This is a genomic window from Mycobacterium sp. JS623 (assembly GCF_000328565.1).
In the GTDB taxonomy this organism is placed as follows: Bacteria; Actinomycetota; Actinomycetes; order Mycobacteriales; family Mycobacteriaceae; genus Mycobacterium.
In genome coordinates this window covers 2102126-2158089 of record NC_019966.1, presented here as the reverse complement: position 1 = coordinate 2158089, position 55964 = coordinate 2102126, and the positions used below count along the sequence as shown (strand labels likewise).

Here is a 55964-nt window from a genome sequence, read left to right as displayed (position 1 = left end):
CGCGGCTTGGGCTGGTCATCCCGCCCGGCCCCCGGTTCGGCGTCGACGGCACGCTCGAGAGGTTCATCCGAGTGCCCTACACCCTGCCCGACGACCGGTTGGCCGAGGCGGTGGAGTTACTGGCTCGCGCCTGGCACAGCGTCACCGGTACCGCTGCGCCGGAGCCGACCGCGCTGGTCGTCTAACCCTTCATCAGTTCGCCGACGTGGGCGCTCACCGAATCAGCAAGGCCTACAAGGTCGTAACCACCTTCGAGCACGGCTACCAAGCGTCCGTCGCAGTTCTTCTCCGCCGACTCCATGATTGCCCGTGTCACCCACGCGAAATCGTCGGCCGTCATCTGCAACGAACCGAGCGGGTCGCGCTCATGCGCATCGAACCCGGCGGAGACGATGATCAGCTCCGGACTGAAGGCGTCCAACGCAGGCAGGATTCTATCCTCGAAGGCTTCGCGGAGTTCCGCGCCGCCATCGCCTGCCGCGAGTGGCGAGTTGAAGATGTTGCCCACACCCGTTTCGCGGACTGCCCCCGTGCCGGGGAACAACGGCATCTGATGTGTGGAGGCATAGAGCACGCTGGGATCGGAGTAGAAGATCTCCTGGGTGCCGTTGCCGTGGTGAACGTCGAAATCGACAATTGCCACTCGCTCGAGACCGTGGTGGCGTTGTGCATGTCGCGCACCGATGCTGATGTTGTTGAACAAGCAAAACCCCATCGCCCGTTCGGTTTCCGCGTGGTGGCCCGGCGGACGGCATGCGACGAAGGCGTTCTGCACTTGCCCGCTGCACACCTTGTCGACGGCTTGCACCGTCGCACCGACACCGCGCAGCACCACCTCCCACGTCGACGGCTCCATCATGGTGTCGCCGCCGTCGAGATAGACGTAGCCGGCGTCGGGCCGGACGGACTCGAGGCCGTCGACGTAGCGGTTGCTGTGCACGTAGCGCGTCGTGTCGAGGTCGGCGAGCTCAGCCTCCTCGCGCATCAGCGGTTCGAATTCGGGCCGGCCGAGCACCGACTCCACCACCCGATAGCGGTCGGGCCGCTCCGGATGGCCGTGTGCGGTCTGATGATTGGCAAAACACGAATGATGCAGAAGCAGGGTCGTCATTGAGAATCCCTTGTCGAATACTGTATGCAAAGCCTAGCGTATGTCGAGAACCAAGCCCAGGTTTTTACTCGTTTTCAGGAATCTCGACCCGGCGGACTACCCCGTCGCGCGAGTCGGCCGCCTCGATTTCACCGCGTGTGATGCCAAGCAGGAACAGCACCGTGTCCAGGTACGGATGGCTCAGCGATGCGTCGGCGACTTCCCGCAGCGCGGGTTTGGCGTTGAACGCCACTCCCAGCCCCGCGGCCGACAGCATGTCGATGTCGTTGGCGCCGTCGCCGACAGCCACGGTCTGTTCCATCGGCACCCCGGCCTGGGCGGCAAAGTCCCTCAGCGCCTTGGCTTTTCCGGCGCGGTCGATCACGGGGCCGATCACGCGACCCGTCAGCTTGCCGTCGACGATCTCGAGCTCGTTGGCCGCGACGAAGTCCATCTTCAGCTCGTGCGCGAGCGGGTCGATGACCTGGCGGAAACCGCCGGACACGATGCCGCAGTGATACCCGAGCCGGCGCAACGTGCGCAGCGTGGTGCGCGCGCCCGGCGTCAACTCGATCTGCTCGCCGATATCGTCGAGCACCTCGGCGGGCAGCCCTTCCAGCGTTGCGACCCTGCGGTGCAACGACTCTGCGAAGTCCAGTTCGCCGCGCATCGCCGCTTCGGTAACGGCCGCGACGGCCGCCTCCGCGCCTGCACGGGCGGCGAGCATCTCGATGACCTCACCCTGAATCAGGGTGGAGTCGACGTCAAAGACGATGAGCCGCTTGGCCCGTCGCGACAGGCTGTAGTCCTCAAGGGCGATATCGACACCCTCATCGACCGCGACCCTGGCCATTGCGGCCTGCAGCCGTTCGTATACGCCGTTCTGCGGCACCGACACCCGTAGCTCCAAACCCGTTACGGGATAGTCGGAAACGCCTCGGATGAAATCGATGTTGACGCCGCGGGCCGCCAGTTCGCGGGCCACCACGCCGAACGATTCGGCGGTGATCGGCCGGCCGAGCACAACGATGGTGTGCGTCGAGGGTTCTCGCATCACCGGCAACGAGTCGCTGCGCTCAATCGTCACGTCGAGGAGACCGATGCCGTGGATGGCGTCCTCCACCTCGCGGCGGAGCTCGGAACCGCCTGCCACGTCCTGCGGGCCGACTACAAGGACGCCCAGCGTCAATCGGCCGCGGATGACCACCTGTTCGACGTTGAGGAGCTCGACCTTGTGCCGCGACAGCACCTCGAACAGCGCCGAGGTGACACCTGGCTGATCGTGTCCGGTGACGGTGATGAGCACCGACACCTTTGACATGCTCACCGCCGGAGTGTCAGGTGCGGACGTGCTCGTCGTCCAGCCGCGTCACGTCACCGTCGTCGGGGCCGTGCGCCCGGCCGACGTGTGCCTCGGCGCGCATCCGATCTACCATGTGCGGATAGTGCAGTTCGAATGCCGGCCGCTCCGAACGGATTCGGGGCAGCTCGGTGAAGTTGTGCCGCGGCGGCGGGCAGCTGGTTGCCCACTCCAGCGAGTTGCCGTAGCCCCATGGGTCGTCGACCATGACCGGCTCGCCGTAACGCCAGCTCTTGAACACGTTCCACACGAACGGGATGGTCGACACCCCGAGGATGAACGCGCCGATGGTCGAAACGACGTTCAGGGTGGTGAACCCATCGGTCGGCAGGTAGTCGGCGTAGCGGCGCGGCATGCCTTCGTCACCCAGCCAGTGCTGCACCAGGAACGTGGTGTGGAAGCCGATGAACGTCAGCCAGAAGTGCAGCTTGCCCAGTCGCTCGTCGAGCAGCCGGCCCGTCATCTTCGGGAACCAGAAGTAGATGCCCGCGTAGGTGGCGAACACGATGGTGCCGAACAACACGTAGTGGAAGTGCGCCACAACGAAATACGAGTCGGTGACGTGGAAGTCGATGGGCGGGCTGGCCAGCAGCACGCCGGAAAGACCGCCGAGCAGGAACGTGACGAGGAAGCCGACCGAGAACAGCATCGGCGTTTCAAACGTCAACTGGCCCTTCCACATCGTGCCGATCCAGTTGAAGAACTTGATACCCGTGGGCACCGCGATCAGGAACGTCATGAAGGAGAAGAACGGCAGTAGCACGGCGCCCGTCGCGTACATGTGGTGCGCCCACACCGCGACCGACAGCGCCGCGATCGACAGCGTGGCGTAGATCAGCGTGGTGTAGCCGAAGATCGGCTTGCGCGAGAACACCGGGAAGATCTCGGTGACGATGCCGAAGAACGGCAACGCGATGATGTACACCTCGGGGTGGCCGAAGAACCAGAACAGGTGCTGCCACAACAACACACCGCCGTTGGCGGGGTCATAGATGTGCGCACCGAGGTGACGGTCGGCGGCCAGGCCGAACAGCGCCGCGGTCAGCAGCGGGAAGGCCAGCAGCACCAGGATCGACGTCACCAGGATGTTCCAGGTGAAGATCGGCATCCGGAACATGGTCATGCCGGGGGCGCGCATGCAGACGACGGTGGTGATCATGTTGACGCCACCGAGGATGGTGCCAAGACCACCGACGGCCAGGCCCATGATCCACAGGTCACCGCCCGCACCAGGCGAGTGGATCGCGTCGGTCAGCGGGGTGTAGGCGGTCCAGCCGAAGTCGGCTGCGCCGCCGGGGGTGATGAAGCCGGCGATCGCGATCGTCGCGCCGAACAGGAACAGCCAGAACGAGAACGCGTTCAGCCGGGGGAACGCCACGTCGGGCGCGCCGATCTGCAGCGGCAACACTAGGTTGGCGAATCCGAACACGATCGGCGTCGCATAGAACAGCAGCATCACCGTGCCGTGCATGGTGAACAGCTGGTTGAACTGCTCATTGGACAGGAACTGCAGCCCCGGCAGCGCCAGCTCGGTGCGCATGAACAGCGCCATCAGCCCGCCGATGAAGAAGAAGATGAAGCAGGCGACGCAGTACATGATGCCGATCAGCTTGTGATCGGTGGTCGTCACCAGCTTGTAGACCAGGTTGCCCTTCGGGCCGAGGCGGGCCGGAAACGGACGGCGAGCCTCGAGTTCTCCGATTGGGGGCGCTTCGGCTACCAACAGGTCCTCCAAACATCCAGTCGGGACATACCCCGCAGTCTTGTTCCGAATCCTATCTCTCGGCGGCCCCGGTGTCGGCATGGGTCCTACAAACTGTCGTAAATGCACAGCGACATCGGAGCCTGGCGGCCTGACCAGCAGCGAGCAGCCCGGATGTTACCGTCGGCGGCGTGCTGATCAGCGGGCGGCGAGTAGGCATCGTCAGCGCCTCCACCGCCGTGTTCACCGCCGTCGTGGTGACGCTCGCAAGCGGTTGCGGATCCCAGAGCGCACCGTCGCAATCGGAGGAACAGTCGGTCATCACCAGCACCACCAAGATCGCTAGCGCGGGTGTGCTCGGCAACCAGCGCAGGCCCGACGAATCGTGTGCTCCCGACCCCGCGCCTCTCGATCCGGGCCCGCCGGATCGAGAGGTTCGTCACGCGGCGGGCACCACCACCGTGCGGGCCGACTCGCAGCGCATCGTCGTGCTTTCGGGCGATCAGCTGGACGCACTGTGCGCGTTGGGCCTGCAGTCGCGCATCGTCGCGGCCGCGCTGGCCGACGGCTCGAACAGCCAGCCGTCATATCTCGGCAAGGTCGTGCACGATGTGCCCGGCGCCGGCTCACGCAGCCAGCCCGACATGCAGGCGATCAAGGCGGCCAACCCCGATCTCATCCTCGGCTCGGCGGCGCTGACGCCGGACGCCTATCCGCAGCTGACCGCGATCGCGCCGACGGTGTTCACCGGCCCGCCGGGTGCGAAGTGGGAGGACAACCTGCGCACCGTCGGCGCGGCGACCGGACGGCTCGATGCCGCCAACGGTCTGGTCGACGGCTTCGAGAAGGACGCCGACAGGACAGGCGCGGACAACGACGCCACCCACTTCCAGGCGTCGGTGGTGCAGTTCACCGATACCACGATGCGGGTGTACGGAGCGGACACGTTCCCGGGCAGCGTGCTGGGCGCCGTCGGCGCGGATCGCCCTGCGGCGCAACGCTTTACCGACAAGCCGTATATCGAGATCGGTATCACCGACGCCGAGATGGAGGAGTCCCCCGACTTCTCGGCCGCCGACGGTGACATCGTCTACATTTCGTTCGCCTCGGCCGCGGCCAGGGACCGCGCGCCGACAGTGCTGGGCAGCGACGCGTGGAAGAAGTTGTCAGCTAATCGCGATAACCGAGTGTTCGCGGTCAACAACGAGGTGTGGCAGACCGGCGAGGGCATCGTCGCCGCGCGGGGCATACTGGCGGACCTGAAGTGGCTCAACGCCCCGATCAACTAATGTCGCGCACGTGATCCACGTCCTGAAGTCGACCTACCTGCAACCGCCGGACGTCGTCGAGCAGACCCGTCCCGCCCATCTGGAGTTTCTGGCGGCCGAAATCGAGGCGGGCAACCTGATTCTCGCGGGGCGTCAGGAGGACGGATCCGGAGGTGTTCTCATCACCGCCGATATCTCTGCCGAAAATGCCCAGGCGCTGCTTGATCGCGATCCCTACGTACAGGAGGGCGTGGCCCGATACGAGCGGACCACGTTCAACGGCGCGTTCCGGGCGCCCGGCCTCTAGGGTCCAACTCACAGGCGGAACCGGGATTAAGGCCGTCAGGTCAGCCGTTGTCTCCTGTGGGCCGCACTGTTGCGGCTAGTTCGCTGAATCCATCCAGCTTCCGCTAATTCCTTAGCACTTGCTGTGAAGACACCAAACTGTGAAGACACCAAAGAGGATCGTGATGAGCACTGTTACCGCGTATGCCGCAACGTCGGCCACTGAACCATTGACCAAGACCACGATCAACCGCCGCGATGTAGGGCCGCACGATGTTGCGTTCGACATTCATTTCGCAGGCATCTGTCACTCCGACATTCACACCGTCAAGGCCGAATGGGGTCAGCCCAACTACCCCGTCGTCCCGGGCCACGAGATCGCTGGCATCGTGACCGAGGTCGGCTCCGAGGTGACCAAGTACAAGGTCGGCGACCGCGTCGGTGTCGGCTGCTTCGTCGACTCCTGCCGTGAGTGCGACAACTGCAAGGCCGGCCTCGAGCAGTACTGCACGGGCGGCGGCATGGTCGGCACCTACAACGCCTTCCTCAAAGACGGCGAGCCGACCTACGGTGGCTACAGCGGCGCCATCGTCGTCGACGAGAACTACGTGTTGCGGATCCCCGACAGCGTCCCACTCGACGCCGCCGCACCGCTGCTGTGCGCGGGCATCACGCTGTATTCGCCTCTGCGGCACTGGAATGCGGGCCCCGAAAAGCAGGTCGCGGTCATCGGCCTCGGCGGCCTCGGCCACATGGGCGTCAAGCTCGCGCACGCGATGGGTGCCCACGTGACGGTGCTGAGCCAGTCGCTGAAGAAGATGGAGGACGGGCTGCGCCTCGGTGCCGACGAGTATTACGCGACCAGCGACCCGGACACCTTCGCCAAGTTGGCAGGTCGCTTCGACGTCATCCTGAACACCGTGTCGGCGAACCTGAACATGGGCGACTACCTCAATCTGCTTGCCACCGACGGCACGCTGGTCGAACTGGGCATCCCGGAAAAGCCGATGCCGGTGCCGGTCTTCCCGCTGGCCGCTGGCCGGCGCAGCCTCTCGGGCTCGATGATCGGCGGCATCGCTGAGACGCAGGAGATGTTGGACTTCTGCGCCGAGCATGACGTGCGCCCCGAAATCGAGGTAATCACACCCGATTACATCAACGAGGCATACGAGCGGGTGCTCGCCAGCGACGTGCGATACCGCTTCGTCATCGACACCTCTTCATTGCGCGCCTGATCGGCGCGTCGGTGCCGCAGACCCGTCAGCGGTGAGGTGGCGCACTAGCTCTTTGATCTGGTCCTCGGTTAGCGGGTTGCCCGCAACGACGTGGTGGTCGCGCAGCCAGTGTTGGTGCTGCGTCCTGCCTTCGCCACGAACAACAACCATGCAAGTTGGTACCGACAGGTGTCTTCCGGTTGTCGAGTCGATCTCGAGGTGCGAAGCTCACTACGGACTGCGGCGTCGCAGGCCGCTCACGCACTCTGATCCGAACCAGGAGGCCCGCGGTGGCAACTGAATCCGCAGCCGTCGAGACAACCGCTCCGCCGTCGGCAGGCCTCAAGAAGGGGGCCGTCGGCATCGTTGCGGTCATCTTCATGGCCGTCGCCAACGCGGCGCCGATCACGGCGATGACCGGCAACGTGCCGATCGCGGTCGGGTTCGGCAACGGATTGGGCGCTCCGGCGGGCTTCCTGTTCGCGACGATCGTGTTGACGGTCTTCGCGCTGGGCTACGTCGCTATGGCGAAGCACATCACCACCACGGGTGCGTTCTACGGCTTTATTTCCCACGGACTGGGCCAGGTATGGGGCATGGCCAGCGGCCTGCTCGCCACGTTCGCCTACGTGATCTTCGAGGGTTCGCTGATCGGTGGCTGCGCGTATTTCGCCAATGACGCGGTGAACACCATCACGGGCGTGAACGTCCCGTGGCTGGTTTTCGCCATCGGTGCGATCGTGATCATTGCGGTGCTCTGCCACTTCCACATCAGCCTGACCGCGGCGATTCTCGGCGTGACTCTGGTGTCCGAGGTGTGCGTGCTGCTCGCGCTGGCGTTCTCGGTGATCGTCAGGGGCGGCGGCCCGAACGGGTTCATGCTGAACCAGACGGTGCTGCTGAACAACGCGTTCGAGAGCCTGCCCGCCGGAGCATTCGGCACCGCGGCGGCTGCCGGGTCGATGGCGATCGGTCTGTTCTTCGCGTTCTGGTCGTGGGTTGGCTTCGAGACGACGGCCGTCTACGGCGAGGAGTCGCGCAACCCGAAGAAGATCATCCCGAGAGCCACCCTGATCGCGGTGATCGGGCTTGGACTGTTCTACACCTTCATCTCGGCGATGGTCGTCGCGGGCAACGGCGCGAAGACATCGATCGAGACGTCGATCAGCGCATCGCCACTCGACCTGTTCTTCGGGCTGGTGAAGACCAACCTCGGCAGCGTGCTACTCGATGTCTACAAGATCCTGCTGGTCATCGGATCGTTCGCATGCGCGCTGGCATTCCACAACGCGGCGTCTCGTTACCTGTACGCTCTTGGCCGCGAAATCCCTTCTAACGCAATGCGTTCCACCGTGGGCTCGACGCACGCCAAACATGGGTCGCCCTCTATCGCCTCGGCGGTGCAGGCGGTGATCACGCTGGTGATTGTGCTGTTGTTTGCAGGCTTCACCGCGGTGCAGGTGCCCGACGCCAACGGCGTTCCGGTGGACACCCCGTCGCTGGTCCCCTACACCAACATCTACGGCCTGCTGGCGCTGATCGGCACGGCGGCGATCCTGCTGGTGCAGGCCATCTGTTCCGCGGCCGTGATTTGGTACTTCTGGGTGCGAAAGACCCACCGCGGCAACGTGATTACCACGTTGATCGCGCCGCTGATCGGCGCGGTGGCGATGCTGTACGTGGTGTGGCTGCTGTGGGACAACCGCGCTTTCGCGGCGGGTTATGCCGCCAACTCGCTGGTGTTCAAGGCGGGCCCGTACATCATCCTGGGGGTGTTCGCGCTCGGGTTGGCCTACGCGGCGTGGATGCGGTTCGCCAAGCCGGAGGCGTACGCGGAGATCGGCCGCACCGTCATCGAAGACGCCCACGAGCGAGTCGAGACTACGTAACGAGAGCAGACGCAGAAGGCCCCGACGCGCCGCGTGTTCGGGGCCTTTTGCGTCTGTCGCAAGGTGTAGTGACACTAGATTGCTAGCATGCTAGCCTGGTTCCCGTGGGCGACGAGGACGTCAAGCAGTTCAACGTGTACCTGCCGGTCGGCTTGATCAGGCGGGTCAAGCACCATGCGATCGAGACGGAGTCATCTCTGTCGGCGTTGGTGGCCGATGCGTTGCGGTCCTACCTCGACACCCACGGCACGCAATCGACGAAGGAGGGCTGAATGACGACCGAGGGCATCGAAGCTGTGTTCCTGGAAACCCACAACTGGGGCAAGTCGGCGAAGTTCTTTCAGACGCTGGGCTATGAAATCGAGTTCGCGACCGACCACAACTCCGGTCAGCTGCGCCGCGGCGACGGACCGTACCTATTCATCGCGGAGGTTCCTGAGACCGAGCCGACACACAGGCACCTGGTGCTGGCTGTGCCAGACGCCGACGCGTTCGAGCTCGACGCCTCCGTCGAAGTTGTCAGCGAGTGGGAGGACACCCATTGGGGCACAAGGCTGATGACGGTTCGCGACCCCGACGGCCGCGAGTGGAAGCTGCAGGCACCAGCCAAATGAGCCAGAAGACATCAGCACCTGACAGCACCGCCGTACGCACCGCGCTGTGGCGCGCGCTGCACACCGAAGTCGACGCGCCGCCGCACGTGCTCGACGACCGGATCGGTCTGCAACTGGCCGAGCCAGATCCGGACTGGCGCCAGCGGCCCGACATGAATCCCGACGGGACCCGCGCGTTCCGCGCGTCGATCGTGGCACGCGCCCGATATCTGGACGACCTGGTTATCGATCGCGCAGCGGCCGGCATCAGGCAATACGTCATTCTTGGCGCCGGGCTGGACACCTTCGCTCAGCGCCATCGCGACATCGTGGTGCGGATCTTCGAGGTGGACCAGCCAGGTACCCAGGACTGGAAGAGGCGCAGGCTCACCGAGATTGGTTATCCGCCCGGAGAGAACCTGCAATTCGTCCCGGTCGACTTCGAACGCGGCGATACGTTCCCGGATGCCTTGCGGGCCAATGGCTTCGACGCACATCATCCAGCAGTGCTCTCGTCGATGGGCGTGAGCATGTATCTGACAAGGGAAGCCACCGAGACGACACTCCGGCAGGTCGCCGCGATGGCGGGCGGTTCGGTGCTGGTCATGACGTTTATGTTGCCGGTGGACTTGGTGGACGCGGCCGAGCGCCCGATGCAGGAATCGGTCGAAGCTGCTGCGGCCGCATCCGGCACGCCGTTCCTCAGTCATTACGCGCCCGAGGAAATGGTCGAGTTGTGCTGCGCCGCAGGGTTTTCCGTGGTTGAGCATGTCGGTCCGGACGCCCTCGCGGCGCACTACTTCGCCGGACGTACCGACGGTCTACGGCCGCCGAGCGCTGAGCAACTTATCGTCGCGACCGTCTAGACTCCGGCCGCATCCGCAGCCAACGAGTACCGGGCGGGGTCGTCGCAAGCCACCGGCGGATCGCAGGAGAATCTCGCGGAAGGCATGCGTCGGCCGTGCTGCTGGCCCGGATGCAAGCACCGCGAGCGCACGGGCCGCTGACCGCGACCCCGGCGGGTTCGCCTGGGTTTGATGGATCCTGCAAATGGGTATACACGGAGAAGGTTCAACTCTGAGCTCAAACCCACCTTCGACCAAAGGATGAATCATGGGCGCCCAAGACAAAGCCAGCAACAAGATCGACGACCTCGGCGGCAAGGCCAAAGAGGCTCTCGGCAAGACGACCGGGGACAAAGACACCGAAAATCGGGGCAAGGTCGACCAGGCCAAATCCAGCCTGAAAGACGCCGGCGAGAAGGTCAAGGACGCGTTCAAGAACTAGGTTCAGCGCCTCTTTCGTTGCCGCCACCGAACTGTTGACGAGTTCGGTGGCCGCATCGTATCGCGACAATTCCAATTCGGAGCAACCGTGATCGTCCCGCTATCATCGCTACGGTGGTGCTTCGTGATCGGTCTCGTGCCGCAGCGGCCGCCGATATTGGTACTGATCCGCGGCGCCTAGAAGTCCCAGTCCTCGTCTTCGGTGTTGACGGCCTTGCCGATCACATAGGACGAGCCCGAGCCCGAGAAGAAGTCGTGATTCTCGTCGGCATTCGGTGAAAGTGCCGACAGGATAGCGGGATTCACGTCGGTCTCGTCGCGCGGGAACAGCGCCTCGTATCCGAGGTTCATCAACGCCTTGTTCGCGTTGTAACGCAAGAACTTCTTGACGTCCTCGGTCAGCCCGACCTCGTCGTACAGATCTTGCGTGTACTCGACTTCGTTGTCGTACAGCTCGAACAGCAGCTCGTAGGTGTAGTCCTTGAGCTCGGCCCTGCGGGCCTCGTCCTCGAGCGCCAGGCCCTTTTGGTACTTGTAGCCGATGTAATAGCCGTGCACGGCCTCGTCGCGGATGATCAGCCGGATCATGTCGGCGGTGTTGGTCAGCTTGGCGCGCGACGACCAATACATCGGCAGATAGAAGCCTGAGTAGAACAAGAAGCTCTCCAGCAGCGTGGAGGCCACTTTGCGCTTCAGCGGCTCGTCACCCTTGTAGTACTGCATGACGATCTCGGCCTTGCGCTGGAGGTTTGGGTTCTCCTCCGACCAGCGGAACGCGTCATCGATCTCGGCGGTCGAGCACAGTGTCGAGAAGATGTTGCTGTAGCTGCGCGCGTGTACCGACTCCATGAATGCGATGTTGGTGTAGACCGCCTCCTCGTGCGGCGTCAGCGCATCCGGGATCAGGCTGACTGCGCCGACCGTGCCCTGAATGGTGTCGAGCAGCGTCAGGCCCGTGAACACCCGCATCGTCAGCTGCTTTTCGCGGGCGGTCAGCGTGTTCCACGACGGGATGTCGTTGGACACCGGCACCTTCTCTGGCAACCAGAAATTTCCGGTCAGCCGGTCCCACACCTCGGCGTCTTTTTCGTCTTGCAGGCGGTTCCAGTTGATGGCCGAAACACGGTCGATCAGCTTCATGCCATCACTCACTAGAACCCCATTCGCCGCAGAAGTAGGCTTGCCGAACCGGCAGCTCCGACACTACCCCTGGGGTGCGACAACGGCCGGTACCGCGACATCTTGTGTTGGCGTGTCGCCCTAGTTTGTCGACCCGGCGCCGAAGAACTTGTACTCCGACGCCTTGAATCTGCGGGTTGCCAGCCAGTACTGCCAGGTCATCCCGCTGTACAGCGTCCGGTTCACCCCGTGCTCGTCCATGTACCAGCTCCGGCAACCTCCGGTGCTCCACACTGTGCCCGCCAACTCGCGCTGCAGTTCGGCGTTGTACGCATCGGCCGCCGCGCGAGTCGGCGCCAGCGCCTGCGCGCCTGCCTTGTCGACCGCCGCGATCGCATGCGCCGCATACCGGATCTGCGACTCGATCATGAACACCACCGAGTTGTGTCCCAGTGCGGTGTTCGGCCCGAGCAGGAAGAACAGGTTCGGCATGTCGGCAATGGTGATGCCGCGCAGCGCCGACACCCCCTCGCGGGTCCACCGGTCCCCCAGATCCTCACCGCCGGGCCCCTTGATATCGACGTAGGTATACGAGTCGGTGACGTGGAATCCGGTGGCGAAGACGACGACGTCGACGTCACGCTCGGCGCCGTCGGACGTGACGATGCCGCGGGGAGTGAACCGGGCGATGCCGTCGGTGATGACCTCGGTCTTCGGATCGGCGACGCCGCGGTAGTAGGTATCGGAGTTGAGGATCCGCTTGCAGCCGGCGCGATAATTCGGGGTGAGCTTTCGGCGCAGCTCGCGGTCTTTGACCGAGCGCCGGATGTTCCACTTACCCATCAGCTCACCGAGTTTGAGCAGCCGCGGCTGCTTCGTCATCGCGAAGCCGACGGCCTCGTGAATCCAGTAGATGCCCGCCCGCATCGCCGCCCGCGTGCCGGGGACGTTGGTGAACGTGTCGCGCATCCACTCGGGAATCGGGTTGTTGGGCCGCGGCATCACCCACGCCGGGGTGCGCTGATACAGCTGTAGCGCGCCGACGTCCTTGACGATCTCGGGCACGATCTGGATCGCGCTGGCGCCGGTACCGATCACCGCCACCCGCTTGCCCGTCAGGTCCACGCTGTGGTCCCACTGCGCGGAATGGAAAGCGGCGCCGGTGAATTGGTCGAATCCCTCGAACTCCGGAACCAGCGGGATGTGCAGACCGCCAACGCCGGAGACCACGAACTGCGCGACGAACTCGCGGCCATCCTTGGTGAACACGTGCCAGCGCAACTCGTCGTCGTCCCAATGCGCACGGTCGACATGGGATCCGAACGAGATGTAGCGGCGCAGCCCGTACTTTTCGGTCACGCCCTTGAGGTAGTCGAGGATCTCCGGCTGGAGTGACCACATGTGCTGCCAGTCGGGCTTGGGCTCGAACGAGAACGAGTACATGTGCGACGGGATGTCGCACGCGCATCCGGGATAGGTGTTATCCCGCCAGGTGCCGCCGATCTCGTCGGCCTTCTCCAGGACTAAGAAGTCGACGCCACGTCGCTGTAGCTCGATGGCCATCCCGAGACCGGAGAAGCCGGTGCCGATGATCAGCGCGCGGGTGTGTACGGGCTGTTGGGTATCCTCAGCAGCTCGCTCGGCGGCAACAGTCATCGAGGGTCCTTCCTGACGAGGACGTTTCTGTCGATCGGAGCAAGTATACGGGACCAGCGGTACCGCATACCGGAGCTGTCAATCTCACTGAAAGTCGCACGGTTGAAGTTCGATCGGCACACCGTGTGGGGTTCGTGCGGCGGCGCGACGCCATGCGTCACGGTAGCGGCCAAGCATGGGCGGGTCGGCGATCCCGTTGTCCTCAATCACTCGCTCCAGCGCGGCAAGCCACCGGGCGTAGCCGTCGGACGAAGACCCTTCGGCGGCCGCAGCAGCCAGTCGCGGTAAGCCGCGTCCGTCCACGCCTTCGCAACGACCGTCGCGCCATTGTGGGGACCGATCTTGGTTTCGTAGGTCTCGATGATTGCGTCGAGCGCCGCGGGTCCACGTAACCCTTTTCCGCGAGCACGCTTTCGAGGGCGCGCACCCGCAGCTGAGTCTCGGTCAGCTCGGCGGAGTGCGGCTCATCCATTGCGCCACCAGCTTTGGTTAGGCGACGTGTTCGCGACGACGCACACCTTCGTGCAGCGGAAGGTCCGGATCGATTTTGATGCCGAGCAGCTCGCAGGTGCCGTTGATGGAGCCGAGCATGATCGTCGTCATATGCGCTATGAACTCATCAGGTGGCATCCGACGCGGACTGTCGACGTCGGGTCCCAACCACCAGTCGGTGGCGGCGGCCGCCGAACCGAATGTGGTGTATGCGGCGAGTTCGATTGCCGCGCCGTCGAGTTCCATCTCACGCAGCTCGTTGTTGAACATGTCGGCCATCGCCAGCGTGACGCCGCGACCCTCGTTGAGCGCACGCATCGTCGACTCGCTCTGCTCGGCGAACCGGCCCTGGATCAGGAAACGGCACACATTGGGGTGCTCGTCGACCAGTCGCACGTATTGCTCGACGCTGCGGCGGATGACTTCCCGCGCCGAGTCACTGGACAGGTTGATCGACGGGATGATCGCCAGCCACAGCATGTCGCGCAGCCGCTCACCGATCGCCTGGAACAGATCTGACTTGTCGGTGAAATGGCGGTAAATCTTTGGCTTCGCGGTACCCGCCTCCTCGGCGATCTCGCGCAGGCTCAATTCGGGTCCGAGGCGGTCAATGGCCCTGAACGCGGCGTCGACGATCTCTGATCGCACCTTCTTGCGATGCTCACGCCAGCGCTCGCTGCGGGCGTCTACTTTGACACCCGGCTCGCTGCTGGAACGTGACCTGGACCCTCGCCGCACCCGCTTACTGTACCGCCCGGACGTCGCTGACCTGCTCAGACCGTCCGCCAACACGGGGTTTTGCTGCGCTGGCCAGGCAAATTTGCTTGCCAAGAACCCACCCGTCACGCTGGGTAATAATTGTGCGACAGCCAAGTGACGAGAGAGACGTATGACGCAGCGATACGACCTGGTCATTGCAGGTGGCGGGCCTTCGGGTTCGGCCGCCGCGTGGCAGGCCGCACAGACCGGCGCCAAGGTAGTGGTGCTGGACAAGGCCGAGTTTCCGCGGGACAAGCCGTGTGGCGACGGACTGACCGCGCGGGCCGTCAGCTATCTGCAGAAGATGGGGCTGTCGCACGAGGTCTCCGAATTTCACCGGGTCAACCGCGTGACGGTGTTCAGCCCCAGCCAGTGGGAGCTGTCGTTCCCGAAGCGCCCGGGGATGCCCGACCACGGCCACACCGTGAGTCGCACGGAGCTGGACACGCTGTTGCTCAAGCACGCGGAGTCGGCGGGCGCCGAGGTGCGGCAGTCGGCCGAGGTGACCGGGCCGATCATCGAGAACGGTCGCGTCGTGGGCGTGACGTGCAAGAGCGGCGAGAAGGTGTACGGCGACGCGGTGATCGCGGCCGACGGCGCCTACTCCCCCATCAAGCGGGCACTGAAGATCGATTCGGAGTACAACGGCTACTCGGCGATCGCGATCCGCTCCGAGATGCACGCCAACCGCCCGGACTCCGACAGCCTCGACATCTATTTGAAGCTGCAGTTCCAGGGCGACCAGTTGCCCGGTTATGGCTGGGTGTTCCCAATGGGCAACGGACGCTTCAACATTGGGCTCGGCTATGTGAACAGCTACAAGAATTGGCAGTCGATCAACGCGACGCAGTTCCTTGGCGAGTTCCTGCGCACACTTCCCCGCGAGTGGGAATTACCGCCGATCGAAGAGCTGAAGAAGAACAAGAGCGTGCGGGCGTGGCGGCTGCCGATGGGCTTCACTGCGTGGCCGCCGTGGCGTCCCGGTGTGCTGTTCACGGGCGACTCGCTGGGCGCGGGCAAACCGGCGTCGGGCGCAGGCATCTCCAAGGCGCTGGAGTCGGGGCTGGCCGCGGGTGAGTGTGCGATCGCGGCGCTGCAGAACGGCGGGCCCGACGACTTCACCAACTACGCGCAGCGGATGGAAGCGGCGTGGGGTCGTGAGTACCGGCGCGGCCGCTACTTCCACAAGCTGCTCGGCTACCCGAAGTTCGCCAATGCGGGCATCAAGATGATCGACAACGCGCAGTTCCGCGATCGGATGCTCAAGGCGCTGTACAAGAAGGCGCAGGGCCCGCAGCACACTGTCAAGAAGTAGACGCCCCTAATCCCCTAGCCGGCGCGGCCGCCACAACCCTGACGAGCGACCGGTGGCTCGCGGAGTTCGCCCCGCTTTGGCGATGACGGCTGCGCTCCAGCCTTAGTGCCATGAACATCAAGGGACTTCTGGCCACCGCCGCGATGACGGCGGGCCTGGCCATCGGACTGGCCGCCAACGCCGCTGCGGCGCCCGTCCACGCCGCGGGCGACGACTTCTGGCAATGCGCAGCCGATCATCCGGACGACATCGGCGTCTGCTGCGTCTTCTACGGAGGCGACTACGACGAACGCGCCGGCGAGTGCTGGATAGACCACGAAGCGAAGCTAGCGGAGGCCACCCCCGGCCCCAGCGTTCCGCCGAAGCACTCAGTGCTGACGCGGGTGGATCGCCTGCCCGTCGACGCGATGGGCTAGCCGCGACCGCTCTCCGGCGAGCGTGGACATATTGCACGGCTACTCCCCGCACTGCATGTCTCAAGTCCACACTCGTCGGCGGCGCGGTCCTACAGCATGCAGCTGACGCAACCCTCCACCTCAGTACCCTCCAACGCCATCTGGCGTAGCCGGATGTAGTACAACGTCTTGATTCCCTTGCGCCACGCGTAGATCTGCGCCTTGTTCACGTCACGAGTGGTCGCGGTGTCCTTGAAGAAGAGCGTCAAGCTCAACCCCTGATCCACGTGCTGCGTCGCCGCCGCGTAGGTGTCGATGACCTTCTCGTAGCCGATCTCGTACGCGTCCTGGTAGTACTCCAGGTTGTCGTTCGTCATGTACGGCGCCGGGTAGTAAACGCGCCCGATCTTGCCTTCCTTGCGGATCTCCACTTTCGACGCGATCGGGTGAATCGAGGACGTCGAGTGGTTGATGTAGGAAATCGAGCCGGTCGGCGGGACCGCCTGCAGGTTCTGGTTGTAGATGCCGTGCGCCTGCACCGACTCCTTCAGCCGAACCCAATCCTCTTGCGTCGGAATGCGAATGCCGGCGTCGGCGAACAATTCCTTGACGCGATCGGTCTTCGGCTCCCATACCTGCTCGGTGTATTTGTCGAAGAACTCCCCCGACGCGTACTTCGACTTCTCGAAGCCCTTGAAGTGCGCACCGCGTTCGATCGCAATGCGATTCGACGCTCGCAGCGCGTGATACAGCACCGTGTAGAAGTAGATGTTGGTGAAGTCGACGCCTTCTTCGGAGCCGTAGAAGATCCGCTCGCGTGCCAGGTAGCCGTGCAGGTTCATCTGCCCCAGCCCGATCGCGTGAGAGTCGTTGTTGCCCTGCTCGATCGACGGCACCGACCAGATGTGCGTCTGATCGCTCACCGCGGTCAACGCCCGGATCGCCACCTCGATGGTCTGCGCGAAGTCCGGCGAATCCATCGTCTTGGCGATGTTCAGCGAGCCCAGGTTGCACGAGATGTCCTTGCCCACTTGGGCATACGTCAGGTCTTCGTTGAACACCGACGGCGTCGAGACCTGCAGGATCTCCGAGCACAGGTTGCTGTGCGTGATCTTGCCCTCGATCGGGTTTGCCCGGTTCACCGTGTCCTCGTACATGATGTACGGGTAGCCCGATTCGAACTGCAGCTCGGCCAGCGTCTGGAAGAACTCGCGCGCCTTGATCTTGGTCTTGCGGATCCGCGCATCGTCGACCATCTCGTAGTACTTCTCGGTCACCGAGATGTCGGCGAACGGAAGACCGTACACGCGCTCGACGTCGTACGGCGAGAACAGGTACATGTCTTCGTTCTTCTTGGCCAGCTCGAACGTGATGTCCGGAATAACGACGCCAAGCGAGAGCGTCTTGATCCGGATCTTCTCGTCGGCGTTCTCCCGCTTGGTGTCCAGGAAGCGGTAGATATCCGGATGGTGGGCGTGCAGGTACACCGCGCCCGCGCCCTGTCGCGCACCGAGCTGGTTGGCGTAGGAGAACGAATCCTCGAGCAGCTTCATGATCGGGATGACGCCGGAGCTCTGGTTCTCGATGTTCTTGATCGGCGCGCCGTGCTCGCGAATGTTGCTCAGTAGCAATGCAACCCCGCCGCCGCGCTTGGAAAGCTGCAGCGCCGAGTTGATGGAGCGGCCGATCGATTCCATGTTGTCCTCGATGCGAAGGAGGAAGCAAGACACCGGCTCACCGCGCTGCTTCTTGCCCGAGTTGAGGAACGTCGGCGTGGCCGGCTGGAACCGGCCGTCGATGATCTCGTCGACGAGCTTCTCCGCCAGCGTGGTGTCGCCTGCAGCCAGCGTCAGCGCCACCATGACGACGCGATCCTCGAACCGCTCCAGATATCGCTTGCCGTCGAAGGTTTTCAGCGTGTAGGAGGTGTAGTACTTGAACGCGCCGACGAACGTCGGGAACCGGAACTTCTTCGCATACGCGCGGTCGATCAGGCTCTTGACGAAGTTGCGGCTGTACTGATCGAGCACCTCGCGCTCGTAGTACTCCTTCTGGATCAAGTAGTCGAGCTTTTCGTCGTAGTTGTGGAAGAACACCGTGTTCTGGTTGACGTGCTGCAGGAAATACTGGTGCGCGGCCTCGCGGTCCTTTTCGAACTGAATCTTGCCGTCCGCGTCGTACAGATTCAGCATCGCGTTGAGGGCGTGGTAGTCCGTTTCGCCCGGAAGCGCGTGCGCGCCGGTGGTTACAGGCTCTGCAGCTGTGACGGTTGGTGGCACGACTGTTCCTTCCAGAAATCTTCCAAGCCCGCACGGACGGCTTCCACGTCCTCGGGAGTACCCATGAGTTCAAAGCGATAGAGGTACGGCACTGCGCACTTGCGGGACACCACGTTGCCCGCATATGCGAATTCGGCACCGAAGTTGTTGTTGCCCGCGGCGATGACGCCGCGGATCAACGACCGGTTGTGTTCGTTGTTGAGGAAGGCGATGACCTGTTTGGGGACATAGCCGCCGTCATTGATGTCAGGTGTAGCGCGCCCGCCGCCGTAGGTGGGCAGCACCAGCACGAAGGGCTGATCGACCTCGATGCGTCCGTGCAGCGGAATCCGGATGGCGGGCAGACCCAGCTTCTCGACGAAGCGGTGGGTGTTTTCCGACACGCTGGAGAAGTAGACGAGGTTGCTCATCGATCATCTCCTTTCTATGTGCCGGGTTACCCCTTATGCCGTTACCGCGACCGCGCCGCTCAGCGACTTGATGCGATCGGGGCGGAACCCGGACCAGTGGTCGTTTCCGGCCACCACGACGGGTGCCTGCAGATAGCCCAGCGCCATGACGTAGTCGCGGGCCTCGCTATCCAGGCTGATGTCGACCTTCTCGTAGGCAATGCCCTGCTTGTCCAGCGCCTTGTAGGTGGCGTTGCACTGCACGCAAGCGGGCTTGGTGTACACGGTGACGGTCATCTGCGGTACGGCTCCTCTACGACTGACACTGCACTGGGACTGGCAACTGCTGGGGTACTGCATCTCGCTGAGGTTCAGCGACCCTCGGGCCCTCAAAATTCCAGGCGTCCGGGGCCGTGCGCCCGGGGGTCTGGGAACCGACACCGCCGGATTTGTGGCCTCCGGCCGACCCTGGAGGTACGTGTACCGGTGGGGGTCTGTCGGTGTTCGAAACACTACACCTAGTGTCCGACATTGCGAAGAGATACAAGATGTTCTGAATAACATTTTTGAAATTCCCTGGTCGTAAGCCCTTCAACCGGCATGTCCTCCGGCGTGTCGCACGTCACAATCGCGGCGCGCTGCTGCCTCCGACCGGTCTACCACCGGGCACCGACAAGCGATCCGACGCGAACCGTCACGGTGACGTAACAGCAAACCAAGCGCAACCGTAGTGTACATTTGTACATGTACATACGTACACTAGGAGAAATCGTGGCTTACTTGTTATTGGCCGTCGCGATCGTCGCCGAAGTGATCGCGACCAGCCTGCTGAAGTCCACCGACGGCTTCACCCGGCTGTGGCCGACGGTTGCGTGTCTGTCGGGGTACGCGGTTGCCTTCGCGCTGATGGCGATGGCGATCGCCCGCGGCATGCAGATCGACGTGGCATACGCGCTGTGGTCGGCGTTGGGCACGACCGCGATCGTGGTCATCGCGGTGGTGTTCCTCGGCTCCCCGATCTCGATCGGCAAGGTCGTCGGCGTCGCGCTGGTGATCGGCGGCGTCATCACGCTGAACATGGCCGGTGCGCATTGACCGCGCCGACGCGGCGCCGGCCGCGCGATCCGGCGGGCCGGCGCCAGACCATCATTGACGCCGCCACCCGGGTGATCGCCGAGGCGGGCGTTGCGGGGCTCACGCATCGCAGGGTCGCCGAGATCGCCGGCGTCCCCGTCGGATCGACGACGTATTACTTCAAAGACCTCGACGAGCTCCGCGAGGCTGCGCTCGCCGACGCCGCTCGCGGGTCCATCGAGGGTCTCGACGAATGGGCAGAAGAACTGAGGGAAAGTGCCGACCTACCGGGCACGCTTGCACGACTCACGGCCGACTACCTGACCGAACACGATCGCTACCGCGCATGCAACGAGCTCTACACCGCCGCCAGCCATCGGCCCGAGTTGCGACCGCACGCCCGGCTATGGCTGGACGGCCTGATCGCAATCCTCGAGCCGAGGACAGGTCACGATGCTGCGCAAGCCGCCGCCATCTTCATCGACGGCGCCCTGCTACACGCGCTGATCACCGGTGAGCCTCTGGGCGCCGACGTCTTGACCCACGCCCTACGCAGGCTCCTTGCTGGTTAAACCCGTTGGCGCTCAGGCGACTTCGGCGGCGAGCTTGCCCACGACGTCGCGCAGGTTCGCAGCCACCTCGGCGTTCTCCCGCGGGTGCTTGCCGTCCAGAGACTTGAACGGCACGGACAGCTTCAGCGACTCCACCACGCGCGGGCCTGCGATACCGAACGACTTGCGGGTCTCGTCGTGCGCCCACACTCCGCCGTACTGACCGAACGACCCACCGACGACAGCCAGCGGCTTGTCCTTCAGCGCGCCGTTGCCAAACGGGCGCGACAGCCAGTCGATCGCGTTCTTCAGCACACCGGGAATGCTGCCGTTGTATTCGGGGGTGATGACGAGCGCCGCATCAGCCTCAGCGGCCGCCGCACGCAGCGCCACAATCGGCTCGGCGACGTCCTCGTTGTCGATGTCCTCGTTGTAGAACGGCAGCTCGCCCAGCCGGTCGAAAAGCTGAAGGCTGACGCCATCCGGCGCGGTCTCGATGGCGAGTTCGGCGAGCTGACGGTTGATGGAGGCGGCGCGCAGGCTTCCCAGCAGCACCAACACGTTGGTGTCAGACATCTTCATATTCCCTTCGTCGTCCGGAAGATCGTCGCACCCTGCAACCGGACCGTAGTCCGATTCATTCCGCCTGAACTAAACTGCAGACATGACCGCAACTCCCCCGCTACATGAGCTGGCGGTCACCGATCAACCAGCGCAGGAGCGGGGCGACGCTGCCCGTAACCGCACGTTACTGCTGGACGCTGCGCGCCGCCTGATAGCCGAACGCGGCCCCGATGCCGTCACCACCGACGACATCGCCGCGGCCGCCGGTGTGGGCAAGGGCACACTGTTCCGCCGCTTCGGCAGCCGCGCCGGCCTGATGCTGGTGCTGCTCGACGAAGACGAGAAGACCGAACAACAGGCGCTGATGTTCGGCCCGCCCCCGTTAGGCCCCGGCGCCCCCGCACTAGAGCGGTTGCTGGCCTACGGTCGCGACCGCCTCGAATTCGTCAACACCCATCATGCGCTGCTGTCCGACGCCGGCCGTGACCCACAGATGCGCTTCATCGCACCGGTGATGTTTCACCACCGCCATATCCGGGTGCTGCTGGAGGCGGCGGGCACAACAGGCGACCTGGATGCTCAGGCGTTCGCCCTGCTTGGTCTGCTCGACGCCGACTACGTCCAGTTTCAGATGACCGAACGCGGCCAGACCCTCGAGCAACTCGGCGACGCGTGGGAAAGCGTGGCGCGCAAGCTCTGCGGCGCATGACGTCCCGGTGGATTCTGCACGTCGACCTCGACCAGTTTCAGGCCGCAGTCGAGGTGCGCCGCAAACCCGAACTTGCCGGTCTGCCAATCATTGTCGGCGGCAACGGCGATCCCAACGAGCCGCGCAAGGTGGTCACGTGCGCGTCGTACCCCGCGCGCGAGTTCGGTGTGCATGCGGGCATGCCGCTGCGCTCTGCGGCCCGCAAGTGCCCGGACGCGATGTTCCTGCCGCTCGATACTGCCGCCTACGACGAGGCGTCAGAAGAGGTGATGACATTGCTGCGCGACCTCGGACATCCCGTCGAGGTGTGGGGCTGGGACGAGGCGTACGTCGGTGCCGACGTCGACGACCCCGTCGCGCTGGCCCAACAGATCCGAGAAGTCATCAGCCAGACCGAGCTGTCCTGTTCGGTCGGCATCAGCGACAACAAGCAGCGCGCCAAGGTGGCCACGGGCTTCGGCAAGCCGGCAGGCATTTATCAACTGACCGACGAGAACTGGATGGCGGTGATGGGCGACCGCGAGGTCGACGCGTTGTGGGGCGTCGGCCCGAAGACCGCCAAAAAGCTTGCAGGAATGGGTATTACCACCGTCGCCGACCTCGCCACGACCGATGCCACCCTGCTCACGTCGACTTTCGGTCCGACGACGGGGCTGTGGATTCTGCTGCTGGCCAAGGGCGGCGGCGACACCAACGTCAGCGCTGAACCATGGGTGCCGCGTTCCCGCAGCCACGTCATCACTTTTGCGACGGACCTGACCGACCGCACCGAAATCGATTCCGCCGTGGTCGATCTCGCGCAGCAGACACTCGACGAGATCGTCGCGCAAGGTCGCGTGGTCACTAGAGTGGCGGTCACCGTGCGCACCAACACGTTCTATACCAGGACCAAGATCCGCAAGCTCGCGGCACCCACCACCGATGCCGAACCCATCAAGCAAACAGCGCTCGACCTTCTCGCTCAATTCGAGCTCGACCGTCCCATCCGGCTGCTCGGCGTCCGGCTAGAACTCAACCCTCCCGAAGGCGGGTACTGAGCCAGATGTTGCAGACGGTCGCCATCCGTGGGTATCGCTCGTTGCGCGAAATCGTGCTGCCACTCGCGCGGCTCACCGTCATCACAGGCGCGAACGGCACCGGCAAGTCATCACTGTATCGGGCGCTGCGACTGCTAGCCGACTGCGGCCGCGGCGAGGTCATCGGCTCGCTGGCCCGCGAGGGTGGTCTCGATTCGGTGCTGTGGGCCGGCCCGGAGCACCTCAGCGGCGCCCGCCGCACCGGGAAGGTCGAGGGCACGGCTCGGACCGGGCCGGTTTCACTCGAACTCGGTTTCGCCTCAGACGATTTCGGCTACCTGGTCGATCTCGGCCTGCCGCAAATGGCCGGGCACAATTCGTTGTTCGCGCTTGACCCGGAGATCAAGCGCGAGGCGGTGTTCGTCGGCCGGATGATGCGGACCAGCTCGACGCTCGTGCGCCGCACCCGCGACTATGCCGAAGCCAGCGGGCAATCCGGGCAGGGCTTCGACGAGATGACGCGATCTCTGCCCGCCTACCGCAGCGTGCTCGCCGAGTACGCCGGGGCACATCCCGAACTCGGCGCGGTCCGTCATCGGCTGCGCAGCTGGCGGTTCTACGACGGTTTCCGCGTCGACGCGGCAGCACCGTCACGACTCCCGCACGTCGGCACCCGTACACCCGTGCTGGCCGACGACGGCGCCGATCTCGCGGCCGCCGTGCAGACGATCATCGAGGCCGGCTTCGACGACCTGCAGCGTGCTGTCGCCGAGGCATTCGATGGCGCAACGGTATCGGTGGCCGTGCAGAACGGACTATTCGATCTGCAACTGCAACAGCGCGGCATGCTGCGGCCGCTGCGCGCAGCCGAATTATCCGACGGCACACTGCGTTTCCTGCTGTGGGCCGCCGCCCTGCTGAGTCCGCAGCCACCCTCTCTCATGGTGCTCAACGAGCCAGAGACCTCATTGCACCCAGACCTGGTTCGGCCGTTGGCGTCGCTGATTCAGGCGGCCGCAACGCAGACCCAAGTCGTCGTCGTCACCCACTCGCGGGCGATGCTGGAAGTTCTGGACACCGTGCCGGTAACCGAAGCCGACGAAGGCGGCGCCGTGGAGATCGAGTTGTACAAGGAACTCGGCGAGACACGCGTCAAGGGTTTGGGCATGCTGACCGCGCCGCCATGGGAGTGGGGTAAGCGCTAGCCTTTCGCGGGCCGCAGCGCACGGCTGAAGAAAACATTGGCCTGCCGCATCGCAACGCTATAGGGCCACCACGCAACGCGTTTGAACGCATACAGCGCGCGAATATCCGGCGATGTGTAAATCAGAAACCGGTTGCGCCGCACGCCGCGCAGAATCTTGTCGGCGACATGCTCCGGCGATACGGCGTGCCCACTGAAACGTTCGGTCCACTTCTTCACGTTGGGGTCTTCGCGGTCCACGCCGGCAATCTGAACCGTCTGCACCAGAGGCGTTTTCACCGCACCGGGCACCACCACCGACACGCCGATGCGGTACCGGGCCAAATCGAACCGCAGCACCTCCGATACTCCGCGTAGCCCGTACTTACTCGCGCTGTAGGCCGCATGCCACGGCAGCGCGACCAGGCCGGCGGCCGACGACACGTTGACCAGATGCCCGCCTCGGCGGTCGGCAAGCATCGGCGGAATGAAGGTCTCGATGACGTGAATCGGACCCATCAGATTGATGTCGACCATCGAGCGCCAATGCTGGTGCGTGAGCTGGTCGACCGTGCCCCACGCCGACACTCCGGCGATGTTCATCACCACATCCATCGGTGCGTGGTAGGCGTGGATGTGCTCGGCGAACGCGGCCACCGCGTCGTAGTCGGAGATGTCGAGCACCCGATGCTCGGGCACCTCCGCGCCAAGCGCACGGGCGTCGGCGACCGTTTTCTCCAGGCCCTCGGCGTCCCGATCCGTGAGGTAGAGCTCGGCGCCCTCGGCGGCCAGCTTCAGCGCGGTCGCGCGGCCGATGCCGCTGGCGGCCCCGGTGAGAAAACAACGTTTACCGGTAAAGCCGCTCCCCCGGAAGTCGCCAGCCATGGCGGTGAGACTACCGGTCACCCCAGAACGCGCTGAGCCACAACCGCTCGACGATCTCGATGGCGCGTGCCGGGTCCTGGCCGCGTCCGACAAAGGTGCTGTCGTGCGTCAGCGTCATCGTCGTCACGGCTGCCATCGTGCGCACGAGAGCCGGCACGTCGTCGGAGATCGGATGCGCGTCGGGGTCTTGCTCCAGCAGCGTGATGAGCTTCTCGATCACGCTGTCGTAGAAGTCATCCATCATCTCGCGGATCTGCGCATCGGTGTATCGGGCGACCTCGCACGCCGACATCACCGGGTCGTCGTTGGCGTACACCGCCGCGGCGCTGCCGACCATACGCTTCGCAAACGCTTCAGGCGTCTCGCCGGGCTCACGCGGCGCGAAGTGGTGGGTCAGTTCGTCGAGCAGATCACCTGCCTCGGCGAGGATCACCGCGAGCACCGCGTACTTCGAGTCGAAATAGAAGTAGAAGCCGGACCGGGCGACGCCGGCCCGCTCGCTGATGGTGCTGACGGACAGGTCGGCGAACGATCGCTCCTGCAGCAGTTCGCGGACCGCGGTGACGATCGCCTCGCGCTGCCGGTCACCGCGGCTGCGGCGGGCCTGGGGTGCGGGTTGGGCGGTCATGGCCCTAGACCTTTGCAGTTGCGACGCGCCAGAACAAAACTTGACATGCGTCAAGTCTGCCATCCAGGATGGAGATCAGGAGTGACAACGGCCACAGTCTTTTTGCCTGAGGAGCATGCATGGCAGCCATCAGCACCAAGGATTACCTGCTTGACCAGGCCAAGCGGCGGTTGAAGCCGACGCCCGTCACAATCCCCGGCATGGGCCTGGCCGAAAAGCGGCTGCGCAGGCACGAGTGGAAGCAGTTCGCGCTGGCGGAGCCGCCCGCAGGTAGTGGCCTCAAGCCGGCAATGGGTGACTCGGGCCTGCCGATCATCGGGCACATGATCGAGTTCTTCCGGCTTGGGCCGGAGTTCGCGGTCGAGGTCTACCGCAAGTACGGTCCGATCCACTACCAGTACTCACCAGCACTGGCGTCGGTGATGGCGCTTGGCCCCGATGCCACGCAAGCCGTCTTCTCGAACCGCAACAAGGAGTTCTCTCAGCGCGCCTGGGATCCGGTGATCGGGCCGTTCTTCGACCGTGGCCTGATGCTGCTCGACTTCGACGAACACATGTTCCACCGGCGGATCATGCAGGAGGCGTTCACCCGTTCCCGGTTGGCCGGGTACGTCGAGCACATTGACTCGGTGGCCAGCCACGTGGTGGCCAACGACTGGGTCGCCAATGACTCACGGTTCCTGTTCCATCCGGCCGTCAAGGAGCTCACGCTCGACATCGCGTCGGTGGTGTTCATGGGCCATGAGGCGGGCACTGACCGCGACTTGGTCACCACCATCAACCACGCGTTCACGACCACCACCCGGGCGGGCAACGCGATCATCCGCAAGCCCGTGAAGCCGCTGACGTGGTGGCGCGGCATTCAGGCCCGCAAGACGCTCGAGGATTACTTCTCCGCCAGGGTCGCCGAGACGCGTGGCAACGAGCGCACCGACATGCTCAGCGTGCTGTGCCAAGCCGAGGACGAGGATGGCCAGCGATTCACCGACGACGACATCGTCGCGCACATGATCTTCCTGATGATGGCGGCTCACGACACGTCGACGTCGACCATGACGACGATGGCCTACCACCTCGCGGCCAACCCGGAATGGCAGGAACGCTGCCGCGACGAGTCGGCGCGCATCGGTGACGGTCCGCTCGACATCGAGGCGCTGGAGAAGCTGGAAACCTACGACCTTGTGATCAATGAGGCCCTGCGCATGGTCACGCCGCTGCCGATGAACTTCCGGCGGGCGGTGCGCGACATCGATCTGCTTGGCTACTTCATCCCTGCCGGCACCGATGTGGTGACGTGGCCGTCGCTCAACCATCGCCTGCCTGAGTTGTGGACGAACCCGGAGAAGTTCGATCCTGAGCGCTTCGCCGAGCCGCGGTCGGAGCACAAGAAGCACCGGTATGCGTTCGCGCCGTTCGGCGGCGGCGCGCACAAGTGCATCGGCATGGTTTTCGGGCAGCTGGAGATCAAGACCGTCATGCACCGGCTGCTGCGCAAGTATCGGCTCGAGCTGCCCCACGCCGGATACAAGCCGCGCTACGACTACGGCGGCATGCCGGTACCGCTGGACGGCATGCCAATCATGTTGCGCCCCTTGCGTTGAGGGCTTTGCGCCGAAACGGCATTCCAGCACAGAAAGATCGAGAACGGCCGTGCCGGAATGCCGTTTCGGCGGATCTCAGGCGTCGGTCAGCAGCCGGTTGGCGCAGGCAATGACTGCGCGCAGCGCGGACTGCGTCGGGTCGTTGGACCAACCCATCGCCCACTGCGACCGGGCGCCGTCGGACCCGCGGACGAATGTCGCCGTGTGCTCGCCGGCCGGAACCTGGTGAAAGGCCGTCATCTCGACCGCGATACCACGGTCATAGAGCATCTCGGTCAGCGCCGCGACGGGTCCACACGCGGCGGCCGACGACGTACTGATGCAGTCGCCGACGGCAAGGGTGGCCTGATAATGCCGGGCCTGCGGACCAAGCCGGGACGAGCGACACTCGGCGTCGGTGCACCGCCAACTACCGAGCCGCAGCGGCCCTGTACTGGCCGCATATTGGTCGTGAAACGCTTCGAAAGACATCGCGTCGGCCTCCTGGCGCAGACTGCGCGGCATCGGGCCGTTCATATAAGCCGCAAATGACGGGCGCGCTGCGCTGGTTGCGGATTGGGTAGCGATTGAGATTGTTGTCATGTGTGCCGGACTTCTCACTGGAGAGGAAGTGACCGACGTAGTAGCTCGACCCACAGCGAGGGGTCGGTCTGGATCAGACCCCGCTGCGGGTTGCTACTACGAGTCGCCTCGGCACGTTGGCGATGTTAGGCGCCTCACCGCAACCCGTGCAAACCTTTTTGGTTTCGCATTCCGGCTAGACCCTGAGCATTTGTCTCGCCATCCGGCTGTCCCGGCAGCGCGGCCGGTGGGATTCTCGTAGAACCTGTACTGGAGACGGTGGGGTCAATTGAACGATCGGAGTCCGCGGACTCAGGACACAGCGATTCCAATGGGCGAGCGTGTCGGTTCGTTCCGGTATCTGCGTGTCGAGGACCGTTGGGAGTGGTCGGAGGCCGTCGCGCACATTCATGGTTACGCGCCGGCCAGGTGCAGCCCACAACCGCGTTGGTGATGTCGCACAAGCATCCTGACGACGCCGCGCAAGTCGGACGGCTCATCGACGAGATGACAAAACGGGGCAGGCCGTTCTCCAGTCGCCACCGCATCATCGACACGCGAGGCCACATCCACCCCGTCGTGGTGATCGGCGAGCGACTGTGCGACCGCGACGGCACGGTCATCGGCTTGTCCCCGTTGGCAGCGGCGCCAGCCTCGTCACGACGTCCTTGCAGTCACGCCCTTGTTCGATCATCGCGATGACTCCGGCAAGTTGGCCCTGCCCGACCAGACCCGCAAAATTCAACGGCTGAGCGCGAAAAGCGTTCGGACAGCGCTCAACAACGGAGTTCGCGTGCTTGACGCGCGTAGTGTCGAAGACTTCGCCGCGAGTCATCTGCGCGGTTCGGTGGACGTCGGATTCGACGGCCGTTTCGCCGAAACCGCGGGCATGGTCTTTCGCGGTCGGCGACCGCGGAGGCGAGGTCCCCCGGAGTTGGCCGATCTGGTGCAGGCGGCGCGGCGGACCTCGGCGCGTGAACTCGGTGAGTTGCTCGCCGAGGATAAGGTGTCGCTGATCGATGTGGGTAACCCAGGCGAACGCGAACTGGGCGCCATCCCCGGCTCGCACCATATTCCGTTGGCACAGCTGCGCGTCCGCCTCGACGGGGTGCCGACCGGCAAGCCCATCGTCGTACACGTGGCTGCATCACTGTTGCGCGCCAACGGGTTTGACGAGGTGTCCGACGTCACCGGTGGCACCAGGCGTGGGTGCAGGCGAACGCGACGGTCTAGCGGCGGAACCCGTCGACACGCTGATAAACGCCAACAAGTAAAGTGAGCGGCCCATGGACTGGGCCTTCCTCGCAGCTGCCGGCGTGCTCGGCGGTCTCACCGGCAGCATCGCGGGACTGGCGTCTGTAGCCACCTATCCAGCCCTGTTGGTGTTCGGGCTGCCCCCGGTGACGGCCAACGTCACCAACACCGTTGCCCTGGTGTTCAACGGCATTGGCTCCATTGCGGGATCGCAACCGGAACTGGCTGGCCAAGGCGCGTGGATCAAGCGAATCCTGCCCGCCGCCGCGATCGGCGGTGCAATCGGTGCGACGCTCCTGTTGACCACGCCAGCGGAGGGTTTCGAAAGGATTGTCCCCATCCTGCTCGGCCTGGCCTCGGTAGCGATCCTGCTGCCGCGGTCCACCCGTCAGGAAGCCAGAGTCGCTCACCACCAACGAGATACGGTCAGGATTCTCCTCGAATCCGCAGCGATCTTTGTGATCTGCATTTACGGTGGCTACTTCGGCGCAGCCGCGGGCGTTCTGCTCCTGGCGATGCTCATGCGAGCTGGCGGCGCGACGCTTGCGCATGCCAACGCGGGCAAGAACGTGATCCTGGCAGTTGCGAACGGGGTTGCAGCGCTGATCTTTACGGTCGTCGCGCCCGTCCACTGGCCTGCCGTCCTCGCCGTCGGCATCGGATGCCTGATCGGATCGCGCCTCGGTCCTGTGGTGGTCCGGCATGCTCCGACGGGACCCCTGCGCGTGGTGATCGGCATCGCGGGCCTGGTCCTTGCGGTCAAGCTGGGTTTCGACGCGTACGGCTAGTCACTGAAATGGGCTGTCGCCCTTGGCCACGCGGGTGCCGATGTCAATCAGGTTCTGCGCGTTCGCATGCAGTCGCTCGCCTGCGTCTCGGCTTGCCTGCCCGACCAGATACCGCGACCAGGTGCCCTCGATGACGATGCCCAGCTTGAAGCACGCCATCGCGACATACCAATCCAGGCTTGACGTTTCGCGACCGCCAGCCGCCAGATATGCGTCGAGCAACTCCCGCCTGCTGGCCAACCCGCCGAGCGCGGCCAGCTGAGCGCCCGCCGTAATCGTGTTGGTCTCCAAGGGCCAGCAGATCAGCATCCAACCCAAATCCAGCAGCGGGTCGCCGACAGTGCACATCTCCCAGTCCACGAACGCGGCCAACTCCGGCTTGTCGCGGCGCAGCAGCACATTGCTCAGGTGCGGGTCGCCGTGCATAATTCCCGGCTTCGAATCCGCAGGACGGTTCGACTCCAGCCAGTCCGCCAATTCCGTCACAGCCAGTGACTCGGGCGAATAGTGTTCGTGCCGATAGCTTTCCAGCAGCCCGAGAAATTGCGGCACCTGGCGCGCCAGAAACGAGCCAGGCCGTTTGAGCTCTGCCAGCGGGCTGCCCTCCCACTCGACGTTGCCCAGCCGCGCGAGGCTAGCCGCATATGACAGGCCGACCTGATGCCGCCAGTCGGCGTTGCGGACATACGCCTCGTCCATGGTGTCGCCGGGGTTGAAACCGTCGACCTCTTCCATCAGGTAGAACACCACACCAAGCACGTCGAGATCGTCGGTGCCCGCGATGAAGCCGGGATGCGGCACCTGCGTGCCCGCAAGCGTTCGCAGCGCCGCCATCTCGCGCAGCATGGTCTTGTTGCTCGTGGGCCGCGGGTGAAGCGGCGGCCGGCGCAACACCATCGGGCGACCGTCGATGTGCAGCCGCACCACGATGTTCTGGGTTCCCCCGGTCAGCGGCTCGACGTCGGTGACCTCCGAACCGAGGCCCTGCTCTTGCACCCAGCGCTGCACTGCAGCCTGGTCGTCGGCGGTCAGGGTCGGCAGCTGATCCATGCCGACATCGTGTCAGGCCTTGCGCGCCGTTACGAGCAGGTATTCCCATTCCATGGTGCCGTCGCCGGTGAAGAAGCCGTCGCCGAGCCGGGCGATGTCCGCGTCGAGCGCCGCGACGCGGTCCGCGTCGCCCTCGATGTTTCGATACGTCGCGATCGTCGGCCCGTAGACAGCCTTGAAGTAGTCACGGAACGCCGCGCCGTCAGGGAAATGGTGCACGGGCAGCGTGCGCCGCTCGGTGACTAGGTCGGTGACGTGGTCACCGAACAGCTCGCGGACGTGGTCCTCCTGTCCCCACAATGGCGGCGGCTGCGCGCCCGGCGGCGGGGCCGGCATATGCGGCTTCATGGTCGCAAACAACTGGCCGATGTGTCCCTCGGGTGTCCAGTTGATCAGGCCGAGCCTGCCGCCCGGCTTGGCAACCCGGACCAGCTCGTCGGCGGCCTGCTGATGAAACGGCGCGAACATCACGCCGATGCAGGACATCACGACGTCGAACTCGTTGTCGCCGAACGGCAGTGCGTGCGCGTTACCCTCACGCCAGTCCAATTCGACGCCTTGTTCGGCGGCAAGGGTTCGGCCGCTCTCCAACAATTCTGGGCATAGGTCGCTGGCGACGACGCTGGCCCCGGTTTGTGCGGCCGGAATCGCGGCGTTTCCGGTCCCGGCGGCGACATCGAGGACTCGGTCACCGCGGGCCACGCTGGTGGCCTGCACTAGGACGGGCCCGAGGGGAGCGACGAGGTCGACGGCGAGCTTCGGATAGTCACCCGACGCCCACATGGCTCGGTGTTTGGCCGCGATCTGGCTGTCGTCCACGGTTCCGGCTGATTTGCTCATGGTCAACATCGTCGCGCCACCGCGGCGACCGAACTAGTAACAAATCTGTACTGCGCCTGGTTCTATATCTGTACTGCGATATTGCGAACCGGGGAGGCGATGCGATGTCCGGATACGGCCAGTTCTGTCCGGTGGCCAAGGCGATGGAGTTGCTCGACGAGCGCTGGACGATGCTCGTCGTGCGGGAACTGCTGCTGGGCAGTAGGCATTTCAACGACCTGCGCCGGGGCGTGCCGAAGATGTCACCGGCACTGCTGTCGAAGCGACTGAAGTCGCTGACCCGGGCGGGCGTCATCGAGCGCAACGAAATCGATGGGCGCACAACGTATTCACTGACCGAGTGCGGCAAGGAGCTCGCCGACGTCGTCGACGCACTGGGCGCCTGGGGCGTGCGCTGGATCGGCGAACTCGGGGAGCAGGACCTCGATCCGCATCTGCTGATGTGGGATATGCGCCGCACGATCCCGATCGACAGCTGGCCGCGCACCCGCACCACGCTGGCGTTTCATCTCGACGGGGTGGCGGCGAAGGCGTCGCGGTGGTGGCTGGTGGTGGCCGACGGCGAGGCCGACGTGTGCGATTTCGACCCCGGCCACGAGGTGACCGGCACCGTCGAAACGAGCCTGCGCACGCTCACCCGCATCTGGCGCGGCGATGTCAGCTGGGAGCACGCCCTGCTCGAGGGCACAGTCGCGATATCCGGGCCGTCCGAGGTGCGCCGCAGCATCCCCGCGTGGATCGGTCAGAGCTCCTCGGCGGCGGTGCCGCGCCCGGCCTGAGCTACTTGTCCTGGTAGTTCAGGCAAGACTCCGCGCCATCGATGACGCCGGAGCGGAACGCCTTGATCCGTGCCCAGCCTGCGCCCTGGCGCTCGACGTCGCCCTCGCCGCGGAACACCAGCAGCGCCTTGATGCCTTCGTCAAGGTCGCCGGGCGAGATGTGGTACGTGCTGGTGTCGGGACGGTTGTAGAGGATGACGCTCGCCGTGTAGCCGCCCGCCAGGCAGTCGGCGCGCAGCGTCGATGTCTTCTCGTCGGACTGGTCGCCCAACCGCGTCAGCGCCGCCAGCCCGTACTGGGTGGCGAGCAGCGTGGCGACGGCATAGTCGCCACCCTGCTTGTACACCTGCGGCATCGCGTCGACGTTGTCCCAGCCGACGTAATCGTCTGGCACGCAATAGAACAACGCGAATCTCTCGGCGGACTGTCCCCCGCACGCCGGCGGATGGTTGGGGTCGAACGGCTCCAGACCCTTCACCGGCGGCCACTGCTTTCCGTGGGTCAACTCGGGATACAGGTGCGTGAAGTAGTCCTCGAGGTCGTACGGCACACCATTGACGATCGAGTCATAGGGCGCATCGCCGCCCTGCGCCGCGTCCTGGGCGTCGTTGAACGGCAGCTCGAGCACCATCGGCTCGTCGTCGCGGTAGTCCTTGCACTTGCCGGGGCCGTTGTCGAAGCCGTCCTGGAAGGCGCTCACCCGGTCGAAGCCGCTGCCGTGCGCGTTCGGGTCGATGTTGGATGTGCCCGGCGTGTCACGCAGGTCGAGGATGCCGGCGAGCGCGGTGTCCAGATCGGCGGCGGTCACCTTGAACACACCGTCTTCCTTGGCGTGTTTGGACCACGCTCCCGAGAAGCAGTCGGCCTGCAGCTCCTTGGTCACCGTGCGAGCGGTGAAGTTCGATCGGCCCTGTACGGCGTGGCCCCACTCGTGAGCGAGCACCACGGGGATGACGAAATCGCCGTACTTCTCCTTCAATTCGGGCAGCAGGCCTTCGGCGTCCCACGCGACGACATCCTTTGCAGCGCAGTAGAAGGCGTTGCCGGAGATTTCACTGGCGTCCTGGGCGCACGGCGGAAAATCGCCCGACGATGGAATGACGGCATAGAAGCCGCCCTTCACCGGCTCGTAGTCCTTGCCGTAAAGCTTCGGCATCTCCTTGGTCCAGTAGTCCTGCAGATCGGCGATCGCCTGCATCGCCAGTTTGTTGACGTCGGCTGACGCGTCGCCGTGGATTTCGATATTGCTGGTGTCAGGGGGCGATCCGGTCTTTTGGGCGACCCCGGGGACCTGCGGCTTCGGGCCGCCGCACGCTGCCAAGAGCAAAACGACAGCAGCCAATGACCACACCTTCATTCGCATGGGCAAACAGTAGCGGCGATGATTGGAATTGGCTTGGAAAGTCCCAAAACCAAGATCAGTCGAGGATGCGTCGCGCGACGTTGGTGGTTATCAGGTCCAGCAATTCGTCGCCGCGGCCGGCCAGGATGGTCCGGATCGCGTACAGCGAGAAGCCCTTAGCCTGCTCGACGGTGATCGCGGGCGGTATCGACAACTCCTGACGCGCGGTGACCACATCGATGAGCGCCGGTCCGTCGTGGGCGAACGCGTCGGCTAGTGCCTGCTGCAGATCCGACGGCTGCTCGACCCGGCGACCGAAAATGCCCATCGCCTGTGCGACATCGGCGAAGTTCGGATTGACCAGGTCGGTGCCGAAGTTGACGATGCCGGCCGCCTTCATCTCCAATTCGACGAAGTTCAGCGACGAGTTGTTGAACACAATCACCTTGACGGGCAACCGATTCTGGATCAGCGTGACGAGTTCGCCGAACATCATCGTCAGGCCGCCGTCGCCGGCCAGCGCGACCACTTGACGGTCGCCGTACGCCGTTTGCGCGCCGATCGCGTGCGGCAGCGCGCAAGCCATAGTGCCGTGGTTGAACGAGCCAACCAGGCGCCTGCGACCGTTCATCTTGACATAACGTGCCGCCCACACCACCGGCGATCCAACGTCAACGGTGAACACCGCGTCATCGGCGGCCAGCTGATTGGCAAGGCCCGTAACGTATTCCGGCCGGATCGGGGTGCGGTCGCGATCGTTGACGGCAAGCTCGTCCAGCGCCTTGCGTGTCTTGCCGTAGTGCCGACGCGAGCGGTCGAGGTGGTCGCGGTCCGCCTTCTGTCGCAGCAGCGGTTGCAGAGCAGCCAGCGTGTCCTTCACCGTGCCGACGAGACCGAGGTCGACTGGGGTGCGACGGCCGAGGTTGCGGCCGCGGATGTCGACCTGCACGACTTTGGCGTTGTCGGGATAGAACTGCTGATACGGGAAGTCGGTGCCCAGCATCAGCAGCGCATCGGCCTCCTTGATCGCCTTGTATCCCGACGCGAATCCGAGCAGTCCGGTCATGCCGACGTCGAACGGGTTGTCGTACTCGATGAACTCCTTGCCGCGCAACGCATGCACGATCGGCGCGCTGAGTGTCGACGCCGCCTGAATCAATTCGTCATGGGCACCCTCGGTGCCCGCGCCACCAAGAATCGTGACAGCCTGTGCGGCGTTGAGGATTTCGGCCGCCGCACGCAGCGAGTCGTCGTCAGGACGCACCACGGAACGGGTCGCCGTGATGGGACGCGTCAGGAATCCCGACTGCTCGGCGCGCTGCAGGAAGATCTCGCCGGGGATGACGACGACGGCGACCCCGCGTTCCTCGACCGCGGCGCGCATCGCCATCTCGAGAATGCGGGGCGCCATCTCGGGTGTGCTGACCAGTTCGCGGTAGACACTGCACTCGCGGAACAAATCCTGCGGGTGGGTCTCCTGGAAATACTCGGAGCCGACCTCGGTGCGCGGAATGTGCGCCGCGATAGCCAGCACCGGCACGCGGCTGCGCTGCGCATCGAACAGCCCGTTGATCAGGTGCAGATTGCCCGGCCCACAACTGCCGGCGCAGACGGCGAGCTGACCAGTCAGCGCGGCGTCGGCTGCAGCTGCGAACGCGGCCGTCTCTTCGTGACGGACGTGCTCCCAAGTGATTTCACCGGAGCGCCGCAGCGCATCGGTGAAACCGTTCAGGCTGTCGCCAGGCAGCCCGTACACGCGGCGAACGCCGCTGACCCGCAATGCATGGATGACGTGATCGGCAACGGTCGCCACCCGGCCACCCTAGCGCCGGGCGGCCTACTTCGGGGCGAAGCGCTGCCCGGCGTCCAGCCGCAGGCACTGGCCGTTGAGCATCGGGTTCTCCACGATCGCCAGGACAAGCTTGGCGTATTCCTCTGGCCTACCAAGTCGCTTCGGAAATGCTGCGTCCTTGGTGAGCTGCTTGGCGAACTCGTCGGGGATTCCCTCGGTCAGCCCAGTGGCGAACAGGCTCGGCGCGATCGCCAGCGCGCGGATGCCGAGGCTGCCAAGGTCGCGCGCCATGGTCAGGCACATGCCCGCGATCGCGGCCTTGGATGCCGTGTAGGCGACCTGCCCGATCTGTCCCTCGAAGGCGGCGATCGAGGCTGTGTTGATGATGACGCCGCGCTCCTCCTGCTCGTCGTCGACGAGGTCCTGCTTGCTCATCTGCCACCCAGCAAGCCGGCTGATGTTGAAGGTTGCGATGAGATTGAGATCGACGGTCTTGCGGAACGACTCCAGGCTGTGCGGACCGTCCTTCTTGACCGTGCGCTCGCCGATGCCGCCACCGGCCGTCGTCACGATGATGTGGAGCGCGCCCAGTTCCTCGACGGCCTGCTGCAGCACCTTCTCGGTGCCGTCGAAGTCGGTGACGTCCACTTCGTGGAACGTGCCGCCGATCGCGTCGGCCACCTCCTGGCCCTTCGACTGCGGCCGATCCAGCACCGCGACGCTGGCGCCCCGCTTGGCCAGCGACTCGGCGGTCGCCTTGCCGAATCCCGACGCACCGCCGACGACGATGGCCTTCTTGCCCTCGATCTCCATCTAGCTCCCTTTCAAGACTGTGGCCGGACCGCTTCGCAACATATCTCATCGTCCATCCCGTAAGCCTTTCGGGTGCCGTCACAACTTCGTAAGCCCTGGCGCTCCGGCGCGCAGGTAGGTTCTGGTTATGGCCAGACCAGCTGCCGAATCGCGGATGCTGGCGGGCATCGCGGCCGCCGCTGTGGCGCTCGGCGTCACGCAGCTGCTTGCCGTCGCGTTCGGCCCACAGGCCGACGCCCGCACGGCAATCGGTTCCGCGATCGTCGACTTGACTCCCGGCCCGGTCAAAGAGTGGACGATCCAGACGTTCGGCACTACGGACAAGCTTTTCCTGACGATCGTCGTTCTCGGCGTGATCGCGTTGATCGCGGCGGTGACCGCGCGATGGGAGACGCGTCGCGTTCCGATCGGTAGCGCCGCGATCGTCGTCGCCGGGATCCTCGGGTGCGTAGCGGTGCTCTCGCGCGCGGGCGCGACGGTGGCCGACATCGTGCCGACAGTGATCGGCACAGTCTGCGGTGTCGCCGTGCTGCGCCTGCTGATTTCCGGACGGATCACCAACGCGCCGGAGCCGGTCGAGGGCTCCGACTCCCCCGACCGCGGCCGCCGACTGTCGTTGGTGACGCTGGGTTTCCTTGGTGCAGGAGCTTTGACCGGCGTCGGCGGTGTCGTGTTGTCGCGGATGTTGTCGTCCGTGTCGGGCGATCGCGATGCGTTCGCACTGCCGCGGGTCAACGTCGCCGCTGCGCCGGTACCGCCTGCCGTGCAGCCCAAGGGTGTTGTACTGCCGTCGTTTGTCACCAGCAACACCGACTTCTATCGGATCGACACCGCGCTCAGCGTTCCGCAGCTGAGTCGCGCAGACTGGCAGCTGAAGATCCACGGCATGGTGGACCGCGAGATCACTTACCGCTTCGAAGACCTGGACCGGTTCGAGGTCGTCGAGAAACTGGTGACGCTGACGTGTGTGTCGAATCCCGTTGGTGGCGAACTTATTTCGAATGCGGCGTGGACGGGATACCGGGTCCGCGACCTACTCGCGGAGGCGGGAGTGCATCCCGACGCGGACATGGTGCTGTCGATGTCGATCGACGGGTTCACCGCGGGTACGCCTGTCGAGGCCCTGACCGACAAGCGGGACGCGCTGCTGGCGATCGGAATGAACGGCCAGCCGCTGCCCACCGAACACGGTTACCCCGCCCGGCTCGTCGTCCCCGGGTTGTACGGCTACGTGTCGGCCACCAAATGGGTCGTCGACTTGGAGCTGACCCGGTTCGACCGGGCCGAGGCGTTCTGGACGCAGCATGGTTGGTCGGCCAAGGGTCCGATCAAGACGGAATCCCGCATCGACGTGCCCCGCAGCGGGCAGGACGTCCCCAAGGGACCCGTGACGTTCGGCGGCATTGCGTGGGCGCAGAACCGCGGCGTGCGCGCAGTCGAGATCCGCATCGACGAAGGTCCTTGGCAGCCAGCCGATCTCGGCGCCTCGTACTCCAACGACACCTGGCGGCTGTGGAGCTTCAACTGGCAGGCCACCCAGCCCGGTTCGCACACCATCACCGTGCGGGCCACCGACAACACCGGCGCGGTGCAGACGGCCGACGAGGCCGACCCTGTCCCCGACGGTGCCACCGGCTGGCAGACGGTGTCGTTCGCAGTTAAGTAGTTCGCCGAGTGACCGTGTCTGCACATGAACACGCCGAAAATTCATGTGCAAATGCGGTCGCTCGCGGCTACTTTGGCGTGCCTCGCCAGCGGCACCATCGCCGGCGCCGGCGCCGGGCTTGGCGCCGCCGAGGTCGCGCGACGCGTGCTCTCCGATGCGGAGGTCCGCGAATTGGTGCGCACCGAGATCGACGAGCGGATGACCGCCGCCCGCGACTTCACGGCGGGCGGCCACAACGAACGGGCAGCCATGCTTCGAGCCGAAGCGGCCGTGCTCACCGATCTGCTCGGAGATGTCTGACGGTCGTGCCAGGCTGGGCTCGTGCAGCTCATTGACGTCGCCGCCGCGTCGGCCGAGGTCGGCGCGACCTCCGCGCGGCTGGCCAAGATCGCCCGCATTGCCGATCTGCTGCGCCACGCAGGCGCCGAGGAGGACGCGAAGCTGGTCGCGGTCGTGGTGTCCTGGCTGTCCGGCGAGCTGCCGCAACGCCAGATCGGAGTCGGTTGGGCCGCGTTACGTTCGCTCCCTTCCCCTGCCGCGGAGCCGTCGCTGACCGTGCGGCAAGTCGATGCGTCGTTCAGCGAGATCGGGCTGGTCGCCGGGAAAGGCTCGCAGGCGCGCCGCGCTGAACTCGTCAACGCGGTGTTCGCGGCCGCCACCGAACCCGAACAGACGTTTCTGCGACGGCTACTCAGCGGCGAGTTGCGCCAGGGCGCCCTGGTCGGGGTGATGGCCGATGCGGTCGCGAAGGCCGCGAACATCGCCGCGTCCGTCGTGCGACGCGCTGCCATGCTGGGCGGCGATCTGCCCGCCGTCGCTGCCGCGGCATTGACCGGCGACGAAACCGCGCTCGAACAATTCACCCTCAAGGTCGGCCAACCAGTTGGACCGATGCTCGCCCAGACGGCGACTGGAGTAGGCGAAGCGCTCGAACGGCTCGGCGGCACAGCGGTTTTGGAGGCCAAGCTGGACGGCGCGCGAGTGCAAATTCACCGCGCCGGTGACGCGGTTTCGATCTACACCCGCAGCCTCGACGACGTCACCGAACGCCTGCCCGAGGTGGTCGAGGCGACGTTGGCGCTGCCCGTCACGGATCTGATCGCCGATGCGGAGGCCATCGCTCTGAGACCCGACGGACGCCCGCATCGATTCCAGGAGACGGCCTCGCGGTTCGGACGTCGAGTCGACATCGCGAAGGCCAGGGAGACCCAACCACTGTCGGTGTTCGTGTTCGATCTGCTGCATCTTGACGGCGAGGACCTGCTGGACCGGCCGGCCAGCGAGCGGGTGGCCGCCCTGGACGCCATCGTGCCGAAAGCCCATCGCGTCGACCGATTGATCACCGACGACGCCGAGGCCGCGCAACGCTTTCTCGACATCACGCTCGATGCCGGACACGAAGGGGTGATGGCGAAGTCGCTGACCGCGCCGTACGAGGCGGGCCGGCGCGGCGCGGGCTGGCTGAAAGTCAAGCCGGTGCACACCCTCGATCTCGTCGTACTCGGTGTCGAATGGGGCTCGGGTCGTCGCACCGGAAAGCTCTCCAACATTCACCTCGGCGCACGCGACCCCGCGACGGGTGGATTCGTCATGCTGGGCAAGACTTTCAAGGGCATGACGGATGCGATGCTCGAGTGGCAGACCACCCGCTTCATGGAGTTGGCCGACGGGCCGACGGACGGCTACGTCGTCAAAGTGCGGCCAGAGCAGGTGGTCGAGATCGCGTTCGACGGAGTGCAGGGCTCGACCCGCTACCCCGGCGGCATGGCGTTGCGGTTCGCGCGCGTGCTGCGCTACCGAGACGACAAAAGCCCAGCTGAGGCCGACACCATCGACACCGTGCGGGCCTTCTACGAGCGCGGGTCATAACCGAATTGAAACCTGGGAATTGCCCCAACACCGTTTTGTGCGGTGAAAGGATCGGTTCATGGCCACACCCACTGCCACACCATCTGACCGCATCGAGGAAACCGAAGGCGATATCACTTTCATCCGGACGGACAAGGATCTGCCTCCGGTAGCGATCATCGACCGCTCCCCGATCACCACCAGACACAAGATCATTTTCGCCATCATCGCGCTGATCGGCGCGATCGCGTGGGCGATCATCGCGTTCTTCCGCGGCGAGACGATCAACGCGGTGTGGTTCGTCATCGCAGCGATCTGCACCTATGTGATCGGCTTCCGGTTCTACGCACGGTTGATCGAGATGAAGATCGTCCGTCCGCGCGACGACAACGCCACGCCCGCTGAGCTTTTCGAAAATGCTACCGACTACATGCCGACCGACCGGCGGGTGCTCTACGGCCATCACTTCGCCGCGATCGCGGGCGCAGGCCCGCTTGTCGGGCCCGTGCTCGCGATGCAGATGGGCTATCTGCCGGGCACCATCTGGATCATCATCGGCGCAGTATTGGCCGGGTGCGTGCAGGACTATCTCGTGTTGTCGATTTCCGTCCGGCGCCGCGGCCGCTCGCTCGGCCAGATGGCCCGTGACGAACTCGGCGCGATCGGCGGTGCTGCCGCCATCATCGGGGTGCTCGTGATCATGGTCATCCTGCTGGCGGTGCTGGCATTGGTGGTCGTCGGCGCACTCGCCGAGAGCCCATGGGGCGTCTTCTCGATCGCGATGACCATTCCCATCGCGCTGTTCATGGGCGTCTACTTGCGGTTCCTGCGCCCTGGCCGGGTGTCGGAGGTTTCACTGATCGGCGTTGTGCTGCTGCTGTTGGCGGTCGTCTCCGGCGGCTGGGTTGCTGAAACCTCTTGGGGTGCAGACTGGTTCACACTTTCGAAGGTGACGCTGTCGTGGTGCATCATCATCTACGGATTCGCCGCCTCGGTACTGCCGGTCTGGTTGCTGCTGGCGCCGCGCGATTACCTGTCGACGTTCATGAAGGTCGGCACGATCGCACTGCTGGCAATCGGGATTCTGGTGGCCCGCCCCCTCATGGAAGCGCCCGCGATCTCGCAGTTCGCCACAAAGGGCACCGGTCCGGTGTTCGCGGGTTCACTGTTCCCGTTCCTGTTCATCACCATCGCGTGCGGGGCGCTGTCGGGCTTCCACTCCCTGATCTCGTCGGGCACCACACCGAAGCTGCTCGAAAAGGAAAGCCAGATGCGGTTGATCGGCTACGGCGGCATGCTCACCGAGTCGTTCGTCGCGATCATGGCGCTGATCACCGCAGCGATCATCAATCAGCACCTCTACTTCACGATGAATGCCCCCGCGGCGCAAACGGGTACGACGGCGCAGACGGCCGCCGACTATGTCAACAAACTTGGGCTGTCCGGCGCACCGATCACCCCCAGGGAGATCACCGACGCCGCCCAAGGCGTTGGCGAGAAGTCGATCATCTCCCGCACCGGCGGCGCACCGACATTGGCGTTCGGCATGTCAGAAGTGCTGCACCAGGTCTTCGGGGGCACGGGTCTCAAGGCGTTCTGGTACCACTTCGCGATCATGTTCGAGGCGCTGTTCATCCTCACCACCGTCGATGCGGGCACGCGGGTCGCGCGGTTCATGCTCTCCGACGGTCTCGGCAATCTCGGTGGGCCGCTGACGAAGCTGCAGAATCCGAGTTGGCGGGTCGGCGCGTGGATCTGCAGCGTCATCGTCGTCGCCGCGTGGGGCAGCATCCTGTTGATGGGTGTCACCGATCCACTCGGCGGCATCAACACGCTGTTCCCGTTGTTCGGCATCGCCAACCAACTGCTCGCCGCGATAGCGCTCACAGTGGTCACCGTCGTCGTGGTCAAGCGCGGCCTCGTGAAATGGGCGTGGATACCGGCACTTCCACTGTTCTGGGACCTCATCGTCACCCTGACCGCGTCGTGGCAGAAGATCTTCTCCGCGGATCCGAAGCTCGGTTACTGGAAGCAACACAGCATCTGCGAGACCGCACAGGCGGCGGGAAAGCTCTGTCTCACCGCGAAGTCCCCCGCTGACGTCGACAAGATTGTCCGCAATACGTTCATTCAGGGGACGTTGTCGATCGTCTTCGCGTCCGTCGTCGTCATCGTGTTCATTGCGGGAGTCATCGTCGTGCTCAAGTCTCTTCAGGGCACGGGTCGGCCGTTGACCGAAGACGAGCCGGTGCCGTCACGCATCTTCGCACCATCAGGACTCATCCCCACCAAGACAGAACGGGAGGTGCAAAAGCAATGGGACGCGCTGCCGAAGTCGCCCGCCAGATCGGTTGGTACTGGGGCTCATTGATGGGCGATAACCACTATCACCGCTACGTCGAACATCGCCGCCGCACCCACCCCGGTGACGCGGTCATGTCCGAACGCGAGTACTGGCGCATGCGGCACGACGCGACGGAGAGCAATCCGAACCCGCGCTGCTGCTGAGGCCGCTGCCGTCGCAGCGAGTTTGCACCAGGGGCTGTGATTCGGCCGGATCAACGACCCTCACGCAGAAATCGGCATACCGTCGGGTCATGCCAGCAAGCCCGAAAGCGTCCGCACGCTAAACTGTTGGCCATACGGTAAGGCAGTTGAGAGGATATAGGCATGAACAAGGACGACATGATCCTGATCAGCGTCGACGACCACATCGTCGAACCGCCGGACATGTTTCGCAATCACCTGTCGAAGAAGTACTTGGACGAGGCACCTCGGTTGGTGCACAACCCGGACGGGTCGGACACTTGGCAGTTCCGCGATGTGGTGATCCCCAACGTCGCGTTGAACGCGGTCGCGGGCCGGCCCAAGGAGGAGTACGGCCTCGAGCCGACAGGCCTCGATGAGATCCGCCCCGGGTGCTACAACGTCGATGAGCGCGTCAAGGACATGAACGCCGGCGGCATCCTCGGCTCAATCTGCTTCCCGTCGTTCCCGGGTTTCGCCGGGCGGTTGTTCGTGACAGAGGACACCGAGTTCTCGCTGGCGTTGCTGCAGGCCTACAACGACTGGCACGTCGAGGAGTGGTGCGCCGCTTACCCCGCGAGATTCATTCCGATGTGTCTGCCGGTGATCTGGGATGCCGAAGCGTGCGCTAAAGAGGTGCGGCGCAACGCCGAACGCGGCGTGCATGCGTTGACGTTCACCGAGAACCCTGCTGCCATGGGTTATCCGAGTTTCCACGACGACTACTGGACACCGCTCTGGGAAGCGTTGGTGGATACCGACACCGTGATGAACGTGCACATCGGATCCTCGGGGAAGCTTGCAATCACCGCTCCCGACGCGCCGATGGACGTGATGATCACTCTGCAGCCGATGAACATCGTGCAAGCGGCGGCAGATCTGTTGTGGTCCAAGCCGGTCAAGAAATATCCGGACCTCAAGATCGCGCTGAGTGAAGGCGGCACCGGCTGGATCCCCTACTTCCTGGAGCGTGCCGATCGCACCTATGAAATGCATTCGACGTGGACGGGTCAGGACTTCAAGGGCAAGAAACCGTCGGAAGTGTTCCGTGACCACTTCCTGACATGCTTCATCTCCGATCGCGTCGGTGTCGCGCTGCGCAATGAGATCGGTATCGACAACATCTGCTGGGAAGCCGACTACCCGCACAGCGACAGCATGTGGCCCGGCGCCCCCGAGCAACTGTACGAGGTACTGGAAAAGAACAACGTGCCCGATGACGAGGTCAACAAGATGACCTTCGAAAACGCCATGCGCTGGTATCACTGGGACCCGTTCACGCACATCACCCGCGAACAGGCCACCATCGGCGCGTTGCGCAAGGCGGCCGAAGGCCACGACGTTTCCATCCAGTCGCGGTCGCATGGCACGAAAGACTCGAGTCTCGGAGCGAGCACGCTGCAGGCGCAATTGAACAGGAGCAATGCCCCGCGCTGAGTTGCCGTACAGCACATTGCTACTGACGACATAGCTGACTCTTAGAGTGCCTACCTAACCTCGCCTTTGGGTTGGGGCGTCTATCGACGCACGAAAGGCCAGGTTATGAAGCTCAAACAAGTAGTCGCCGGAGCGGCGATCGGCTGCAGTCTTGGCATGACAGGAATCAGTCTCGGGTCAGGCGTTGCCAGCGCCGCACCACCTCAATGCAACCCGGCTCCCGGGGTGCAGTGTGGCCCCGGTGGTCCGGGTGGGCCGCCACCGCAGCGCGGACAGGGGGGCCCACCACCTGAGGAGCGTGGCCCCGGTGGTCCGCCGCAGGACAACTTCCGCGGCCCCGCCGGGCCGCCGCAGGACAACTTCCGTGGACCCGGCGGGCCGCCGCAGGACAACTTCCGCGGCCCGGGCGGTCCTCCCCCAGGCGACTTCCGCGGACCCGGCGGGCCTCCGCCCGGCGACTGGCACAACCCGGGTGGTCCCGACTTCCACACCCCCGACAATCACGATTGGCGCCCGCCGTGGAACCCGGGCGACAACGACTGGCGCGGCCGATTCCACGGTGCGCCATGGGGCGGCGATCTGCCGCCATGGGGCTGGGGTGCGCCGCCGCCGCCCGCGTGGGACGGTCCGCTGCCGGATCCGTGGGGGCCGCCGCCACCACCGATCAACTACTGGGGCTTCCAGGAGCAGCCGGTGTGGGATCAGGGCTACAACCAATGGGGCTTCTGGTTCTTCGGGATCTGGATACCGCTCCCCATCTGACCAGTCACTGGGACGGCCGCCTCGAAATCACGGGGGCGGCCGTCCTATTCACTTGAGCGAGTAGCGAATTGGCAGGTGCTTGAGACCGCCGACGAAAATGGTGGCGATGTGTTTCGGGTCGCCGGTCAGCTCGATCGACTCCAGCCGCGGCACCAGTTCGGAGAAGAAGCTGTTGACCTCCATGCGGGCCAGCGCAGCCCCCAAGCAAAAGTGCACGCCGTAGCCGAACGCGTTGTGCCTGTTGGGGTCACGGCCGACATCGAAGCGGAACGGGTCGTCGAAGACCTCTTCGTCGCGGTTGGCCGACACGTAGGACAGCAGTAGCGATTCGCCCGCAGCGATCGGCACACCGCGGACAGTGGCGTCCTGCTGCGCCGTGCGCATGAATTCTTTGACGGGCGTGACCCAGCGGATCATCTCCTCGGTGGCCAGCGGCATCAGCTCCATGTTGTTCTGAAGCCGCTCGAGCTCATCGGGGTGTTCGATCAGGGCATGCAGTCCACCGGAGATCACCGCGCTGGTGGTGTCATGACCGGCAGCGGCGACGATCGAGTAGTACGACACGGTCTCGATGTCGTTCAGCGGCTCGCCGTCGATCGTGGCATTCGCGATCGCCGACGCCAGATCCTCGGTCGGGTTCGCCCGGCGCGACGCTGTCACCGCGGTGAAGTACGCGAACATATCGAGCAGCGACGCCACCTGCTCCTCTTTGGTACTGCCGCGCTGAAGTTCCGGGTCATCGTTGCCGAACATCTCCTGCGTGTACGTGAGCATCCGCGGAAAATCTTCTTCGGGAAGGCCGAGCATCGACATGATCACGTAGAGCGGGTAGTTCACCGCGACCTCTTGCACGAAGTCGCACTCGTCGCCGGACTCCGCCATCTGGTCGACGAACCGCTTGGCCAGTTCGTCGACGCGAACCTTCAACGCCCGCATGGCCTTTGGGCGGAACCAGTCGCCACCGATGGCACGCACCACGCGGTGCTGCGGGTCGTCCATGTGAATCAGCGTGCTTATTCCGATCGCGGCCTGTTGTTCGTCGGCCTCCTCTGTCAGGAGGACCGGCCGCGGCGAGTTGGTAAACAATGCGTTGTCGCGTTCGATCGCCATGATGTCGGCGTGCTTCGTGATGGCCCAGAACGGCCGGTAGGACGGCACGTCCACCCATGCGACAGGATTATTGGCCCGCAAATGGGTCAGTGCCGCATGGAGTTTCGGCTCGTCGGTGTACGCCAGCGGGTCGGCGAAAACCCTGGCAGCTTCATCCATCGTCGGCGCAGTCACTGGCGGCTCCTCACGGATTGGCCGCGCAAACCGTGCAGCACGGCAATGACGGTCGCCTCAGAAATCGAGGGTGGGAAACCAACAAGCACGCGATCGATCACGCCGTCGCACCGATCCCGGATCTTCTGGGCGACGCTGTCGATGGGAGCAACGACCGCGAACGCCTCGAGGATCTCGTCGTCGATCAATGTGCCCATGGTGTCCCACTCGCCTTGAAGACTGAGCCGGTGCAATTCGGTATGCAGATCGCCCCACCCGTGCAGATCGAGAACCTTACGGTAGGCCGGAGTTGAGCCGTAAAACGCGATCTGCTTGCGGGTGCCGACGGCGCCCGCGGCCAACTCTTCTTCGGTCTCCCCCGTCACCACGAAGATCGGACACGACAGCTGGAAGTCCTTGCGCTGACGCCCGGAACGCGCCATGCCCCGCAGCAGCGCCGGAGTGGTCACCTCTTCGAAGTACCGCTTGGTGGTGAACGCGTGAGCGAGCAGGCCGTCGGCGACCTCGCCGCACATCTCGGTCATCGCCTCGCCGACCGCGGCGACGAACACCTTCGGCGCAGGCTGCGGTTGCGGCTCGGGCGTGAACATCGGCGTCATCAGCTTGTGCGTGTAGAAATCGCCTTCGAAGCGAAGCTTCGTGCCATCGCGCCAGCATGACCAGATCTCGTGCAGCGCCAGCACGAACTCACGCATTCGCCGCGCAGGCTGACCCCACGGCATGCTGAACCGCTTCTCTATGTGGGCCTGCACTTGTGAGCCGAGCCCGAGAATGAACCGGCCATCCGAATACGCCTGCAGATCCCAGCCAATGTTGGCGACCGTCATGGGATTGCGGGCGAACGCCACGGCGATGCTGGTGCCCAATTCGAGTCGCGTGGTGTGCTCGGCGGCCAAAACCAACGGCAGGAACGGATCGTGGTTGATCTCGGCAGTCCAGCAGCAGTCGTAGCCTCGCCGCTCGAGCGTGCTTGCCGTCTGGGCGACGTCGGTAAGCCCGCTGGCCACGGCCGCGTCAACCTTGAGGCCGCCGTCGCTACCCATACTCGCAGACGCTACAGTAAGCAATTCAGTATGGTCAATGTGAACATATCGGTGCGACGATCGCCTTCTGACGACAGGAGTGGCGGATGACGACTGAAGACGACAACGAGTGAGGATCGCAGCGAGGAACGAGCGAGGAGGAGTCGAGGCATGACCAAGTCCGAGGATTGGGCGGACACACTCGACGAGCTGTCCCGCCGACGTCGCCACGCCCACGCGATGGGCGGCCCGGAACGCCTCGACAAGCACCACGGCAAAGGCAAGCTCGACGCCCGCGCGCGTCTCGAGCATCTGCTCGACAAGGGTTCGTTCCGTGAGTTCGGCACGCTCGTCGGCGGTGACATCGCGGCCGACGGCATCGTCGCCGGCTCCGGGCTCATCAACGGTTCACCGGTGATGGTCGGCGCCGAGGACTTCACCACCCTGGCCGGCAGCATCGGGCCGGGCGGGAACGCCAAGCGCTACCGACTGGCCGAACTTGCGCTGCGCGACCGAATCCCGCTCGTGATGCTGCTCGAAGGCGCCGGCTTCCGGCCCAGCGGTGAGCATTACGGCCGCACCCCCACCGACCTCTTGGCGCAAGCGCAGTGCTCCGGCAAGGTGCCGATGGTCGGGGGCTTGCTTGGCCCCTCGGCCGGACATGGCGCGCTGGTGGCACCGGTGTGCGACTTCACCATCATGAGTCGGCAGGGCGCCATCTTCACCGCAGGCCCACCGGTGGTCAAAGAGTCCACGGGCGAGGACATTTCGAAGGAAGACCTGGGCGGACCGAGCGTGGCGCTGGCGAGCGGAGTGATCCACAACCTGGCCGAGGATGACGAAGCGGTGCTCGACGACATTCGCCGGTACCTGTCGTACTTCCCGCCAAGCGCATGGTCGTATCCCCCCTCGCTGCCCGAAGATGAAGCGGCCGAACCGCGCTCGACGCCCGAACTCCTCGAGATCGTCCCCCGTGGCAACCGTCGCGTCTACGACATGCGCGCGGTCCTCGACGTGGTGTTCGACGCGCGAGGCTGGTTCGAGGTGCAGCCGAAGTTCGGGCCCGCGATCATCTGCGCGCTCGCCCATCTCGGCGGGCATCCCGTCGCGGTGGTGGCCAACCAGCCACAGGTGATCGCCGGTTCCATCGACGCCGACGCCGCCGACAAGGCAGCGCATTTCATCACGGTAGCCGACTCGTTCCACCTGCCGATCGTGTTCCTCGCGGACAACCCGGGGATGCTGCCCGGCAGCCGGTCCGAGAAGAGCGGGGTATTGCGCAGCGGCGCCAGGATGTTCGCCGCACAGACCGCCGCGACGACGCTCAAGCTGCATGTGACGCTGCGGAAGGCCTACGGCTTCGGGTCAATGGTGATGTCGCTGTTGGGATTCGACAACCAGAGCGCGACGTTCGCCTACCCCGGCGCAACAATGGGAGCGATGAGCGCCGCCGCTTTGAGTAAGGCCGCACACGCCGCCGAGGATGTGGAATCCAAGCTGCGCAAGGCGGAAGTCGAGGCATCGTTCCGCTCGGCGAGCCACCTCGGCTTCGACGACCTCATTCATCCCGAGGAGACACGCAACGCCTTGCTGTCCGCGCTCCAGCGGGGCCTCTACGCCAGGCAGGCAGCCGCGGAACCGGTGTCCCGCACGGTCATCTTTCCGTGATTTCGGCGCGTTTACGCCCGCTCATCGTCTTCAAGCGCGCCGAAATCACTCGCTCGCGCGGTAGGCGTGGACGATCGGCTCGAGTTCGTCCGGAGTGGCGCCGTGCATGATCAGCGCGTCGGCGCCGTAGTCGAACTCTTCGCGGATCCGGTCGACACACTGCTGGGCCGATCCGGTTGCCGACGGCTCCAACCACTCATCGGGTATCAACCCAGCGATGTGTTCGATCTGCTCAGGTGTGGCCTTGTGATCGATCCCGCCGGCGACCGACGTCACGACGGAATCCGCCCGGAAGCGTTGCAGCACCGCTGGATCCCAGCCGTTCGTTGTCACCATCAGATCGCCGTAGCCCTGCAGGTAGGTCGCCAGCCGCGCGACGGTCTTCTTCAACCGCAGTTCCTCGGGCAGGTGGTCGCCGACCGTCGCGAAACACGACCACACCCGCACGCTGTCCGGGTCGCGGCCGGCCTTCTCCGCGGCGCTCTTCACCGTCTTCACGCACCGCTGCAGTGTCTCCGGCGTGAAATAGGTGTGCAGGATGACGTCGTCAAAGGCCCGTCCACCGAGCGCCAACGTCTGAGGGCCGAACGCGACGAGAGCCAGCCGGATGTTCTCGTTGAAGTCGGGATCGAGGAACAGCACCGGGTATTTGCCGATCGGTCCGTCGTGGTTGAAGATCAGCTCCCCGTGCCACAGCCGCCGCATGACCTGCGCGAAATCCTCCATCTGCGCGGTGGTCACCGATGGTATGCCGAACGCGCCGTACATCGCGGCGACGCCGCGTCCGATGCCTAGTGTGAAGCGTCCACCAGACAGACGATGCATGGTTGTCGCCCACGACCCGGTGATCAGCGGATGACGGGTGTTGTGATTCGTTGCCGCCGTGGCGATTTGGATTCGGTTCGTGACCGCGCACGCGGCGCCGACGAGCGAGGACGCCTCCTTGACATTCCACCGCTCCGAGATGAACGCGGTGCCGAAGCCCAACTGCTCGCCGCGGCGTGCCTCGTCCATCAACGTCGCCGGGCCTTCCCCGCCGGCTCCGGCCAACAGGTAGTAGCCAAGCTCATCGAGCACGCGTTCGGTCACGCCCAGACTCCTTGCTTGTAGCCGCAGTTCCAGACTTCAATGATCCTGCCGTCGGTTACGCGGAAGATCTCCATGCTGCCGACGGTGGTTTCGGTGCCGTCCTTCAGCTTTATCGATGACTCGTAGACGATGGCAACATGTTCCTCGTCGTCACCGGCAACGACGAGGTTCAGATCAAAGCGAAGTTCCTCCGACACTTCCCACATGTCGACGATTCGATTCACTGCCTCTTCATGGGTGAGCGTCTTGGCCTCCCCCACCTCGTGGCGGATCACCGTGTCGCCCAACAGCTCTTCGGCAAGGGCGTAATCACGCTTATTCCAGACGACGAGGTTGTACAGCTCCACCACTTCACGAGCAGTCCGCATCAGCCGAATACCGCCAGTGCGTCAATGTCGTCGATGGTCGCCACCGCCCGTTCCGTGAGCGTCAGGCACAGGGCGCGGGAGCGCTCCGGCATGGCGTCCCACCCGTTCAGGGTGATTACTGGAAGGACCAACAGGTACGCCACGGCGAATCGGTAATGGCGCCACGCCTCGTCGACCGAATAATCGGTGACGCCGTCTGCACTCAGGTACGCGAGGTATTCGCATACCAGCGCCTTGTCGTGACCGCGGCGCACCTCGGTCGGCAGTCCCTGGCTGACCAGGTAGGCGATGTCGGCGGCACCCGCGCCGCGCGCGGCGAACTGGAAATCCACCACCTTGAGTCGATCACCGTCGAAGAACATGTTGTCGGCCCTGATGTCGCCATGCAGAAGCATGGAGCGTGCGGATAGTGCGTCCAGCGCTTGGCCCGCGGCCTCGGTGAACCGTTCAGCGAAACCCGCGACCGCCGACGAAACGCGTGCCGACGACTTGTCGAGGTAAATCTGCCAGCCCGGCCCGAAGGCGGGTACCAGCAGATCGCGCGCGATCGGTGTGTCGATACTCGGGAACGCCTCTAGCACAGCGGTATTCCTGCGGTCGGTCGACCAGGCGTGCAAGCCCGCAAGTTGCTCGATGCACATTCGGGCGCGATTCAACGACAGACCCGCGAGATGGTTGGCGTTGTCCCAGTCGCACAGATCCTCGAGCACCAAGACAAAGTCGGCAGAACCGTCGACCATACGCGCGGTGTGAACATGCGGCGTTTGGATTGGCGCGCTGCCTGCCACATACCGATAGAAGGACAACTCGCGCTGATAGCCGCCCAGTATCTCCATGGCGCCCCGTGCTTCCGACTGGGCGGGCAGCTTGACGATGACGCTCGACGGCACGCCGTCGCCTACGAGGTGAAGGCGATACAGCAACGAGGAGAATCCCGAGTCTTCGGCGATCCTCTCGGCCCGAACATCGGTGACCATGCCGCCGTCGAGCGCGGCGGTCAGCCACTGCGCGGTGATGTCCTCAATAGTCGACGGCACCGCCAAGCCCGAAGTCACCATTGACCTCCCAAAGAAATTTGACGCTGAACAACTAAGTTCCTTGTCGAGCGTCTAATATGCAAGGGTGCCTTCTCCTGCCCGCGGATTGACACAGCCGGAGCGCGTTGAGACCTCGAACCGGCGGCTGCTCCAGGCTGCCGCGGAACTGATCGTCGAAAAGGGCTGGGAGGCAACGACTGCCGCCGAGATCGGGCGCCGGGCCGGCTACAGCCGGGCAATGGTGCACGCTCGCTACGGCAACAAGGACGCCATTCTGGAGGCCTTCCTTCACGAATACGTGAAGCGACTCAACCCCGATCCAGACCTCAGGGCCAGCGGCATGCAGCAGGTGCTTGCACACTTCGACCGCATAGAAGAGATCTACGCCGAGGATCAAGGGCTGCTGCTGGCGATGTTCGTCGCGACCTTTGAGGCGGTGAAGACCACCTCACCCTTGCGTCAGCGCGTGCGGGATCAACTGGAAAGCGGCGCAGCGAAGGTCGAGAAGGGCCTGCGCAAGGGCATCCGCGACGGCTCGGTCCGTTCTGGTGTCGACATCGCCCGCGCCGTCAGTGACATCAGCACGTCGGTGTTCGGCATCGCATTCTGGTGGACGGCGCTGCCCGACCGGTGCGACCTCGGGCGCGAGCTGACGAACGTCCGAGCGCGCATCGTCGGGACCTACGGCAACGCCGAGCAGGTCACCCGGACAATCGGCGGACGCCTTCCGCACTGAGCCCGCCGAGGAACCGCTCCGAAGCCGCCTGCACCCTGCGGGACAACAGGTGCCCGGCGTGGCCGCCGTCGTGCCAGTACAGCTCGCCGCCCCACCGCTCGTGAAGCGCAAGAGCGGGTTCCCGCAATGCCATTCGGTCGTGCCAGGCCCCGACGATGAGGCGGCGCTCTGGTGGCGGTGTCGGCTCCGTCGCCAGCAGATCGACCGGTGACGCCAGCCGCGCCACGGTCGACGACCGCAACAGATCGCAGGCTCGCGAGCGATCGCGAAATCTACCGTGCCCTACCGAGCCGAGGTGACCAGTCGTTCTTCGCGACGCTGGTCATAGTAGGAGGCCTTTTCTTCCACCAGATCGAGAAACGCCGCCAGCTCGTCTCGCGCGCGAGCTCCTTCACCGTCGAAATCCTCGCGCTCGAACACTCCCCAGAACCGCAAGACCGGACGCACGACGTCGTCCAAATGCGAACGCAGGTCGTAGATGCCGGCCTTGGCGATCTTCAAGGCATTCTCCGCGAATCCGGGCATGGTGCTACCCGGCATCTGGAAGTTGATCACTTCGCGAGCGATCGCCTGCATTGTCGCGTTCGGTGCGATATCGAGCGCGGCGCTCACCAAATTCCGATAGAACACCATGTGCAGGTTCTCGTCGGTCGCTATCCGAGTGAGGAGTTGTTCCGCGATAGGACATCCAGATGCCCGGCCGGTGTTGCGGTGGCTGATCCGCGTCGCCAGTTCCTGGAAAGACACATAGGCCAGGGCCTCTATCGGCGTTTTGTCGCCCGAGTCGTAGCCGGCCGCCGTGTGCACCATGCGACCGTGCTCGAGTTCCACGGGATCGACGCCTCGGGTGACGAGAAGATAGTCGCGTAGGGCAATGCTGTGACGACCCTCTTCCGCCGTCCATTGACCCACCCACTGACCCCAGGCGCCCTCGCGCCCGAAACGCGTCGCGATTTCGCGATGGTAGGACGGCAGGTTGTCCTCGGTGAGAAGGTTCACGATCATCGCGGCCTTGGAAACCTCGTCGAGCTGGGAATCCTCAGGAGTCCAGTCCTGGCCACCCAACAGAGCGAAGTCGCGCCCGCGGCTCCACGGAACGTAGTCGTGCGGATTCCACGGCTTCGCCTTCTCGAGGTGTCGGTTCAGGTTGGCCTCTACCACTGGCTCCAGCTCAGTGAGCAATGCCTCTTGGGTTGTCCCCATCAAGACTCTCCGTCCCTTACCTACGGCTGCGTAACCTACGCTACCGTAGGTTATTGGAAAATCAAGGGCGCCTTCAAAGGCACTGAACGACAGCCCGTTACGTATGGCGAAGGCGCCCGGCAAGCCGATCCCGACGTGGCAGTCCCCGATCTTGCCCTTTGCGGAAATCTATACTGTAATCGATTTAGTATCCATCGACTCAAGAGGCGGCTGGCGTGAAAGTCCCGTTCACCTGGAAGGTCACCGGTTGGTTCATGATCGGCTGGTCGGCGGAGTTTCCCGCCGGTGAGGTGCGGCCGCGCCGATACTTCGGGGAGGACCTGGTCGCCTACCGCGACGAGTCCGGTGAACTGCATCTGCTGTCCGGCCATTGCCGCCACCTCGGGGCGCACATCGCGCCACGGCGGCAAGGTCGTCAGCGACTGCGTCGAGTGCCCGTTTCACGGCTGGCGCTGGGGTCCCGACGGCACCAACCGCTACATCCCGTATCAGCCGGACCGGCCGAACAAGGCGCTGCGACTGCGCGTGTATCCCGTCGTTGAGCAATACGGTTGCGTGTTCGCCTGGCATCAGCCCGACGGCAAGGAACCGCAGTGGGAAATGCCCGACCTGTTCGGTAAGTTCCCACAGTTCCCGACCGACCCCGATGCGTATTACCGCCCCTATCCCGAGTTTTCGAGCCGCGCCGAGCGCGAGCCGGTGCATCCGCAGATCGTTGCCGAGAACGGACCCGACAGCGCGCACTTCCACTACGTACACGGCGCTACGGTGACGCCGGTGTGCCTGAATTGGGAAGCCGCCGACGAGGAGTGGCGATTCCTCACCGGCTGGCCGGACGCGCGCAGCGACGATCCGAACAAGATGTCGCTGTACATCCACAGCCACTTCTCCGGGCTCGGCTTCGCGATCAGCGCGTTCGAGGGGTCGTCGAATCACCGGCTGATCTTTGCCTGCACGCCCGTCGAGGACGGCTACTCGGACATGTTCTATTCGATCTGGTGGCCCCGGCTGCCCGGCGACACCTCGGACGTGCCACCCGACTCGGTTCGCGAGCAGGTCGAGCGGCAGTTCATGGGCACGGTGTGGGACGACCTGAACATCTGGCGCTACCAGGAGTACATCGAACAGCCCGCATTGTCCAAGGTCGACGCGAAACCCTATATGGCCATGCGTAAATGGGCGACGCAGTTCTACGAGGTGCCCGCGTCCGTATGACCATCAAACTCGCGGAGATCGCCGCACCCGCGCACACCGCGATCATCACGCAGGAATGCCAAGGCGCAGTCGTCGGCCCCAATGCCGGGCTGGCGGTGCTCGCGAAGGAGGCACGCCGCGAAGCGCTGCCCAACATCGAACGTCTCCTTCCCGCGGCCCGCGATGCCGGTGTGAAGATCGTGCACTGCCTCGTCCAGCGGCGGCCGGACGGTCTTGGCGGCAATCACAACGCGAAGATCTTCGCGGTCGGCAGCGGTGTCGACATCGCTCCTGGCAGTCCCGGCGCGACGCTGCTCCCCGAATTAGGGCCTGCCCCAACAGATGTGGTGCTGCGCCGATCGCACGGCATCGGACCAATGGGCGATACCGACCTCGACATCACGTTGCGCAACCTGGGGGTGTCGACGATCGTCGCGGTCGGCGTCTCGGTAAACGTCGCGATCACCAATCTGGTGATGGACGCCGTCAACTTGGCCTATCGCGTTGTCGTGCCGCGCGATGCGGTCGCTGGCATTCCGACCGAGTACGCCACATCGATCATCGACAACACGCTGTCGCTGCTGGCCACCGTCACGACGACCGATGATCTCATCGAGGCGTGGAAGTGACGGACACCGAAGACGATATCCGCGAATTCGCCAGGTTCACACCGGTTGACGCAACGCCCGAGCTGGCCCGGTTCATGACGGCGATGCGGCGACTGCAGGACATCGCCGTGTCCACGAACCCTGACGAGACGCTGTGGGCTGACACCGCTGCCCTCATCGAAGCCGCCTGCGCACAACTCGAGGAGCACAAGGCACCGCAGGGTGTTTCACCCGGCGGACGCGTCCGTGACCTTCCGGGTAACGGCCATCCGCTCATGCCACCGTGGCAGGTGATGGACTCGGGACCCGACGAGGTGACGATGCGCGGGCACTTCACCCGTTTCCACGTCGGGGGCAACGGCGCGGTGCACGGCGGAGTAATACCGCTGTTTTACGACTGGCATTTCGGCATGGTGGTGTCCGCTGCGGGCCGGCCGGACAGCCGAACCGCCTATCTGCACGTGGATTACCGGAAGGTGACCCCCACTGACGAGCCGTTGCTGTCGCGAGCATGGATTGACTCCGTCGACGGGCGAAAGCTGTTTGTGAGGGCGGCCATGACCGACGTGGATGGCAACGTACTATCCGAGGCCAAGGGACTGATGATCAAATTGCTCCCGCACCAGCCCTGAGAGGCACGATGTCTGACTCCACGACACAGTTCACCGTCCCGGCCGCCGCCGATGCCGTCGCTGCCGTGATCGGCGATCGGGAATTCATCATCCAAGGCGGCCGCCGATACACCTACGCGCAGGTCGTCGAGCGGTCCAACCGGCTCGCCGCGTACCTCCATTCCCGCGGACTCGGCGCCAAGACCGAGCGATCAACGCTGGACGGTCACGAGGTCGGCCAGGACCTGCTGGGCATCTACGCCTACAACGGGCCGGAATACGTCGAGGCGATGCTCGGATCCTGGCGAGCCAGGGTCGCGCCGTTCAACGTCAACTACCGGTACGTCAAGAACGAACTGCACTATCTGCTCGCAGACTCCGGTG

General features: G+C 64.6%; 56 protein-coding genes and 6 pseudogenes (2 of these 62 running past the window's edge). 35 read left to right on the top strand and 27 right to left on the bottom strand.

Translation table 11 applies throughout. From position 1 onward, the window contains the following. Positions 1-185, top strand: the 3' portion of a protein-coding gene (gene yczR, locus MYCSM_RS10465; protein WP_015306123.1) for a MocR-like transcription factor YczR. It extends 1261 nt beyond the left edge of the window; 185 of the gene's 1446 nt are visible here — the last part of the coding sequence; its start codon lies beyond the left edge, outside the window; it ends in the stop codon at positions 183-185. Here yczR and MYCSM_RS10460 read toward each other — a convergent pair. From MYCSM_RS10460 to ctaD, 3 genes are all read right to left on the bottom strand, one after another. Then, positions 182-1111 (bottom strand): histone deacetylase family protein, encoded by a 930-nt coding sequence (locus tag MYCSM_RS10460; protein ID WP_015306122.1) that lies wholly within the window; start codon positions 1109-1111, stop codon positions 182-184. The genes yczR and MYCSM_RS10460 overlap by 4 nt on opposite strands. Positions 1112-1175: 64 nt before the next feature. Beyond that, entirely contained in the window at positions 1176-2411 is a 1236-nt protein-coding gene (gene serB / locus MYCSM_RS10455) for a phosphoserine phosphatase SerB (RefSeq protein WP_015306121.1), read from the bottom strand. Between the two features lie 16 nt (positions 2412-2427). Beyond that, positions 2428-4173, bottom strand: a complete 1746-nt coding sequence (gene ctaD, locus MYCSM_RS10450; protein ID WP_015306120.1) for an aa3-type cytochrome oxidase subunit I — start codon at positions 4171-4173, stop codon at positions 2428-2430. Between the two features lie 170 nt (positions 4174-4343). On the opposite strand from ctaD, the gene MYCSM_RS10445 reads away from it, so the two are divergent. From MYCSM_RS10445 to MYCSM_RS10410, 9 genes and pseudogenes are all read left to right on the top strand, one after another. Next, positions 4344-5441, top strand: coding sequence for an iron-siderophore ABC transporter substrate-binding protein (locus MYCSM_RS10445; protein WP_015306119.1), 1098 nt, complete (start codon positions 4344-4346; stop codon positions 5439-5441). Between the two features lie 10 nt (positions 5442-5451). Then, positions 5452-5727 carry a YciI family protein gene (locus tag MYCSM_RS10440; protein WP_015306118.1) on the top strand — a complete coding sequence of 92 codons (276 nt, stop codon included), beginning with the start codon at positions 5452-5454 and terminating at the stop codon, positions 5725-5727. 163 nt (positions 5728-5890) lie between these two features. Next, positions 5891-6940, top strand: coding sequence for an NAD(P)-dependent alcohol dehydrogenase (locus tag MYCSM_RS10435; RefSeq protein WP_015306117.1), 1050 nt, complete (start codon positions 5891-5893; stop codon positions 6938-6940). A 269-nt stretch (positions 6941-7209) separates the two neighbouring features. Beyond that, positions 7210-8808, top strand: a complete 1599-nt coding sequence (locus MYCSM_RS10430; protein ID WP_015306116.1) for an APC family permease — start codon at positions 7210-7212, stop codon at positions 8806-8808. Positions 8809-8912: 104 nt separating this feature from the next. Then, on the top strand, positions 8913-9080 hold the full coding sequence (locus MYCSM_RS10425; protein ID WP_015306115.1) for a ribbon-helix-helix domain-containing protein: 168 nt from the start codon (positions 8913-8915) through the stop codon (positions 9078-9080). After that, positions 9081-9422 carry a VOC family protein gene (locus tag MYCSM_RS10420; RefSeq protein ID WP_015306114.1) on the top strand — a complete coding sequence of 114 codons (342 nt, stop codon included), beginning with the start codon at positions 9081-9083 and terminating at the stop codon, positions 9420-9422. Beyond that, complete coding sequence (locus MYCSM_RS10415; RefSeq protein WP_015306113.1) at positions 9419-10267, top strand: class I SAM-dependent methyltransferase; 849 nt, start codon at positions 9419-9421, stop codon at positions 10265-10267. Before MYCSM_RS10420 ends, MYCSM_RS10415 begins: the two co-directional genes overlap by 4 nt. Positions 10268-10327: 60 nt before the next feature. Continuing rightward, a pseudogene (locus MYCSM_RS39035) lies at positions 10328-10408 on the top strand (YdeI/OmpD-associated family protein); the annotation flags it as partial. Between the two features lie 106 nt (positions 10409-10514). After that, a complete protein-coding gene (locus MYCSM_RS10410; protein ID WP_015306112.1) occupies positions 10515-10688 on the top strand; it encodes a CsbD family protein in 174 nt (57 codons plus the stop codon). Between the two features lie 176 nt (positions 10689-10864). Here the strand turns inward: MYCSM_RS10410 and nrdF are convergent, their stop codons facing one another. The 4 genes from nrdF to MYCSM_RS10390 form a co-directional block, all read right to left on the bottom strand. Continuing rightward, positions 10865-11827: a class 1b ribonucleoside-diphosphate reductase subunit beta gene (gene nrdF / locus MYCSM_RS10405; protein ID WP_015306111.1), complete on the bottom strand. Its 963-nt coding sequence runs from the start codon at positions 11825-11827 to the stop codon at positions 10865-10867. Positions 11828-11947: 120 nt separating this feature from the next. Then, entirely contained in the window at positions 11948-13462 is a 1515-nt protein-coding gene (locus MYCSM_RS10400) for a flavin-containing monooxygenase (RefSeq protein ID WP_015306110.1), read from the bottom strand. A gap of 84 nt (positions 13463-13546) precedes the next feature. Continuing rightward, a complete protein-coding gene (locus MYCSM_RS38135) occupies positions 13547-13765 on the bottom strand; it encodes a hypothetical protein (RefSeq protein WP_051073739.1) in 219 nt (72 codons plus the stop codon). A 186-nt stretch (positions 13766-13951) separates the two neighbouring features. After that, the gene (locus MYCSM_RS10390; protein WP_015306109.1) at positions 13952-14692 is read right to left on the bottom strand and encodes a TetR/AcrR family transcriptional regulator; all 741 of its coding nucleotides are present in this window, start codon (positions 14690-14692) and stop codon (positions 13952-13954) included. A 151-nt stretch (positions 14693-14843) separates the two neighbouring features. Here MYCSM_RS10390 and MYCSM_RS10385 point away from each other — a divergent pair, with 151 nt between their 5' ends. Beyond that, entirely contained in the window at positions 14844-16028 is a 1185-nt protein-coding gene (locus MYCSM_RS10385) for an NAD(P)/FAD-dependent oxidoreductase (RefSeq protein WP_015306108.1), read from the top strand. A gap of 110 nt (positions 16029-16138) precedes the next feature. After that, positions 16139-16444 (top strand): hypothetical protein, encoded by a 306-nt coding sequence (locus MYCSM_RS10380; RefSeq protein WP_015306107.1) that lies wholly within the window; start codon positions 16139-16141, stop codon positions 16442-16444. Between the two features lie 89 nt (positions 16445-16533). Here MYCSM_RS10380 and nrdE read toward each other — a convergent pair whose 3' ends face one another. From nrdE to MYCSM_RS10365, 3 genes are read right to left on the bottom strand one after another with little or no spacing between them, the layout of a single operon-like run. Next, complete coding sequence (gene nrdE / locus MYCSM_RS10375; RefSeq protein ID WP_015306106.1) at positions 16534-18702, bottom strand: class 1b ribonucleoside-diphosphate reductase subunit alpha; 2169 nt, start codon at positions 18700-18702, stop codon at positions 16534-16536. Continuing rightward, on the bottom strand, positions 18669-19112 hold the full coding sequence (nrdI, locus tag MYCSM_RS10370; RefSeq protein ID WP_015306105.1) for a class Ib ribonucleoside-diphosphate reductase assembly flavoprotein NrdI: 444 nt from the start codon (positions 19110-19112) through the stop codon (positions 18669-18671). Before nrdI ends, nrdE begins: the two co-directional genes overlap by 34 nt. A gap of 33 nt (positions 19113-19145) precedes the next feature. After that, positions 19146-19388 carry a redoxin NrdH gene (locus tag MYCSM_RS10365; RefSeq protein WP_015306104.1) on the bottom strand — a complete coding sequence of 81 codons (243 nt, stop codon included), beginning with the start codon at positions 19386-19388 and terminating at the stop codon, positions 19146-19148. Positions 19389-19862: 474 nt separating this feature from the next. On the opposite strand from MYCSM_RS10365, the gene MYCSM_RS10360 reads away from it, so the two are divergent. Together MYCSM_RS10360 and MYCSM_RS10355 are read left to right on the top strand one after the other, a co-directional pair. Next, on the top strand, positions 19863-20186 hold the full coding sequence (locus tag MYCSM_RS10360) for a DMT family transporter (RefSeq protein WP_015306103.1): 324 nt from the start codon (positions 19863-19865) through the stop codon (positions 20184-20186). Then, positions 20183-20737 carry a TetR/AcrR family transcriptional regulator gene (locus tag MYCSM_RS10355; protein WP_015306102.1) on the top strand — a complete coding sequence of 185 codons (555 nt, stop codon included), beginning with the start codon at positions 20183-20185 and terminating at the stop codon, positions 20735-20737. The genes MYCSM_RS10360 and MYCSM_RS10355 overlap by 4 nt, the downstream gene beginning before the upstream one ends. A 12-nt stretch (positions 20738-20749) precedes the next feature. On the opposite strand, the gene MYCSM_RS10350 is transcribed toward MYCSM_RS10355, so the two are convergent. Then, on the bottom strand, positions 20750-21292 hold the full coding sequence (locus tag MYCSM_RS10350; RefSeq protein WP_015306101.1) for an NAD(P)H-dependent oxidoreductase: 543 nt from the start codon (positions 21290-21292) through the stop codon (positions 20750-20752). A gap of 88 nt (positions 21293-21380) precedes the next feature. Here MYCSM_RS10350 and MYCSM_RS10345 point away from each other — a divergent pair, with 88 nt between their 5' ends. The 3 genes from MYCSM_RS10345 to MYCSM_RS10335 are packed head-to-tail and all read left to right on the top strand — an operon-like array spanning position 21381 to position 24210. After that, the gene (locus tag MYCSM_RS10345) at positions 21381-21989 is read left to right on the top strand and encodes a TetR/AcrR family transcriptional regulator (RefSeq protein WP_015306100.1); all 609 of its coding nucleotides are present in this window, start codon (positions 21381-21383) and stop codon (positions 21987-21989) included. After that, on the top strand, positions 21986-23026 hold the full coding sequence (locus MYCSM_RS10340) for a DNA polymerase IV (RefSeq protein ID WP_015306099.1): 1041 nt from the start codon (positions 21986-21988) through the stop codon (positions 23024-23026). Before MYCSM_RS10345 ends, MYCSM_RS10340 begins: the two co-directional genes overlap by 4 nt. 5 nt (positions 23027-23031) lie before the next feature. Further along, entirely contained in the window at positions 23032-24210 is a 1179-nt protein-coding gene (locus MYCSM_RS10335; protein ID WP_015306098.1) for an AAA family ATPase, read from the top strand. Here MYCSM_RS10335 and MYCSM_RS10330 read toward each other — a convergent pair. Both MYCSM_RS10330 and MYCSM_RS10325 read right to left on the bottom strand, forming a co-directional pair. After that, the gene (locus tag MYCSM_RS10330; protein WP_015306097.1) at positions 24207-25073 is read right to left on the bottom strand and encodes an SDR family oxidoreductase; all 867 of its coding nucleotides are present in this window, start codon (positions 25071-25073) and stop codon (positions 24207-24209) included. The two genes, MYCSM_RS10335 and MYCSM_RS10330, sit on opposite strands and share 4 nt — an antisense overlap. A 10-nt stretch (positions 25074-25083) precedes the next feature. Next, positions 25084-25701, bottom strand: a complete 618-nt coding sequence (locus MYCSM_RS10325) for a TetR/AcrR family transcriptional regulator (RefSeq protein ID WP_015306096.1) — start codon at positions 25699-25701, stop codon at positions 25084-25086. A gap of 119 nt (positions 25702-25820) precedes the next feature. On the opposite strand from MYCSM_RS10325, the gene MYCSM_RS10320 reads away from it, so the two are divergent. Then, positions 25821-27302, top strand: a complete 1482-nt coding sequence (locus MYCSM_RS10320; RefSeq protein ID WP_015306095.1) for a cytochrome P450 — start codon at positions 25821-25823, stop codon at positions 27300-27302. 75 nt (positions 27303-27377) lie between these two features. On the opposite strand, the gene MYCSM_RS10315 is transcribed toward MYCSM_RS10320, so the two are convergent. Next, complete coding sequence (locus MYCSM_RS10315) at positions 27378-27806, bottom strand: homocitrate synthase (protein ID WP_442928515.1); 429 nt, start codon at positions 27804-27806, stop codon at positions 27378-27380. Positions 27807-28316: 510 nt separating this feature from the next. Between MYCSM_RS10315 and MYCSM_RS38880 the strand changes: the two are divergent. Beyond that, a pseudogene (locus MYCSM_RS38880) lies at positions 28317-28430 on the top strand (transcription antitermination regulator); the annotation flags it as partial. A gap of 55 nt (positions 28431-28485) precedes the next feature. Here MYCSM_RS38880 and MYCSM_RS37120 read toward each other — a convergent pair. Next, positions 28486-28608, bottom strand: a pseudogene (locus MYCSM_RS37120) (metal-sensing transcriptional repressor); the annotation flags it as partial. On the opposite strand from MYCSM_RS37120, the pseudogene MYCSM_RS10305 reads away from it, so the two are divergent. Beyond that, positions 28591-29142 (top strand): annotated as a pseudogene (locus MYCSM_RS10305) (rhodanese-like domain-containing protein); the annotation flags it as partial. The pseudogenes MYCSM_RS37120 and MYCSM_RS10305 sit on opposite strands and share 18 nt — an antisense overlap. 7 nt (positions 29143-29149) lie before the next feature. Beyond that, positions 29150-29905: a sulfite exporter TauE/SafE family protein gene (locus tag MYCSM_RS10300; RefSeq protein WP_015306093.1), complete on the top strand. Its 756-nt coding sequence runs from the start codon at positions 29150-29152 to the stop codon at positions 29903-29905. Here the strand turns inward: MYCSM_RS10300 and MYCSM_RS10295 are convergent, their stop codons facing one another. Further along, positions 29906-30955, bottom strand: a complete 1050-nt coding sequence (locus MYCSM_RS10295) for a phosphotransferase family protein (protein ID WP_015306092.1) — start codon at positions 30953-30955, stop codon at positions 29906-29908. 12 nt (positions 30956-30967) lie between these two features. Then, a complete protein-coding gene (locus MYCSM_RS10290) occupies positions 30968-31795 on the bottom strand; it encodes a class I SAM-dependent methyltransferase (RefSeq protein ID WP_041313776.1) in 828 nt (275 codons plus the stop codon). 104 nt (positions 31796-31899) lie between these two features. Between MYCSM_RS10290 and MYCSM_RS10285 the strand changes: the two genes are divergently transcribed. Then, complete coding sequence (locus tag MYCSM_RS10285; RefSeq protein WP_015306090.1) at positions 31900-32574, top strand: winged helix-turn-helix transcriptional regulator; 675 nt, start codon at positions 31900-31902, stop codon at positions 32572-32574. A gap of 1 nt (position 32575) precedes the next feature. On the opposite strand, the gene MYCSM_RS10280 is transcribed toward MYCSM_RS10285, so the two are convergent. The 3 genes from MYCSM_RS10280 to MYCSM_RS10270 are packed head-to-tail and all read right to left on the bottom strand — an operon-like array spanning position 32576 to position 36521. Then, positions 32576-33937: a neutral zinc metallopeptidase gene (locus MYCSM_RS10280; protein ID WP_015306089.1), complete on the bottom strand. Its 1362-nt coding sequence runs from the start codon at positions 33935-33937 to the stop codon at positions 32576-32578. A 55-nt stretch (positions 33938-33992) separates the two neighbouring features. Beyond that, on the bottom strand, positions 33993-35729 hold the full coding sequence (gene poxB / locus MYCSM_RS10275; RefSeq protein WP_015306088.1) for a ubiquinone-dependent pyruvate dehydrogenase: 1737 nt from the start codon (positions 35727-35729) through the stop codon (positions 33993-33995). Between the two features lie 24 nt (positions 35730-35753). After that, on the bottom strand, positions 35754-36521 hold the full coding sequence (locus tag MYCSM_RS10270) for an SDR family NAD(P)-dependent oxidoreductase (RefSeq protein WP_015306087.1): 768 nt from the start codon (positions 36519-36521) through the stop codon (positions 35754-35756). Between the two features lie 127 nt (positions 36522-36648). On the opposite strand from MYCSM_RS10270, the gene MYCSM_RS10265 reads away from it, so the two are divergent. The 7 genes from MYCSM_RS10265 to MYCSM_RS10240 all read left to right on the top strand — a co-directional run bounded on the left by MYCSM_RS10265 (position 36649) and on the right by MYCSM_RS10240 (position 44760). Then, positions 36649-38187, top strand: coding sequence for a molybdopterin-dependent oxidoreductase (locus tag MYCSM_RS10265; RefSeq protein ID WP_015306086.1), 1539 nt, complete (start codon positions 36649-36651; stop codon positions 38185-38187). A gap of 24 nt (positions 38188-38211) precedes the next feature. Continuing rightward, complete coding sequence (locus tag MYCSM_RS10260) at positions 38212-38487, top strand: hypothetical protein (RefSeq protein WP_015306085.1); 276 nt, start codon at positions 38212-38214, stop codon at positions 38485-38487. A gap of 21 nt (positions 38488-38508) precedes the next feature. Beyond that, the gene (locus tag MYCSM_RS10255) at positions 38509-40056 is read left to right on the top strand and encodes an ATP-dependent DNA ligase (protein ID WP_015306084.1); all 1548 of its coding nucleotides are present in this window, start codon (positions 38509-38511) and stop codon (positions 40054-40056) included. A 58-nt stretch (positions 40057-40114) separates the two neighbouring features. Further along, the gene (locus MYCSM_RS10250; RefSeq protein ID WP_015306083.1) at positions 40115-42406 is read left to right on the top strand and encodes a carbon starvation CstA family protein; all 2292 of its coding nucleotides are present in this window, start codon (positions 40115-40117) and stop codon (positions 42404-42406) included. After that, positions 42352-42543 carry a YbdD/YjiX family protein gene (locus MYCSM_RS35905; protein ID WP_015306082.1) on the top strand — a complete coding sequence of 64 codons (192 nt, stop codon included), beginning with the start codon at positions 42352-42354 and terminating at the stop codon, positions 42541-42543. The genes MYCSM_RS10250 and MYCSM_RS35905 overlap by 55 nt, the downstream gene beginning before the upstream one ends. 162 nt (positions 42544-42705) lie before the next feature. Next, positions 42706-43998 (top strand): amidohydrolase family protein, encoded by a 1293-nt coding sequence (locus tag MYCSM_RS10245; RefSeq protein WP_015306081.1) that lies wholly within the window; start codon positions 42706-42708, stop codon positions 43996-43998. A 156-nt stretch (positions 43999-44154) separates the two neighbouring features. Further along, complete coding sequence (locus MYCSM_RS10240; protein ID WP_442928514.1) at positions 44155-44760, top strand: chitin-binding protein; 606 nt, start codon at positions 44155-44157, stop codon at positions 44758-44760. Between the two features lie 48 nt (positions 44761-44808). Here the strand turns inward: MYCSM_RS10240 and MYCSM_RS10235 are convergent, their stop codons facing one another. After that, positions 44809-46029, bottom strand: coding sequence for a cytochrome P450 (locus tag MYCSM_RS10235; RefSeq protein WP_041313771.1), 1221 nt, complete (start codon positions 46027-46029; stop codon positions 44809-44811). Positions 46030-46040: 11 nt separating this feature from the next. Continuing rightward, on the bottom strand, positions 46041-47087 hold the full coding sequence (locus MYCSM_RS10230) for an LLM class F420-dependent oxidoreductase (RefSeq protein WP_015306078.1): 1047 nt from the start codon (positions 47085-47087) through the stop codon (positions 46041-46043). 150 nt (positions 47088-47237) lie between these two features. On the opposite strand from MYCSM_RS10230, the gene MYCSM_RS10225 reads away from it, so the two are divergent. Beyond that, complete coding sequence (locus MYCSM_RS10225; protein WP_015306077.1) at positions 47238-48734, top strand: acyl-CoA carboxylase subunit beta; 1497 nt, start codon at positions 47238-47240, stop codon at positions 48732-48734. Positions 48735-48779: 45 nt separating this feature from the next. Here MYCSM_RS10225 and MYCSM_RS10220 read toward each other — a convergent pair whose 3' ends face one another. The 3 genes from MYCSM_RS10220 to MYCSM_RS10210 are packed head-to-tail and all read right to left on the bottom strand — an operon-like array spanning position 48780 to position 51249. After that, positions 48780-49823 (bottom strand): TIGR03857 family LLM class F420-dependent oxidoreductase, encoded by a 1044-nt coding sequence (locus MYCSM_RS10220; protein ID WP_015306076.1) that lies wholly within the window; start codon positions 49821-49823, stop codon positions 48780-48782. After that, positions 49820-50194 (bottom strand): nuclear transport factor 2 family protein, encoded by a 375-nt coding sequence (locus MYCSM_RS10215; protein WP_041311723.1) that lies wholly within the window; start codon positions 50192-50194, stop codon positions 49820-49822. The genes MYCSM_RS10220 and MYCSM_RS10215 overlap by 4 nt, the downstream gene beginning before the upstream one ends. Beyond that, positions 50191-51249, bottom strand: coding sequence for a phosphotransferase (locus MYCSM_RS10210; protein ID WP_198345021.1), 1059 nt, complete (start codon positions 51247-51249; stop codon positions 50191-50193). Before MYCSM_RS10210 ends, MYCSM_RS10215 begins: the two co-directional genes overlap by 4 nt. A 64-nt stretch (positions 51250-51313) precedes the next feature. On the opposite strand from MYCSM_RS10210, the gene MYCSM_RS10205 reads away from it, so the two are divergent. Further along, a complete protein-coding gene (locus MYCSM_RS10205; protein ID WP_015306073.1) occupies positions 51314-51964 on the top strand; it encodes a TetR/AcrR family transcriptional regulator in 651 nt (216 codons plus the stop codon). Here MYCSM_RS10205 and MYCSM_RS10200 read toward each other — a convergent pair. Together MYCSM_RS10200 and MYCSM_RS10195 are read right to left on the bottom strand one after the other, a co-directional pair. Beyond that, positions 51930-52223: pseudogene (locus tag MYCSM_RS10200) on the bottom strand (alpha/beta hydrolase); the annotation flags it as partial. The gene MYCSM_RS10205 and the pseudogene MYCSM_RS10200 sit on opposite strands and share 35 nt — an antisense overlap. Before the next feature lie 23 nt (positions 52224-52246). After that, the gene (locus MYCSM_RS10195; protein WP_015306072.1) at positions 52247-53167 is read right to left on the bottom strand and encodes an acyl-ACP desaturase; all 921 of its coding nucleotides are present in this window, start codon (positions 53165-53167) and stop codon (positions 52247-52249) included. 215 nt (positions 53168-53382) lie between these two features. Here MYCSM_RS10195 and MYCSM_RS10190 point away from each other — a divergent pair. The 4 genes and pseudogenes from MYCSM_RS10190 to MYCSM_RS10175 all read left to right on the top strand — a co-directional run. Continuing rightward, positions 53383-54382 (top strand): annotated as a pseudogene (locus tag MYCSM_RS10190) (aromatic ring-hydroxylating oxygenase subunit alpha). Continuing rightward, positions 54379-54990: a cysteine hydrolase gene (locus MYCSM_RS10185; RefSeq protein WP_015306071.1), complete on the top strand. Its 612-nt coding sequence runs from the start codon at positions 54379-54381 to the stop codon at positions 54988-54990. Before MYCSM_RS10190 ends, MYCSM_RS10185 begins: the two are co-directional and overlap by 4 nt. Continuing rightward, the gene (locus MYCSM_RS10180; protein ID WP_015306070.1) at positions 54987-55601 is read left to right on the top strand and encodes a PaaI family thioesterase; all 615 of its coding nucleotides are present in this window, start codon (positions 54987-54989) and stop codon (positions 55599-55601) included. The genes MYCSM_RS10185 and MYCSM_RS10180 overlap by 4 nt, the downstream gene beginning before the upstream one ends. Positions 55602-55609: 8 nt before the next feature. Continuing rightward, positions 55610-55964, top strand: the beginning of a protein-coding gene (locus MYCSM_RS10175) for an acyl-CoA synthetase (RefSeq protein WP_015306069.1). 1304 nt of this gene lie beyond the right edge of the window; only the first 355 of its 1659 coding nucleotides appear in the window; it begins with the start codon at positions 55610-55612; its stop codon lies off the right edge, out of view.

Bases quoted from the DNA above. Each gene is read 5' to 3' on its own strand.
- MYCSM_RS10380 (WP_015306107.1), top strand. From the start codon at position 16,139: ATGAACATCAAGGGACTTCTGGCCACCGCCGCGATGACGGCGGGCCTG.
- MYCSM_RS10325 (WP_015306096.1), bottom strand. From the start codon at position 25,701: ATGACCGCCCAACCCGCACCCCAGGCCCGCCGCAGCCGCGGTGACCGG.
- nrdI (WP_015306105.1), bottom strand. From the start codon at position 19,112: ATGAGCAACCTCGTCTACTTCTCCAGCGTGTCGGAAAACACCCACCGC.
- MYCSM_RS10415 (WP_015306113.1), top strand. From the start codon at position 9,419: ATGAGCCAGAAGACATCAGCACCTGACAGCACCGCCGTACGCACCGCG.
- MYCSM_RS10350 (WP_015306101.1), bottom strand. From the start codon at position 21,292: ATGTCTGACACCAACGTGTTGGTGCTGCTGGGAAGCCTGCGCGCCGCC.
- MYCSM_RS10460 (WP_015306122.1), bottom strand. From the start codon at position 1,111: ATGACGACCCTGCTTCTGCATCATTCGTGTTTTGCCAATCATCAGACC.
- MYCSM_RS35905 (WP_015306082.1), top strand. From the start codon at position 42,352: ATGGGACGCGCTGCCGAAGTCGCCCGCCAGATCGGTTGGTACTGGGGC.
- MYCSM_RS10320 (WP_015306095.1), top strand. From the start codon at position 25,821: ATGGCAGCCATCAGCACCAAGGATTACCTGCTTGACCAGGCCAAGCGG.
- MYCSM_RS10270 (WP_015306087.1), bottom strand. From the start codon at position 36,521: ATGGAGATCGAGGGCAAGAAGGCCATCGTCGTCGGCGGTGCGTCGGGA.
- MYCSM_RS10385 (WP_015306108.1), top strand. From the start codon at position 14,844: ATGACGCAGCGATACGACCTGGTCATTGCAGGTGGCGGGCCTTCGGGT.
- MYCSM_RS10295 (WP_015306092.1), bottom strand. From the start codon at position 30,955: ATGGATCAGCTGCCGACCCTGACCGCCGACGACCAGGCTGCAGTGCAG.
- MYCSM_RS10245 (WP_015306081.1), top strand. From the start codon at position 42,706: ATGAACAAGGACGACATGATCCTGATCAGCGTCGACGACCACATCGTC.
- MYCSM_RS10285 (WP_015306090.1), top strand. From the start codon at position 31,900: ATGTCCGGATACGGCCAGTTCTGTCCGGTGGCCAAGGCGATGGAGTTG.
- MYCSM_RS10260 (WP_015306085.1), top strand. From the start codon at position 38,212: ATGAACACGCCGAAAATTCATGTGCAAATGCGGTCGCTCGCGGCTACT.
- MYCSM_RS10345 (WP_015306100.1), top strand. From the start codon at position 21,381: ATGACCGCAACTCCCCCGCTACATGAGCTGGCGGTCACCGATCAACCA.
- MYCSM_RS10340 (WP_015306099.1), top strand. From the start codon at position 21,986: ATGACGTCCCGGTGGATTCTGCACGTCGACCTCGACCAGTTTCAGGCC.
- serB (WP_015306121.1), bottom strand. From the start codon at position 2,411: ATGTCAAAGGTGTCGGTGCTCATCACCGTCACCGGACACGATCAGCCA.
- MYCSM_RS10315 (WP_442928515.1), bottom strand. From the start codon at position 27,806: ATGCCGCGCAGTCTGCGCCAGGAGGCCGACGCGATGTCTTTCGAAGCG.
- MYCSM_RS10435 (WP_015306117.1), top strand. From the start codon at position 5,891: ATGAGCACTGTTACCGCGTATGCCGCAACGTCGGCCACTGAACCATTG.
- MYCSM_RS10210 (WP_198345021.1), bottom strand. From the start codon at position 51,249: ATGGTGACTTCGGGCTTGGCGGTGCCGTCGACTATTGAGGACATCACC.
- MYCSM_RS10400 (WP_015306110.1), bottom strand. From the start codon at position 13,462: ATGACTGTTGCCGCCGAGCGAGCTGCTGAGGATACCCAACAGCCCGTA.
- MYCSM_RS10250 (WP_015306083.1), top strand. From the start codon at position 40,115: ATGGCCACACCCACTGCCACACCATCTGACCGCATCGAGGAAACCGAA.
- MYCSM_RS10195 (WP_015306072.1), bottom strand. From the start codon at position 53,167: ATGGGGACAACCCAAGAGGCATTGCTCACTGAGCTGGAGCCAGTGGTA.
- MYCSM_RS10365 (WP_015306104.1), bottom strand. From the start codon at position 19,388: ATGACCGTCACCGTGTACACCAAGCCCGCTTGCGTGCAGTGCAACGCC.
- MYCSM_RS10290 (WP_041313776.1), bottom strand. From the start codon at position 31,795: ATGAGCAAATCAGCCGGAACCGTGGACGACAGCCAGATCGCGGCCAAA.
- MYCSM_RS10330 (WP_015306097.1), bottom strand. From the start codon at position 25,073: ATGGCTGGCGACTTCCGGGGGAGCGGCTTTACCGGTAAACGTTGTTTT.
- MYCSM_RS10300 (WP_015306093.1), top strand. From the start codon at position 29,150: ATGGACTGGGCCTTCCTCGCAGCTGCCGGCGTGCTCGGCGGTCTCACC.
- MYCSM_RS10240 (WP_442928514.1), top strand. From the start codon at position 44,155: ATGACAGGAATCAGTCTCGGGTCAGGCGTTGCCAGCGCCGCACCACCT.
- MYCSM_RS10230 (WP_015306078.1), bottom strand. From the start codon at position 47,087: ATGGGTAGCGACGGCGGCCTCAAGGTTGACGCGGCCGTGGCCAGCGGG.
- MYCSM_RS10225 (WP_015306077.1), top strand. From the start codon at position 47,238: ATGACCAAGTCCGAGGATTGGGCGGACACACTCGACGAGCTGTCCCGC.
- MYCSM_RS10185 (WP_015306071.1), top strand. From the start codon at position 54,379: ATGACCATCAAACTCGCGGAGATCGCCGCACCCGCGCACACCGCGATC.
- MYCSM_RS10335 (WP_015306098.1), top strand. From the start codon at position 23,032: ATGTTGCAGACGGTCGCCATCCGTGGGTATCGCTCGTTGCGCGAAATC.
- MYCSM_RS10235 (WP_041313771.1), bottom strand. From the start codon at position 46,029: ATGGATGAAGCTGCCAGGGTTTTCGCCGACCCGCTGGCGTACACCGAC.
- MYCSM_RS10420 (WP_015306114.1), top strand. From the start codon at position 9,081: ATGACGACCGAGGGCATCGAAGCTGTGTTCCTGGAAACCCACAACTGG.
- nrdF (WP_015306111.1), bottom strand. From the start codon at position 11,827: ATGAAGCTGATCGACCGTGTTTCGGCCATCAACTGGAACCGCCTGCAA.
- MYCSM_RS10410 (WP_015306112.1), top strand. From the start codon at position 10,515: ATGGGCGCCCAAGACAAAGCCAGCAACAAGATCGACGACCTCGGCGGC.
- MYCSM_RS10280 (WP_015306089.1), bottom strand. From the start codon at position 33,937: ATGCGAATGAAGGTGTGGTCATTGGCTGCTGTCGTTTTGCTCTTGGCA.
- MYCSM_RS10265 (WP_015306086.1), top strand. From the start codon at position 36,649: ATGGCCAGACCAGCTGCCGAATCGCGGATGCTGGCGGGCATCGCGGCC.